This is a genomic window from Leptolyngbya sp. FACHB-671, from assembly GCF_014695745.1.
Lineage (GTDB): Bacteria > Cyanobacteriota > Cyanobacteriia > Elainellales > Elainellaceae > JAAUTN01.
This window is the reverse complement of the sequence record NZ_JACJOV010000089.1, coordinates 1-57,671: the sequence shown is the minus strand read 5'-3', so window position 1 is coordinate 57,671 and position 57,671 is coordinate 1. Positions and strand designations below refer to the sequence as shown.

The window sequence follows — 57,671 nt, the reverse complement described above, 5'->3', positions numbered from 1 at the left end:
CGCAGGCTATCTGGCACGAGAAGTGATTGCAACGCCTACCAGCACCGATTCCTTAGCCGAAAACATGGTTCTGGCGTGGAATCCTAGCCTGCCTGGAGCAAAAGTTGAAGATACCTTTGTGCTTTCTAATGGCGGTTTGGAAAATCTCACCCTTGACCCTAACTGGCAAAGCATTGATGTGAATGGACGTGCCAGACCCTTACCTCTGGAAAGGTGAGAAATCTACGAGGACAGGCGGTTTGCCTGCCTCACACTCAAAACAGGCAGGTTGTGACTTATGGACTTTCAACAGATCTTTAATGCAGCACCCACAGTCCAATCCAGCGCTCCGGGACGAGTAAATCTGCTAGGCGAACACACTGATTACAATGATGGCTTTGTTTTACCGACGGCAATTCCCCAGGAAACAACCGTTTATTTAGGGCTTAGCCCAAACAATCAACACCACCTTTATTCTGCGGAACTGGAAGAATGGGTTGACATTACCGATTCAAACATGGACTCCTCCCTAAAGCCGCAAGGATTTGCCAGTTACGTAGTTGGCTGCATTCGCATGTTGGAACAAGTAGGACACTCGATCCCACCTGTGAACATATTTATCACTTCGGCTGTGCCCATTGGTTCTGGGCTGTCGAGCAGCGCCGCACTAGAAGTTGCGACCTTACGAGGATTGCGATCGCTCCTCCACCTCGACTTAGACGATGTAAAAATCGCTCAACTAGGACAGCAGGCAGAAATTCAGTATGCCGGGGTTAACTGCGGCATTATGGATCAAATGGCATCCAGTTTGGCAGATCCTCAACACCTGCTGTTTTTGGATACTCGAACGCTCGAACGCCAAAAGATTCCGCTTCCTCAAGATACAGAAGTTGTTGTAATCGATAGCGGCATTCCTCGGCAACTGGCAACTAGCGGGTACAACCAACGTCGAGCAGAATGTGAAGAAGCAGCTCGGCTATTGCAGGTCAAAGCACTCAGAGATGTAACTGACCCGGAAACTGTAGAAACCTTGCCCGAACCTTTGCGGCGACGGGCACGTCATGTGGTAACCGAAGACAATCGAGTATTGGAAGCGCGTCAAGGCGTTTCAGCAGAACGGTTTGGTGAGTTGATGAATGATTCTCACGCTAGCCTCCGAGATGATTACGAAGTATCCGTAACCGGACTTGATCAGCTTGTAGAACTTCTGCAAAAAACACCTGATGTATTAGGGGCACGGTTAACCGGAGCCGGATTTGGTGGCGCATGTGTGGCTCTGGTAACTGCTGGAAGAGGAGAAGCGATCGCCCACGAAGTCCTCGAAAACTACAACAAATTAGGCTATTCAGGACATATCCTGGTTCCAGAGTAAAACCACCCTCTGTACAGCTTTGATAGACGATTACTGTGGCTTTCCTAAGTGAAAGAAAGCAGTTGTCACTCTATGCCCACTCGCGAAAGAAGCTAAAGTTCTGCCAGTCAGCGGCTGTGCGTTGCTCGATTGCAGTCATTTCTTCACTTGTTAAGGGTTGAAATGTTTGAGCTACAGTAACGTTGTGTTCTAGCTGCTGCACGGTTTCTGCGGCAATGATGCAGCAGTGTACTCCCGATTGAGACAGAGCATATCCCATTGCCTGACGCATTCCATCTACAGCTTCCGTTTCGATTAGGCGACCATAGGCAGGAACCTTCATTGCAATCAACCCCGTGTTGTGTTGCTGAGCAGTAGGCAAGACTTCTGTGATAAATGGGCTAGCAGTATGTTTATCAGCAGCATTAACCGGAATCAAGGCTGTATCAAACGGGTAACGACGTAACCCCTCAGCAATGATTGCTGGGTTGTAGTGTCCTGTGATGCCAATGAAACGAATGATTCCTTGCTGGCGTGCCTCCTCTGCGGCTTTGATTGCACCTTGCTGCTGATCTAGCAGAGTGTTCAAATCCCAATCGTATGTCAGAGCATGAAACTGCCAAAGATCAAGATAGTCCGTTTGTAAACGCTGGAGAGACTGCTCTAAGTCTTGCCATGCACCATCCCGATCTCGGTGGCCTGTTTTGCTGGCTAAAAATAAGTTTGCTCGATGAGAAGGTAAAACTTTTCCCAACCTTTCTTCACTGGGGCCGTAGCTAGAAGCAGTATCAAAGTAACGAATTCCCAAGTTTAAGGCTCGTTCGATGATGGTGATCGCCTCTTGCTCTTCTCCAGCACGAGATAGCGGAGTACGACCCGCTCCTCCCAAACCCAAAATTGGTATATTAACCTCGGTACGTCCGAGCACTTGTTGGGGAATTTCTACTGGAGCAGAAGGTGTAGATGACGAAGTAGCAGGCTCAGAAAGTATAGAGGATGAGTCGTTTTGTACTTGGGCTGTTGTAGTCGTCTGAGATTGTTGGCAAGCCCCATTACTCACTGCTCCACCTGCCGCAATCACGCTGGTAATCAGGAAATTCCGCCGCGTTGTTTTAGAGCTTGCCATAGTTCACCTTTAATGAATGGTAAATATTACTCAATCATCGTTCTTATACCTTTTCGATCGAAAACGGTTATAGATGAAAAGGCACCTCACTTAGCGGGGTGCCTTTTCATCTGTAGCCTTAGTTCTTGGAATTGGTATTACGGTTCTGCTCAGCCGTCAGCTTTGCAGCATCTGGCGTAGTGATATCTGGCTTGGATATACCTGCTTCATGAATATCTCCAGTATTAGGGTCTTGCTTTTCCCCTTTGCCGGGAACAGCATCTAGCTCAGTTTGAGGAAGTTGTTCTAAGCCAAGGGATTCATCCTGTTGTTCATCAGACATCTTAACTTCTCCTTTAATGTGGCTTCGCCACTTATTTTTACTCCTTACCCATTACACTGACTGTCGCTCGCGCAAATAACGGGCGATCGCCTGATCCAACTCAGGCAACAAGGTACCCCGTTCACTACCCAGAGCACTGTAAACCGGGCGAGGGGCAACCCAGCCAAGTGAGTGGGATGGACGGGCTTCGATGCGGCTAACATCCATGCCTGCTAACTTCGCGGTGAGCTGGGCCAGCTCTGCCCAGGCGATCGCTCCCGGATTCGCTAGATGCCACAGACCACACTCACCATCAATTAACAGATCAAGAGTGGTGTTAACCAAATCAGGAACATAAGTGGGAGAAACAATCGCATCATTCGCAGCAACAAATGGATTTCCATCCGCAAGCGTCTGCAACAGGATCGTGAGGAAGTTATGACGATCCCAGGGCCCAAAAAAGGCACTAGTGCGAATCACCAGTGAACAAGGATGGGTCTGCAACACCCACTTTTCGGCAACAGCTTTGCTGTGTCCATACACGTTGAGCGGTGAAACTTGATGGCTTTCTAGATAAGGCTTTGTGTGAGTACCATCAAACACCAGATCAGAGGAGAAAGTCACCAACCCAACACTTCGTTCAACACAAGCCTGTGCTAGAATTGCGGCTCCATCAGCGTTAATTTTCTGACATAGATGAGGTTCACGTTCGGCATCGTCAACTCGCACATATCCTGCTGTGTTGATCACAGCCCAGGGTCTTAATTCGTCTAGCGATCGCTCCACTGATTGAATATCTGTAATGTTCATTTCCTGTCGAGTTAACAGTCGATAGGGAATGCCTCGGATATCACAGATTCGAGCAAATGCTTGTCCTAGTGTTCCGGTTGCACCCGTGATTACGAGTGGAGAGAGAGAGTCATGACGTGCTGGGGAAGTAGTGGATGATGAGAAATTACAGTTAACAGCGGGGTAGAACAAGCGTTCTGGGCGTTGCCACCATCCTGGTGTTTCGAGGATAGGGTGCTCGTAAGTTTTGCCTTGGGAGAAATGGCTCACCATTGTAGCCAAGGCAGTGGCACGAGGGGTAGGCGATCGCAAATCAAACACACCCGGTTCGTAGAAGTTATTGGCCCGAGTGACTAAACTGTTCCAGTCATAGGCTCCTAATAACGACCAAGCCGTGATCGCCCGGATGTCTGCTCCTTCGCCGCGTAACTGTTGCGCTGCCTCCCAGGCTTGCTTGAGCCAGCGCAACTGCTCCTCACGGGTACAACATAGGTGAACTTCTGTCACCGCAACTGGGAGTTGATATCGTTCCCAAGTTTCTCGTAGCAGACGATAATGTCCAGCGACTCCCTCTCCACAAACCCGCACAGCTTCTACATCAGCGTATTCGTGCTGACCGTTACCACCGTGAAAGTGAGTTGGATATTTTTCCAACTGCTCATCGAGTAGGCGATCGCTCGTCAGGTAATAGTTGATGCCAACAATATCTGGCGGGCAGGGATGCTCTAGGAACCATTCCAATTCAGCCGCCTCAATGTCAACCTGACAAAAGTAATGCCAGAGTGGATGATCTGGATTAATCCGACCGCAGAGCAAATCCAGGCTCAACCAACGGCGTTGGTTTTCCAGTTCTGCCTGGTATGCCAGCAGGGGTGTGCTAAACGTTTTGCCCATGTCCTCAGTTTGCACCAGTTGCGCATCAGGATTGACCTGACGGACGGCTTGCATGGAAAGAGCAACGCTGCGGCACTGAACCAGCAAAGCACGCAGAAAGGTGCGATCGTCGCGACCGTGCGGATACCAATGCCCGTACAGTCCGCTAAATCGAGCAGTTGTGAGCGGTTCATTCACGGGTGTGTAGTGAGTCACCCAAGGATAGCGATCGCTCACCGCATGGGCAAACTCCGCCAGCCGCTCTGGAAATGCTGGATCAATCAAACTGGTATCCCGTGGGCCACTGCCATGATGCACCAATCCTACAATTGGACAAATCCCCAACTCCCGCAGCCGTTCCAACCGTTCATCGGTCCAAGTCCAATCTGCCTTTTCCAATCCGTTTGGAGCAACCCGTTCCCACAGCACTGGATAGCGAATGGCACGAATGCCTAATGCAGCAAAGCGATCGAGGTCATTTAGCCTCGTCGCGTGACCATTGCGCTCCAACTGATCAAAATACTCATCACCCACACGATTAACCGTACACTCCACTCCAGCCCACATCTCCAAAGGTGGAAGTGAGAGAGGTTCCAAGTTCATCAACGATTCTCCTAGTTAAATTTGATCTAGCAGATTCCTGGTTCCTAACTCTAGCTTAGGAACCAGGAATCTCACGCTTTACCTACGCTCTAGCTAGTTGCTTCTAAGCGTTGTTTGCTAGCAATTTGCTTGTATACGTTGAGTGCTTGAGCTACACATTGATCCATGTTGTAGTACTTGTAGGTTGCCAGCCGTCCAACAAAGTACACCCCAGGAGTAGTATCTGCTAGCGCTTTGTAGTTCTTATACACTTCAGCGTTTTCGGGGCGCGGCACAGGATAGTAGGGATCACCCTCAGCACGGGGAAACTCGTAAACGATACTGGTCTTAGAGTGTTCCTGTCCGGTCAAATACTTAAACTCCGTGACGCGAGTATAGAGATGCTCGTTAGGATAATTGATTACAGGAGCAGTTTGATGGACAGGTGTATTGTGAGTTTCGTGTTTAAATTCCAGCGATCGGTAGGGCAGCTTGCCATAACGATATTCAAAAAACTCATCAACTGGTCCCGTATACACCATTTCACGACAGGGAATCGCTTTCTCAATCTCGCGGTAATCGGTGTTTAACATTACCTTGATATTCGGATGGTTTAACATGTTTTCAAACATACGAGTGAAACCATGTAGCGGCATCGCCTGGTATGTATCCGTGAAATAGCGATCGTCCCGATTGGTGCGTGTGGGAATGCGAGCAATTACAGATTTATCCAGTTCTGACGGGTCAAGTCCCCACTGCTTCCGAGTGTAGCCCCGGAAAAACTTCTCATAGAGAACCCGTCCAACCTTGCTTACTACCACGTCTTCAGAAGAACGGATCTGCTCTTTGGGTTCCGCCAATGATTGTAGAAACTCTTCAACCTGGAATGAGTTGAGGTTTAACCCGTAGAGTTTGTTGATGGTATTCAAGTTGATTGGAATAGGAACTAGCTGACCATCAACACTGGCAAGTACGCGGTGTTCATAAGAACGCCATTCTGTGAAGTGAGAGAGGTACTCAAATACCTCACGAGAGTTGGTATGAAAGATGTGAGGACCGTACTTGTGAACTAGAACGCCCGCGTTATCGTAGTGGTCATAAGCGTTGCCAGCAATATGGTTGCGACGATCGACTATCAGCACTTTTTTGCCAGATTTTGCCAGTCGCTCTGCAATGACGCTACCCGAGAAACCTGCTCCCACGATCAGATAGTCAAATACAAAGTCTCTGGTTACAACCGCTGGGGTTTGTCCATATCCTGTTGCGTGAGTAGTTGTGAGATGGGTAGATGAATGAGTATCAGCGATCGCCTCTCCAATCAATTTTTGCATTGAAGACAGCGTCCGATCCCAGGAGATCTTTTCCAAGAAGGCATCTACTTGACTGAGCCAACCCGATGTTGGAGTATCTTCTCGCATCGCAGCTTCAGCCGCCGCAACAAAATCTGCAACGTTGTCAGCAATTCTCACCATACCCTGCTGTCCATAAGGACGCACTACGTCTCGAATGGAGGTAGATACAACGGGTTTCCCAGCAGCCAAATATTCGGGAGTCTTGGTAGGGCTAATGAATCGCGTCGATTCATTACGGGCAAAGGGCAGCATTGCCAGATCCCACCCTGCCAGATAGGAGGGCAACTCTTTATAATCTTTGCTGCCCAGGTAGTGAATGTTTTCACCCTGCGGCAAATTGGCGGGATCAACCTTAGCAACGGGTCCAATCAGAACTAAATGCCAATCGGGACGGGCTGCAGCAATGCCTGCGATTAGCTCGATATCCATCCGCTCATCAATTACCCCATAAAAGCCGAGTCGAGGATGGGGAATGTTTGCTTGATCTGCCGGATCTTCGGTGAGTTTTCTAGATTGAGCGAAGTGAGGCACATCCACACTGCTGGGGAAAGCATACACATTTGGATGATGATCCCGCTTTGATTCGTAGAGGCTTTGCCCACCCGTAAATACCAGATCGGCACGACCAAACAGCTCAGCCTCCCGCTGTTTCATGATAGGAGAGGCACCCTTAAAAGCTGATAGTTCATCCATGCAGTCATAAACTACTGCCAGTGGTTCAAGGTGGCGAGTGAAGGCGATCGCCATTGGCGTGTAATACCAACAAATGTACTGTTGAATATTTCGCTCTGCCAACAAATCATCGATCAAACTCCGTTGAACCGTGTTGATCGCCTCTTCACTCATCCCTTCGGGCAACTGTGGCACAACTACCCAAACACCAGCTTCAGGCTGGCTTACCTCTAGCTGTGCCTGAATAGAAGGGTGAAAAATAGGTTCTTCGATAAAAAAGATCCGCTGCGTTTGAGCACAACGGCTCAGCAATTGCTGCGGCCGCTGGTAAACAAAATTCCACCGTAAATGGGATAAGCAAACCAAATCAGGCGCTTGAACAGACGCAGTTACAGAAATACTTTTCTCAATTGTGGATTGAGAGTGAGATGAATATAGGCTAGACGAAGGTGTACTCATTGCTAAAGATTTTTTAGAACTTTGAGATTGACCGTTGCGTTCATCAAACGTCTGTTTCTTTTGTGGCATAGGGCTACCAATATTGCTGTTTTTAAGGTGAGGTTTGCTTTGGGACTAGCGACAGAAGAATCACGAGTCCCAAAATTGGCAACTGTTTATTTGAATCAGGGTGATACGAGCGGCAAACATCAGCCAGTAAGGTGAAAAGAACCTAATTACTACTCGGCGATCTCTACCAAAAACTATGAGTCAGATAAAACCAGTTTCAATCGTCGAGTAAAGAATTCAGGCAATAGGCTGAGCTGATTCTTTAGCCATTAACTAAGAACAATATCTGCTGTCATCTGCTTTATCCTCTATCTCAGGAACAGCGTGATTTGCGTCTGAGGAGTTATGCCATGTTACGGAAGATGATGCTAACGGCTACAGTTTCTTGTTACAAACTACGATTTAGGACTGATTTTCTTTAGAGCTTTGTATTTTGCAGCTTGTATAGAGTACGCTACAAAATATGAACTATTGTGTGGAATCGGTATAATTTAGTTTTCAATAATAAATAAAACTCCTCAAGAAATTGTGATCTCGAGGAGGTGGTTTGAGCACGAAAAATCCTCAACAGGCAACTGTTTCCCATCAGTCATCCTACGAGAAGTTTCATTTGCTAGCTGCTAAGTTATAAATTTACTTTTGCCTTCCTATCCAATCTTCCACCCGAAGGAGGGGGATTAAATGAAGCAAGTTTGTGATTCTGAAAACATTTGAGCTTGAGAATTATTTACAGGTTCACTCCAGGTAATATCCTTTCGGTTTGCTCTCGTGCAATTAATTTTGAGGAGGAACTTTACAATCTGTCCAAGCTTAGTGCAGGGCTAAGGGAAGAACCATCGGGCAGAATTGTTCGACTCAGAATTGCATCGTCTAAGTCTGCACCTTCTAGGTTTGCGCCTGCTAGGGATGCCCACTTCAGGTTAGCACCCACCATCCTTGCTTGGGACAAGTTTGTTCTAAGTAACAGTGCAGCAGACAAATCTGCACCTCTTAAATCTGCACCTTCTAAATTAGCGTCTGTTAAATCTGCATTTGCTAGACATGCATTGCTTAAGTTTGCCTGCTGTAGATTAGCTCCGATGAGTCTAGCTCCTCTTAAGTCTGCTTGAGACAAGTTGATGTTGCTTAATTCTGCTCGATTTAACTTTGCATTGGCTAGTTTTAATCCGACAAAATCTCTTTCTCCTGCCCAATAACGCTGCAAGACATTGGTGTCCATTATGTTTAAAGCCGTTTCAGTTATACGGGTATGGTTACGTGATCGATGAGTTGTAGTAGTCGCTGTCGGAGAGTGTCTAAGCCCAAACCTTTAGTGGCTGAAATAAACACTGATTGTGGATATTGTTGCTGGGCGATCGCCAACGTCTCACTATCCACCTGATCTAGTTTGTTAAACACTAGCAAGGTAGACATTGGCAAATTTGGGTCAGGAAGAGTTGATAAATCTGCCAATACTGCTTCTACCGAATGGATATGACTTTCCCAGGCGGGATGAGACAAGTCAATCACATGCAAAAGTGCATCTGCCTCAGTTACTTCTTCAAGTGTGGCGCGAAATGCATCAATCAGTGCAGGTGGCAGTTCGTGGATAAAACCAACCGTATCAGTGAGCAGCAATGGACGCTGTTCTTGAGATAACGGCTCAGAAATCGTGAGTCGGCGAGTTGTGGGATCAAGGGTTGCGAATAGCTGATCGGCAACATAAACCTCAGCCTGGGTCAAAACATTAAGCAGGGTCGATTTGCCTGCATTAGTGTAGCCAACCAATGCAACGGTAGGAATATCCTGTTGTTGGCGCTGTTGGCGTTGGCGAGAACGATGTGCCTGGAGTTGGTTGACCTCATGCTGGAGGTGACTAATTCGTTGTTGAATGGTGCGTCGTTCTACTTCTAAGCGGGTTTCTCCTGGTCCTCGCGTGCCGATGCCAGCACCCAAACGAGACATCTCTCGTCCACGCCCTCGCAGGCGAGGCAGCAGATATTCCATTTGCGCTAATTCGACTTGCAATTTGCCTGCTTGAGATTGGGCGCGTTGAGCAAAGATATCCAAAATAACCTGAGTTCGATCTACAACTCGAATGCCAATCTGTTCCTCCAAGTTGCGGCTTTGGGAAGCGGAAATGTCTCGGTCAAATGCAATCAAGTTAGCGTTTAAGGTTTGAGCCTGAAGCGTAATTTCTTCAACCTTGCCTTGACCTACCACAGTCTGGGGATGAGGGCGCGATCGCTTTTGCTGCACTGTCCCCACGACTTCGCCTCCAGCCGTTTCTACGAGTCGAGTCAGTTCTGCTAGACCATCGTGAAACCGTTGTTCTGTTAGATCATCGGTCATCAGTCCGACCAGAAGGACGCGATCGTCATCAGACTCAATTTGCTGAAACTGCAATGCTGCAAAGCCAGATTCCTGAAACTCCGTTTCCCACTCATCAACCCAATCAATTGAGTCCTGTTCCACCAAATCTTCTAGTTTAAAGGGGGGTGAAACAGCCCAAGGTGTTTTCAGGTCAGATACCAAATGGGCGAGATAGGCTTCTTTGATTGAGGCTGGATTATGGTTTCCCGGTCGCTTCCCATCTGTGTCATTCGGAATCAGGATGACTAGTGCATCTAAGCGTTGTCGTACCATTGCAAGTAGGCTTGCAGCATCAGGAGGGGTAGGCTGGACAGCCACACAGTGAATGCCACTCAAGCGTTCAGCACTTTGCCGAGGTAGCTCAGAAGCAGCAAGCTGAGTTTGGGCAGGAGTTCCTATCGCGATGCGGACAATTTGCCCACGACGATTGATGTAGCTGCATAAGGGATGGTGAGTTTCAAGGCTGAGAGCCGTTAACTGTTGGGCAAATTCAGAGGTTACAAAGCGATCGCCCGGCTGTCGCTGCTCATACAATTGCTGAAGCTGTTTGAGATGGCTCGATCTAATGCCTTGTGTATTCCCGTAAACTTTTTCCATCGTTTTAATCTGTTTACTCACACAGGTTCTTTAAAGTGATATTAGGTCAGTGAAGTAGATGTGACCAAGCATTGCCGTAAAAACTGGAACCCTTTGAGGAGCGCGCCTCCGGTTTTTACAGTTGTCCACTTCATTCTTTAATCACAGCAATTAGATTTGAGGGCACGGCAATTGCTGTTTTTATTTACCTGAACGGTTTAAAGTGGCTGTTAAGCCAACCAAATCCTCTGCTAATGCAGACAGGGCAGACATCGCCGTAGATGCTTCCTTTGTCATCACAAACCATAACCTGTGCGGCTTGCATTTCAAAGGAGCGATTGCAAATCTGGCAGACCTGCTGTTTTCCAACTGTGTTACTGCACTCGACTTGAAGCTGCATAAGTTTCTCTTAATATGTTTAATAATTAATGTGTTTGTTAGAAGCGAGTTAGTGATGATGAAGAAACGAGGTTAAACTTCACCCCTAAAGTGTAGAGGGCGATCGCTCTAGCTAACGTCTGCCTCAAGCGCTAGGACTACTCTGTCTTCAGAGTTGAACTAAAGGTGAAGCCGAGGTGTGTTCAGAAATACAGTTCGTAGACATATGAGTGGAGGCGATCGCTCAAAGAAAGAATCAATATTCTAGATTGAACTTTGGCGAAAGGATAGCTTATTGAGTGACAAAAGCTTAGCTTAAATCAACACTGTGCTTTGAAGAAAACTCCTGCCGTAGCGATAAGCATCGTCTTTAAACACAGAGCAGCAAATATATGCTCTATTATCAATCAGCGTGAGTGCTCCTTCCTTATACGTTGTTTGAGTAACTGCCACGTTGCTCCAGCTTCTATTAGTAACAAAAGGATATGCACGAGCTCGATCGCCCACTATAGCCATTGCCACATCTATTCTGCTCCAGCTTGCCCTAGATTCATTAAGAAAGCTTATTAGCGCTTAAGATTTTAGGTTAATCTGGTCTAATTTCTTCGGAATCCTCGCTGTATCAATATCAAGCTCTACTAGTGATATCAGTGAATGGTTGTTTGAGTATTAGAAAATTGAATCGACAGCGAAGGTCTATAACTATTGGCTGAAATAGCTTCTAGAAAGTCTCAGCCTTGAGAAGATGAATTACTAGATCCCAATTGATATGCTCTAAATAGAAATAAGAGAAATTTATCTTTCAAGAGGATTTACTTTATGACGAGTGCAAGCAATAACCAATATCCATCTGGAAATCCTGATAAAAACATTGTAAGTCAGGATACTAATTTTCCTTCTACCCAATCCGAGCAGACAGAGAAGGACAAAAAAAATCAAAGCGGTGGACATACTGTAGCTAAAGCGGTTGGCGCAACCGGAGGTAGTGTTGCAGGCGCGGTAGTTGGTAGAATGGTCGGCGGTAAAATGGGTGCAGCTGTTGGTGCTGTAGGTGGCGCGATCGCAGGTGCAGCTATTGGTGACCAAGCCGCTACAAATATGGACCAGCAAGTAGAAAATGCGGTGGGATCAATTAAGGACGCAGCTGAAAGCGTTACCCATCGGGTTGAAGATGCTCTCGATAGTGTCAAAGAAAAGATTGATGAAACAGATGTTAAAGGGCTAGCTGAGTCTGCAAAGCAGAAGATCGAGGAAGCGGATGTTCGCGGTGTCAGCCAATCTATTCAAGGCAAAATTGACGAAGCAGATGTTCGCGGCGTAACCCAGTCTGTCCAAAGCAAAATCAATGAAGCAGATGTTCGTGGTGTAACCCAGTCTGTACAAAGCAAAATTAATGAAGCAGACGTCCGCGGCGTAACCCAGTCTGTACAGGGCAAAATCAATGAAGCAGATGTTCGCGGTGTCAGCCAATCTATTCAAGGCAAAATTGACGAAGCAGATGTTCGCGGCGTAACCCAGTCTGTCCAAGGCAAAATCAATGAAGCAGACGTTCGCGGTGTCACCGATTCTGCTAAAAAAACAATCAATGATGATGTAAGGCCCGCGATTCAAAACACCATTAACCAAACCTCTCAAAAAGCTAAAGATGTTGCCGATAGTGCAACTTCGGCAGCAAAGAAGACCCTAGAGGAACCCTCCTCTGGAAATAGTGCGGAGCCAACGGGTTGGCAAGATCCTCTAATTGAGCAAAAGCTCCACGACAGGCGAGGAAAGGCTTAATTGTTCTGATTCTTAGTGCATGAAAAGTTGGGGAGCACCTCTTCAGGTGCTCCCCAACTTTTATGTTTGTGTACGCCTATCTTTCCTGACCACTTCCAATCACAATGATATCTGCTGTTTCCATGACTACCTCTATTGATAGCTAGTCATTTTACCGAGTGAATATATTGGTCTTCAACTAACGCAGTGACCTGAATGCTGCGCGGATTTCCTCGGAAAAGAGCTGCGGCTCCTCCCATGCTGCGAAGTGACCGCCCCTGCCAGCCTCATGGAAGTAGATCAGGTTGCGATAGGCACGCCGAGCCCACGTCTCTGGAGCTTGATAGATCTCCCCTGGAAACACCGTGATGGACACTGGCAGCGAGATTTCGTTGGTCTTCTGGGCGATCGCGTTCAAGAGGCTGGCTTTGTTCTCCCAGTACAGCCGAGCTGATGAAACCGCGCTATTTGTTAGCCAGTACAGCGTGATGTCGTCCAGCACTTCGTCTTTCGTCGGGGACTTTTCGGAATCGTCGCCACTGGAGGTCCACTGCGCGAAGCCTGGATGCCCAAGCAGCCACGCCGCAAGTCCGGCTGGCGAGTCCGACAGACCATACCCGACCGTCTGTGGACGCGTGCCCATCATCACAGCGTAGGCTCGGTCCTTCTTATTAAACGTGTCGAGTGAGTCAAACGCTGCACGTTCCTGCTCGGAGAGGTCGGCTGGTGCGGGGTTGCCGCTAGCAAGCACTGTGGCTATCTCGGGCGGTATCGTCGCTGGCAGATTGAGGTGGACTCCGAGTAATCCTGCTGGTGCCTGGCGCGCCATCGCGCTAGTGATAGGAGATCCCCAGTCGCCGCCTTGGGCAACGTAGCGGGTGTAACCGAGGCGTTGCATCAGTTCTGCCCAGGCTTGTGCAATGCGATCGGGGTCCCAACCAATGCCCGTCGGCTTGCCGGAGAAGCCGTAGCCAGGAATCGACGGAATCACCAGGTCGAAGGCATCCTCTGGTTGTCCTCCGTAGGCAGTGGGATCGGTTAGCGGACCGATGACCTTTAGCTGTTCAATGACCGAGCCGGGCCAGCCATGCGTGATGAGCAACGGCAACGCATTAGGATTTTGGGAGCGGACATGGATAAAGTGAATGTCTAGCCCGTCGATGTTTGTTATGAACTGCGGTAAGGCATTCAGCTTCGCCTCGGCTTTCCGCCAGTCGTACTCCGTGCCCCAGTAGCGCACTAGCTCCTGCATGGTTGCCAGTTGCACACCCTGTGACTGGTCAGCAACAGTTTCCTGGTCAGGCCAGCGAGTCGCCACAATGCGTTGGCGGAGGTCGTCGATCGCCTCTTGCGGAACGTGGACTTGAAAGGGGCGAATTGCAGTTGTGTCGGTGGACTGCGCGGTTTCGAGTTGAGTTGTGGCAGTTTCATTGCCCCAGGGGCGGAGTGTGTTGTCTTTGGTTGCGATCGCCTCGGTTACAACCTGAGCTTGTGCGCCACTCTGTGTAGGCTGCTGCGCCAGCACGCGGCTGAGTGGTGCTAGAAACACTGTTGCCACAAAAAGCGCAACAAGGAATCGTGAGAGGAAGACGAAGGCACCTATCGTGCGGGTTTTGGTTGGGTAACGTACTTTTTTTAGTTGGGTCATGGTGTTTTCTCCGTGCTGTAAATTGTCTGTTCACGACTCAGGTAAAACACCATCAATAACCGTCAACTTCGACGATCGCATTTGCAAACTCCTGTGGCGCTTCTTGAGGTGGGTTGTGTCCAATGCCGCCACTGATAACCCGGTGTGAGTATCTGCCCGAGAATTTCCTGGCATAGGAACTGGCATCTGGGTGTGGTGCACCGTTAGCATCCCCTTCAAGCGTGATGGTGGGCACGGTGATTACTGGAGCTTCGGCAAGTCGCTTCTCAAGCTCGTCGTACTGCGGCTCACCTTCAGCCAGACTGAGCCGCCAGCGGTAGTTGTGAATGACGATGCTGACATGATCGGGATTGTTGAAAGACTCGGCACTGCGATCGAATGTCGCGTCATCGAATTGCCATTGCGGCGAAGCAAGCTTCCAGATGAGCTTGTTAAAGTCATGCCGATATTGTTCGTAGCCCGCGCGGCCCCGCTCCGTCGCGAAATAAAATTGATACCACCATTGAAGTTCAGCTTGCGGCGGCAGTGGCATCTGGTTGGTTTCAGGGTTGCCGATCAAATAACCGCTTACAGAGACGAGCGCCTTGGTGCGTTCGGGCCAGAGTGCTGCGATGATGTTGGCGGTTCGGGCTCCCCAATCAAACCCGCCGATGATCGCCTTCTCGATGTTGAGTGCATCCATTAACGCGATGATATCGACTGCAAGTGCCGACTGCTGCCCATTCCGGAGTGTCTCGCTCGAAAGAAAGCGCGTCGTCCCATAGCCGCGTAGATAGGGGACAATCACTCGGTACCCCGCTGACGCTAACAACGGGGCGACATCGACATAGCTGTAAATGTCGTAGGGCCATCCGTGCAGGAGGATTACTGGATCACCATTCGCAGGACCAACCTCTGCGTATCCGACATTCAGGACACCGGCATCGATCTGTCTCAGGGAGCCGAACGACGTGTTTGTCCCCGACTTCATCCTGTCCAGAGCGGCTGGTTTTGTTTGGCTTGATTGGGCGATTGCAGAACCAAATCGGACTAGCTGTGTGGCAGCAACGGTCATGGCTGCGGTGCCCAAAAAGCGGCGGCGAGCATGGTTGATTTCTTCGGGCATATTCTCTGCCTCTTTTGAGGGGCAATGATGGCTTCCAGTGTGAGATTGACTGGTGCGCCTACCGTGATCACTTCGCGCCTAGTCCTGTTCACCGATCGTCTGAGCGTAGGTTTTACCATACGGGTAAAAGAGTTCTTTGTGGCCTTCCTGCCACGCTGCTTTCATTTCAGGTGTTGTGATTTCCCAATCTGGTCGGCATTTCTTGAGAACGGCGCGCAGATCCTGACGCAGCTCCTCCAGAGTCGGTCGCCCGAAAAACCAGTAGCCCATGTAGATCTTGTAAATGACTAGACCCGGTTCCAGGACGATCGTGTATGGGATCATGGGATTGTGGAGCGGGTCGGTGTATTCGGCGATATCGAGGTCTTTTTGAATTTTGCGTCCTGCGTCGGAGAGAAACGTCCAGTGAGCACCGACGCCGCTGCGATACTCATTCGTTTCGGTGAGGTTGTCAGTGCTGATCGTGACCAAACGGCAATAGCCGACCTCGATCTCACGATGGAGTTGGACTAGTCCCTCAGCTTGTCGGCGATCCTTGGGGCAGTACCCGCCACGACTGAGGACGAGGACCATCGGATGTTGTCCTTGCAGCTCGGAGAGCTTCCGGCGCTTGGTAGTGTGGTCGGGCAGTTCGTAGTCGGGAAAGACCGCTCCTGGAACAATGTCAGATCGCATATGAAATCCTCCTAAATTTTTTCATGCATGTTGCTAGGCATTCTAGAGATCGATGACCATGTCTTCCTGCGGGCGTGAGCAGCAAATCAATAGGTTCCCAACCGCCGGAGCGTCGAGCGGCTCAAGGTCATATTGCACCGACCCGGAAATTAGCCCAGACTCGCACATGTGGCAAACTCCGCTCCGGCAGGACCAACGCACCGGGACATCACAGGCTTCAGCAAGTTCTAACAGGTTCTGAAACTTGGAGTCCCAGGAAACCGTGAGCCCGGTGCGGGCAAATGAAATGCTTGGACCTTCGCCAGCAGGACCATCCGGCGCGTGTGGTGGACGGTGTGCTGCGTTCGTTACGCCCGGGGTGATGGACTTGCCTGAACCGAAAACTTCGGTGTGGATGCGATCGCGCACTACTCCTAGATTGGCAAGTCCGGCGGTGAAGTCTGCTAGAAACGCGGGTGGTCCGCACAGATAAAAATCGGATTCGAGGGGAAGCTCCAACGCTTTGAGGACAGTGGCAGTCAGGCGACCGGCTGCATCAAAATCAAACCCCAATCGGTCAGTAGAATCAGGCTGGCTGTACTGGACGTAGCTCCTGGCGTTGGGAAGCTTCGCTAATAGATCGCGTACTTCCTGGGCAAAGGGATGCTCCCCGCTGTTCCGTGCGCCAAAAATCCACCAAACCGGGCGCACCGATGCCTGGGACACCAGTGCATGGAGCATAGCCAGCACCGGAGTTACGCCTACGCCCGCGCTCAATAGCACCACAGGACGATCGCCTGGTTGCAGGGTGAAGGCACCCCGTGGCTCGCTGACCTCCAGCACATCGCCAATCCGGAGCTGTGTGTTTACGTAGGTGCTGGCGAGGCCGTGCGGCTCCTGCTTAACACTGATGCGATAACGATGGGCATCCGGCAGACCCGAAAGTGAGTAGCTGCGCAAAACTGGAGGTCCATCCGGTTGAGGACGAAGTCGCAATGCTACGAACTGCCCAGCCAGAGGGACGGTGAGCGGACGATCGTCTGCTGGCTCCAGTATCAGCGAGACGACGCTCCTGCTCTCGCGATCGATCCGAGCTACTTTGAGAGACCGAAATCCAGGAGTGGCTGTAGCCATCTGTTCTGGTGAAGCGAGACCCGCATTGCCGGTGCGTGACCCCGATTGTGCCATCTGCTGGAGCATCGTCTCAAAAGAAGACTGCCAGCCAGGGCTCAGAGCTGAGATCCGCAGAGCCCGCTCAACGTCTTCTTTGGCAGGTTTGGGGAGATAGAGCAGCGCATCGACTGCGGCAACCGTCAGTTGCTCCGGACCCTCAGCAACTTTAATGATTTCGTCACCAGCCCCAACCTCGCCTTCTTCAAGCACGCGAAAGTAGAACCCCGGGCGGCGATGCGCCACGAGCAAAGCCGGTATTCTGGGATCATCCATGCGGATGCCAACGCGATAGCAGGTCACACGCGGCTGGGTGACTTCAAACAGCGCCCCGCCGATCCGGTAGCGATCGCCGATGCAGACCTCACTATCAGCCAGTCCCTCCACCGTAAAGTTTTCGCCGAATTGCCCGAATGTGAAATCACTCCGATTCAGTTCACGTTCCCAATAGCGATAAGACTCGATCTGGTAGACAAACACCGCGCGCTGTTCGCCACCGTGACCGGCCAGGTCACCTTGTGCATCACCATCGATGTTGAGTCGCCGCACCATGCAACGTCCTTCGACCGGCTCTTTCCATACTGCTGTATATACGGTCTGCCCGCGCCATGAAATCTCGCGAGGAAGACCAACGTTGACTGATAACAACCTTGCCATGGGGGCTATCTCCTATCCAGCATTTGCGCTTTAAAGCTGAGTCCGCCCGCCATCAACGGCAAGTTCGACTCCTGTAATGTAGGAGGCGTCGTCCGATGCCAGAAAAGCCACCGCCTTCGCAACTTCCTCTACCGTGCCAAATCGCTGCATCGGCATCTGTTGTAGGAGACTTTTTCCGATTTCTTGGACCGTCTCTTCCGGCAAGCCAAGCTTCCCAAACAGCGGCGACTCAATCACGCCAGGACTAACCGCATTGACTCGGATGTTGCGTGGCAGTAGCTCTGTTGCTAGAGTGCGGGTGAGCGATCGCAGAGCCGCTTTGGTCGCAGACACCGCTGATGTTCCGGCAATGCCGACCTCCACAAACCAGGATGTGGTGAACACGATCGCCCCACCATCTTTCAATAGCGGCAGCGCTTTTTGAGCCGTGAAGTAATTGCCTCGAAAATTGGTATTGAACAGTTCGTCCACCACGTCTTCAGTGGTACTCTCCACCGGACCCAACTTTGCTATGCCAGCATTGGCAAAGACTACATCAAGGTGTCCATGCTTCTCGCGCACCTGCTTGAACAGTTCATCCAGTTCAGCAGACTTGCTCACATCCGCTGAGACTACGGTCGCATTTGGTCCTAGCACCTCCGCCGCTTGGGCAAGCCTGTCGGGAGTCCTGCCCGTTACCACGACCTTCGCCCCTTCGCGGATAAATTCTTGAGCGGTTGCTAGACCAATGCCGCTGGTACCGCCAGTGATTAAGGCTGTTTTACCTTCCAGTTTCATGACAATCTCCTTTAGAAATATGGTGTGAATGTTGCAGGTTAGGTGATAGTCAAAGCCGTTTGGGTCTTCGGTTTTAAGCGCTGACTGGTGAGCTGATATCCACGCCGACGCGCCGATGGGCTGCTTAATCGCGTAGGTAATGGCAGGTGTATCCGCCGGGATGCTTGCGCAGGTAGTCCTGGTGGTACTCCTCAGCGCTGTACCAGGTTGCAGCGGGTTCAATGCTTGTGGTAACCGGTCGCTTCCAGTGCCCTGACACGGCGACACGCGCGATGACACGTTCCGCGATCGCCTGCTGCTCGTCCGTCTGCGGAAAGATCGCCGAGCGGTACTGCGTCCCGATGTCGTTGCCCTGACGGTTGAGCGTCGTGGGGTCGTGCAGGCGGAAAAACCAGCGATCGAGCAGATCCTCGAAGCTAAGCACCGATGGATCGAAAGTGACGCGAACCGCTTCGGCGTGTCCAGACTGGCTGTCGTGCGTGTCCTCGTATGTTGGGTTCTCAAGCCAGCCGCCCGTGTAACCGACCTCGGTGTCGATCACGCCAGGCACCTCACGCAGGATGTCCTCGATGCCCCAAAAGCAACCGCCAGCAAGCACGGCTACCTCCACCTGCTGCACATTAGTCGTCACCGGGAGAGCCGCTCCATTCTCCTCGTTGATGTCGCTTGATCGGGGGTCGGCGATCGCGTAGCCTCTATCCCACCAATTTGTGACGAATGCCGCGTACTCGTCGGCAGCATCCTCCCATGTGAAGTGCCCCGCTTCGAGGACGGCAAGTTTGCTCGCGGGCAGTCGTTCGAGGAGAAACTCCGCGTTGACCAGGGGTACGACGTGATCCCGTCGTCCGGCAATGATCAACACTGGCGTTTGGATAGTCGGCAGCAGACCAGCGAGGTCGGGAAGCTGCGTTGGATACGCACGCACGTAGCGCATTGACTCGACGAACCTTTCACCCTCATAGGACGAGAGATAATCCTCGCGTGCAGCATCGGTCGGCGTGTATCGCTCGAACTTCGCGATCGCTGCACTGACAATCTGTCGCCCGTCGATGTTGCGATATGGCTCGATGTCGGGAGCCTCGACCCACTCCTTCAGCAGTCCACCCAACTGTAGCGGAACTGCCGCACCCCCGCTCCCGACGACAAGGCTGCGTAGCCGTCCTGGATGGAGTGCTGCGGCGAAGAGCGCAGCACTGGTGCCAACGTCAGGTCCGACAACGTGCGGCTGCTCCAGCCCAAATGCGTCCGCAAGGTGCACGATAAACTCGCCCATTGCGCGTGAGGACATGAGGTCGTCGCGTCGCTCAGAGTGTCCGAAGCCTGGAAGGTCGATCGCCACAAGGTGCGCGTACTGGGAGAGCTGCAACCACGTTGGCTCAAACGCATATAGGCTCTCCGGCCAAGGGCTGAGAAGGAGAGCATGCACACCTCGCCCTGGGTCCTCGCTCTCGGCATAACGGATGGATAGCCCGTCAATGGTGCGGAATTGTGGCTGGATGGGCAAATGCAACGAGACGGTTATGGGTTTATTCCTTCCGATCGCATTGGCATCAGATGCCTGCCCGCTGTTTCGTTGTGTAACTTCTGATTGAGTCATAATGTCCTCCTTTTGAGTAGTTTTGGATTTTTTTGGTTTGTAAGTGGTGAGCCAACTAGCGTCGCGATCGAAACGCAGCACGGATCTCCTTAGAGAAGAACTGCGGCTGTTCTCACGCGGCGAATTGTTTGCCGTCTACTCGGTGACATCTGGGCGACCTGCCCTTTAAGCCGCGACTTGACTTCGCGTGAATTCTGCGGCGTGCAATTTCACGAAGTCGTATAGGCTCGTCGGCGTCTTGCCCGTGAGCTTGAACAGGTCATCCGTCATGCGGTCATACCGCCCCTGAGCATGACGTTCAGCCATCACCGCGAGGTGGTTGATGAGGTGCGTTGGCACTGCAAACTCACGAAGCGTGTCAGTCCACCCGGAGAGCGGCACGTCGCGATAGCGAATCGTTCGACCGAGTGCTTCGGAAAACGCGCGCGCATAGTGGTCGAGATCGGCTGACTCAAATCCGGTTAGATTGTAAATATGACCAATGTGTGGGGCAGGATCATCAAGGATTTCGGAAACGGCGCGCGCTACATCAACCGCTGAAACTGGTGAAGTCTTGCTGTTGCCCAGCGGCAGTGCCAGTTCGTTGTTATCCCGGACGCCAGCAGCGGCGAGACGCAGGAAGAAGCCTTCGAGGAAGACCGTCGGCCGCACTGTGACGACCGGCAGCCCCGACCACGCCAATGCCTGTTCTGCAAGCCAGTGCAGCTTGTGCTGCGGGCTGTCAGTGGTCTCCGTGATGCTCATCTGCGTCACCGTCATCTGCGACATGTTCACGAAGGCTTCGACGCCGTGGTGTTTTGCCACCGCAGCAGTGTTGACCGTAGCTTCAAGATAAGCTGCCGAGACTGACATGCCAAAATAGACGCGCTTAACCCCTTCAATCGCCCGGTGCATTGAGGCGAGATCGGTCAGGTCGCCCTTCACAACCTCGGCACCAAGCTGACGCAGCGCTTCAGCGCGTTCATCCTCCCGGCGGACCAGGGCGCGCACCTGGTGCCCTTTGTCGAGCAGCATTGCAGTGAGGTTGCGACCAATCGCACCGATATCGCCAGCCGCTCCAGTCACGAGGATTGGGCTGTCATGTGTGGAGTTCATCGTCATATCATTTACCTCCTTGTCACTTGTTGTGAGGACATATCTGTTTGCGTGATCAACCAAACGTGAATGCAAACGCCTCTACCCCAGCATCTAGAAACTCGATCTCGAATTGGCGATCGCGGATAGGCTCCGATTGCCGAACCAGTTGGTACAACCGCTGTTCGGTCACGGTGCCTTCGCCTCGTTCATCAACGTCAAGTCCACGAGCCTCAACTGCTGGCTGCCCATCTATGAGCAGGCGAAACCGCACGGACGTTCCTGGTGCGGACGGACCCATGACAAGATGAAGGTCACGGGCGTGGAAGCGGTACACAATTCGCCCACCGGGCTGGCTTAGGACAATGGCTTGTCTGCCGATTGTCCAATCGCCCGAAAGTGCCCATTGATTTCGTTGCAATTGCGCAGGGGCGGTATACGAATGAGGCTTGTTTAACATCGCGCCGGAAGACGCAAAATTGTCTGTTCTTGCGTAGCCGAGGTAGTTTTCAGGCGATCGCAGACTGTCCCAATCAGCAGCAGCCTCAAGACCGCGAGCGTTGACTTCGACCATTTCCTGACTGACACCACCCGCTCCAGCTTCTGATAGGAGCTGTTGAATGACCCTTTCCGATCGCTCATACTCGCCCTCGCCGAAGTGGTGATGACGGATGCGTCCTTGCGTGTCTATAAAATAAAGGGCCGGCCAATAACGGTTCCCGAACGCACGCCACACTGCATAATCGTTATCCACGGCGATCGGGTAATCAATTCTCATGTCCGTCAAAGCTCGGCGGACATTATCGAGATTCTTCTCGAATCCGAACTCCGGTGTATGTACACCAATTACTACTAGTCCCTGATCCTGATACTTTTCGGCCCACGCGCGAACATAAGGAAGTTGGCGCAACCAATTAATGCAGGTATAAGTCCAGAAGTTGATGAGCACAACTTTTCCGCGCAGTTCGTCAACCGTTAATGGCTGCGAATTGAGCCATGTGGTTGCGCCGACCAGAGAAGGGAGTTCGCCTTCAATCGGTAACTCAGCCGTTGCCGGTGTAGCGTGCTGTTTGGTGAAACCAAGCCTGCCAAGCTGGGTAGCAGCAATGGTTTGAACCGTGGTTGTTAAAAAGGAGCGGCGATTAGGATTGATTGCTTCGGACATGTGCTGACCTCCCTGTCGTTGGTTCAGGTACGGTGGAATTAGAGAACTTCGACTGGCCTCTCCTCCGCGACAGCCATCAGCAAGCCATCAGCGTTGGGGTAGGCGGTGCGCTCATGGACGTACGATGCGGGTGTCCGGTCGATCAGCAAGCTGAGCAGTTCGGGGCGGCTGTAGTGACCACGCGCATCCATAACTCTTTTGCGGGCGTCAATTTGCGCAAAGTCAAGATCGGCAATTATTTCGCCTTCACCAGCCTGGATCGGCCCATCAGTAATCGATCCGTCCGGGCTCACGATCGCAGTAAAGTTACCACCCGAAATTGGTCCGATCGGACAACCCGTGTCTTGCATGATCTGGGCCTGCTGATCGGCATCGAGCCACGCGGTCGCACTGACGACAAAGCAGCCAGATTCAAGGGCGTGCTGGCGGACGTTAATTTCTGCCTGCTCCGCGAACAACGGCCCGGCAAACGATCCGGGATACATCGCCGAGTGAATCTGCTCACCATCGGCGATCAGCGCGTACCGTGCCAAAGGGTTGTTATGCTCAAAGCAGGCAAGTTGTCCGATGCGCCCAACAGCACTATCGACGGCGCGCAGTCCCGAGCCGTCACCCTGACCCCAAAGTATCCGCTCGTTATAAGTCGGCGTGATCTTGCGGCGGCGCTGGATCAGCGTACCGTCTGCGTCGAAGAGAAGCTGTGTATTGTAGATTGAACCGCCATCGCGCTCATTGACGCCGATCGAGACGACCATGTTTGCTTCCTTTGCGGCTTCGGCGATCGCCCGGGTTTCAGCAGACGGCACCGTGACTGACTCTTCAAGCAACCGCAGATGTTCCTTAGCCAGCGCGAACGGGGCTAGCACATAGGTGAAGTAGGGGTAATAGGGAATGATGGTCTCGGGGAAAGTGGCGAACTGGACGCCTTGTTGTCCCAGCTCACGAATCTTCTTCACGACCTTTTCCACGGTGCCCTGCCGACTGTACAGCACAGGGCTGATCTGCACGGCAGCGGCTTTAACGATTGGACTAGCAAAGGTATTTTTCATGATTAGCGCAGCGACCTGAACGCTGCCCTGAGTTCTTGAGTAAAAATTGTTGGCTCCTCCCACGCTGCAAAGTGTCCGCCTTTGTCGAGCTGGTTGTAATAAATGAGATTGGGATACGCCTGCTCAGTCCAGCTTCGTGGGGCCTCATATTGCTCACCAGGAAAGATGCTCACCGCCACCGGAATGGAGACACCCTTAGCGTTGAAAAAGCCACCCTTGTATTCCCAGTAGAGACGGGACGCAGAGACTCCCGTATTTGTCAGCCAATACAGCGTAATGTTGTCAAGGATCTCGTCGCGGGTCAGCTCGCCAGTGGTGCTGCTCGTTCGGTTTAGGGCTGAGGCGACTGCTGCCGCTGGCTGACCGCCAGCATCATTGTGGTCTAGAAGCCAGGCAGCCAGACCGACGGGTGAATCCGCAATTCCGTACAAGGTTTGCGGGCGCGACGCCATTAGTCTGGCGTAGTCCACTTGCTTGAACGTTCTGACCAGTTGCTCATAGGCGCGCTGTTCGTCAGATGAGAGACCCGATGGCGCTGGGCTGCCAGCTAGGAGCGCCCTATCGACATCCTCTGGAACGGTGGCAGGCATGTTGGTGTGGATGGCGAGCAATCCCGCTGGTGCCTGCAAACCCATCTGATCAACAACAAACGCACCCCAATCGCCGCCCTGGGCGACGTAGCGGGTGTAGCCCAAACGCTTCATCAACACATCCCAGGCTTGACCCATGCGCTCGGGACCCCAGCCTGTGGTGGTTGGTTTGCCGGAGAAGCCATAGCCCGGCATCGACGGAATCACCACATCGAAAGCATCGGATGCGCTCGCACCATACGCTGTGGGATTAGTCAGTGGATCGATAATCTTTAGCTGCTCGATGATTGAACCGGGCCAACCGTGCGTGACGATGAGCGGTAACGCGTTCTCATGCTGCGATCGCACGTGAATGAAATGAATGTCTAGCCCATCGATCTCGGTGATGAAGTGCGGCAAGGCTTTCAGTCTTGCCTCGACCTTGCGCCAGTCGTAATCTGTCGCCCAGTAGCGCGCGAGTTCTTGCATCGTCGCGAGCTGCAATCCCTGCGACTGGTCTGAGACAGTCTCCTTTTCGGGCCAGCGGGTCGCCACAATGCGTTGGCGGAGATCGTCGAGGTCTGCTTGCGGGATATTTATTTGGAAGGGGCGGATTGCGGTTGGGTCGGTGTGGACGGTTCCAGATTGAGCCGTGGTAATTTCCTTGGGGTGTGGTTGGCTTAATTGAGCGTTCGCAGAACCGAATCGACCTAGCTGTGTAGTTGCGATCGTCCCGGCTGCAATGCCCAAAAAGCGGCGGCGTTGATGGTTGATTTTCTCAGACATTGATCTTTCTCCAATTGATTTAACTCAGCCTGCTCTAATCAATTTCGTGATACCTGTCGTGCTTTTCGACCCAGAACAGAGACCAGTTTCGTCGGTGCTGATACCTCTGGTGGGCGATCGCGATCTACGCTGGCAGCAAAGGTCTTTCTCCCATTAGTGCTTGGGTCCAATTGCCTGCTGTGCGAAACTTGAAGCGGGTTTACGTACTCTTTTACTCCGGCGAAGCGGGCCGGGTATAGAGGCTCCATTAGTGCGCGTGCGCGCTCTGGTATTCAGGGATGGTGAACGTCTGCGTCACCACCTGTCCGGGGAAAACGTTGTGGTTAGGGTCAACCAACTCGATCTTTACCTTGTGCGGTCCGGGTGGCAGTCCGGCTATGTCGATTGTGTTGGTGTCACTCGCATCCGCCCACCACCAGGGCAGATCGTCGACGGTGATGTGCAGATGCCCGACCCGCGGAGAGGTCTGGATAGCACCTGCTCCAAAAACGGGTACGATACGCAAATTCTCTACTCGGTACTGGGCCCAGAAGATGCCCAAAGCCAGCCCTTGAGGAAGCGGGGGATCTACGATCAGCTTGGGTTCGGGCTCGTTTTCAAGTGGGAGATACGGTGAAGCGCCGCGAATGTCCCTCGCGCTTGGGGTGAAGGGGCGGATTGCGTTTGGGTCGGTGGACTGCGCGGTTCCGGGTTGAGGTGTGGCGGCTTCCTTTGGCTGTGTTTGGCTCGATTGTGCGTTCGCCAAACCGAATCGACCTAACTGTGTAGCAGCAATGCTCAGGGCTGCAATGCCCAAAAAACGGCGGCGTAGTGGGTTGATTTTTTCAGACATTGGTCTTGCTCCAATTGGGTTTAACTGAGGTTATGTATTGGTCATCCATATGACTCAGTTGTGATGGCGGGGCGAGCTGTGGGTTTGAGTTCCGTCGCTCGCCCCATCGCTCAATGCAACGAGGAAAAGGCGATCGGTTAGTTGGAAAGAACAGGCAAAATTGTCTCCATGTATCGGTCAGCAGCTGCGGCAGCTTCTTCTGGGTTGCTACCACTCTGACGTGCACTTAAGTAGGGCGCATACCAGTCCCACCAGTTATGCTCGCCGTGAGTCTTCTCGTAATGGTCGTGACGCTCTGCTGTCTCATGGAGAAGGGTTGCAAGGGTGGCAACGTCTGCTTGTAAAGAGTCCCACAAGCGACCAGGAAGCCGCGTTGTGATTTCCTGGAGCAGCCAGACGTTTCCATCCGGGTCTTCAAACGAGGCAAATGAGAAGTAGGAACGACCTTCTGGGTCGCGTCCGCTGACGCGCGGGTTTTCCACGGCGTTGTTGAAGGGACCGCCAGCGTAGTGGAAGATCTCACTCACGTTGACACCGCGATCGCTCAAGTCTTTGCGGGCGGCGTCGAGGTCGTCCACAGCGAGGACTAGGTTTTGCACCGAGCCAGAATTGCTTGGAGGGAGTCCCTTGCCAAAGAGGATTGAGGCATCCGAGTTAGGCGGTGTAAAATGCACGCCACGGAAGTCGCCCTCCACCACGTCGATGTCGAACCGCCAGCCGAGATTCTCGTAGAATGCTTTGGCGCGATCGATGTCGGAAACGTTCAACATCACGACTTCGAGTTTCATGTTTGGACGGTTTACGTGATTGCTACTCATCTTTTTTCTCCTTTGAATTGTGAGTTTGCTGCTCACCTCGATTAACTTCATTCTTCTGTGATCGCCCTATTTACACCACTCAAGTTATTTGAGTTAACACGCGACTTAAATGTGTGTTCACTAATGAGAAGTGCAATGAAAAGTGTGGTGGTTTTACGGTGCGACTGAGACTGTTTTGACAGGGGTTTGCAGCTGGTATTCGACCTGTAAAATTTCCGCTGCTCGCTCCCCAACAATCACGCAGGGAGCCATCGTGTTACCGGTCGTTACTCGCGGCAGAATTGAGCCATCCGCGATCCTGAGATTGTCGATTCCATACACTTTCAGGTTGCTATCCACCACCGACATGGAATCTCTACCCATCTTTGCGGTGCAGGTTTCATGCCAAAAACTTGTCGCAGCATCTCGAACAAAGCGTTCGAGTTCGGCTCCTTTCAAATTCCCTGGCATGACTTCGCGCTTGATAAACGGCCGAAGCGGAGCGGAGTTACCGACTTCGCGGCAGAGTTCTACGCAAGCGATCGCGGTTTTGAGATCATCTGGGTCAGACAGCGTGTTCGCATCAATCAGAATTGGGTCGAATGGATTGGCTCCCGTCAGGCGCAGACGACCTCGGCTTTTGGGGTGTACGATCGCCCCAAATAATGTCCAGCCTGCATCAGGCAGACTAAACCGGGCGGCATTCTCAGCAGTGGTTTTTGGCACCTCAGCCTGACAAACAAATACGTCTGGACTGTCAAGTCCGGACTGGTGGCCCGTGAAAAAGATTGCCTCGGACAAGTTGTTTCTGGGTTCAAGAGCGGTTTCATATTCCCAGACACAGTCAAAGGCAACGTGGTCTTGAAAATTTTGCCCCACACCGGGAAGGTGCTGCACGACAGGAATTCCAAATCGTCGCAACTCGGACTCATCACCGATACCGGATTGCATCAGCACTTTCGGCGTATGAATTGCACCCAGTGACAGCACGACTTCGACTGCTGCACCAATGCGATAGATCGCGTCACGATAAGCGATCTCCACGCCAGTGACCCGCTTGCCCTGGAACGTCAGCCGTGTGACTAGTGCATGACTGAGAACCGTCAGGTTTGGACGATCTAGATAAGGGAAGACGTAGGAACGGAATATCGATTCGCGCTTGCCATTGCGGACTCGCACATCGGTGATAGAAGCACCCTTCGCCGCTTCCATCATTTGTCCGTTCGGATTTTCAAACGTAGGAATACCGACTGATCGCGCTGCTTCGACCGTTGCGGGTGCGATCAGGTTTGGATCTGGTGCAGGCTGGACAAATACTGGTCCTCCCGTTCCGCGATACATCGGGTCCGGTACACCATGCCAATCTTCCAGGCGGCGATAAATCTTCAAGACAGATTCATAACTCCAGGCTGGATCGTTGGCTTCAGAGGCGAAGAAATCCCAATCCTGTTTGTGTCCGCGTGCCCAAACCATGACGTTGATGCTCGATCCACCGCCGAGTACCTTGCCCATCGAGAACGGAATCGAACGACCGTTCACATGTCGATTTGGCTGTCCCTGAAAGCTCCAGTCGCGATCGCTTCCAAGGTTCATCGGCCATTGATTGGCTTCCAGGACGGTTGGCAGATCATCGCTGCCTCCAGCTTCAATCAGCAGAACGCTGACATCGGGATTTTCAGCCAGTCTACGGGCGACCACTGAGCCAGACGATCCAGATCCGCAAACAATAAAATCATACTGGTGTCTTAGCTCAGAGGTAAGCTGGCGCTGGTTGTTGCGAACCCGTTCGGTGAAAACATCGTGGCTATCAGTTTCACGTTGATAGGTTTCACGCTCATCCTCAAAGGATTCGTTCCCAAAATTCGTCTTCATCGCGACTACCTCGCTTTCAAAATCGAATTAACTGAGTCCGGCGATCGCCCCACCGCTCACTTCACCGAGGAAAAGGAGGTTGGTGCCAGCAACTCGCTATTGATGTTTTGCACAAGTTGACCATCCTTCTCGCTTTCAGCCTTGATCGCAATCCATTCGGGGTCGGTGAGGAATGCACTCCAACGCTCCTGGCGCTCAGCCATGCTGTCCCAGGCAAGCAGGTAGGTGAGCCGGTTACTCTCACTCTCACCGATTAGCGTTGTCCAAAATCCTGCCTGGCGGATGCCATGCTTTTCCCAAATCTGTATCGTATGGTTCTGGAAGCGCGACAGCAGCGCGGGTAGTTGTCCGGGCATGGCGTAATAAATGCGCAATTCGTAGATCATGCTTTTTCGAGTTGGGTCATGGGGTGCGTTCCTTTGTCAGCAGGTTGGACGATCGAGCAATTTTATTTGGGAGCGTCAATGACGCTCCCTAGGTGTAAGGCAGTGTCAGTGCCCCGCACTCTGTCCACCATCGACGTGAAGGATTTCGCCCGTCACAAAGTTAGCTGATTCGAGGTAGAGGATGGCATCGACGACATCAGACATCTCACCCAACTGACCAACCGGGTGCAGGGCAGCGAGTTGAGCATGGGTCTCAGGGGGATGCATCGGCGTTTTGATAGTTCCCAGCGCGATCGCATTCACCCGGATACCGCGCTTGGCATACTCGATCGCCAGTGATTTGGTCGCGGCATTCAGTCCACCCTTTGTCAGTGATGCGAGCACAGAGGGTACACCAGCGATCGGATTGTCAACCAGGCTCGTCGAAATCTGCACAACATGACCGCTGCCCTGCTTCTCCATCTCGGCGATCGCCAGTTGCGTCATGTGAAAGAAGCCAGCAATGTTGGTGCCCAGGTACACGTCGTAGTCTGCCTGGGTGTACTCGGTGAACGGCTTGGCGATGAAGATGCCAGCGTTATTGATGAGTGTGTCGATGCGTCCGAAGTGTGCAACGCCTTTGGAAATCACAAGCTCAGCGGTTTTTCGATCGGCGATATCACCCGGCACTGTGAGAATTGCATCATCGTTGGATGGCTCGATCGAGCGCGAGGTTGCAACTACCCGATAGTTGCGATCGCGGTATGCCTTCACTAGAGCTGCGCCGATGCCTTGCGATGCGCCGGTGATAATAGCAACTTTCTGTTCAGTGCTCATCAGAAAAACTCCTTGATGCGTTTGAGAAATGGGTGGAATGAGAGTCAAAGGTCAGATATGTTGAATGGCACAGTGCAATTACACTTCATTCTTCAGCAATCGCTCTTATTTAGACCATTCAAGTTAGTTGAGTTAACTGCCAGTTAAGCTTGCTCAATTCAAAACTGGCAGGTTCGATGGCATCCGAGGGTTAGGGTTAGAGTTAGGGGCAAGATGGTCTAAGCCGCGATCCGCTTGTCATGGTCGGTACTGGTCGCGACTGGCAGCCATGCTTGAACGTCCTGTGCTATTTTCGCAGCGCTGCTTCGGTATAGGGCGATCGTGTCGTTGCCGACGGGTAAATGCAGCGGTGGACGGTCTGTATTAGCGAGTTGAAGCATTACTTGAGCAAACTTTTTCGGATCACCGGGCTGATTTCTGTGTAGCGCATCGGCTCCGCTCCGCATCGGTCCTACCGTTTCCTGGTAATCGTCGATGATGGTTCTAGCCGCGACATAGGAGTCAGTGCTCAAGAAGTCGGTGCTAAAAAGACCAGGAGCGACTACCGTGACATGAATGCCGAGCGGTGCCAGTTCGACTGCCAGCCCTTTCGAGAGTCCTTCAACTGCAAACTTAGTAGATCCGTACAAGCCCCAGCCTGGAATTGCGTCGTAGCCGAACAGTGATGAGATATTGATGATGTGCCCAGACTTTTGCTGGCGCAGGTACGGCAACACGGCACGAGTTACGTTGAGTAAACCAAACACGTTGGTTTCATATTGTTTGCGAACTTCAGCATCCGTGATTTCTTCGATCGCACCAACCATGCCAAACCCGGCATTGTTGACTAAAACATCAACCCGACCGAAACGAGTAATACCTTCCTTAACAGCTTCACGTACCTGGTCTTCCTGAGTGACATCCATCTGCACCACGTACAGATCCGGGTGGTTGTGCAGGGTATTGGTGAGTTGTGCGGGATTACTGCGAACCGTTGCTACAACTTGGTCGCCTGCTGCCAGAGCGGCTTGGGCAATTTCTAATCCAAATCCTCTGGAAGCTCCGGTAATGAACCATACTTTCTGAGTTTTCATCTTCTTTCCTCGCTTAAGTGTTGTTTTGTGTGTTGGCTTTAGCTTGGTAAGCTTGCTGCTCACCTCGATTAACTTCATTCTTCAGCGATCGACCAATACACACCACTCAAGTTCTTTGAGTTAAAACGCGACTTAATTATTCAGACTGAAGGAAAGCAGCAGAAAGTGAAGTCATTAGACCTGATACGCTTCAGGTGAGCTGCGTGATGAAGTGATTCTGGATTGTCGATACATCAAAATTCTTGTGTGCAATTTTGCGCCTCACTCTTCGTCATTTATCACCAGATTCTGTTCATCGGTATCGACGATAAGCACTGCTAGCAAGCGTGCGGGTTCAGTATCACTGGCATTTGCGCTGACACGATGATGATCGCCAGGTAGTTCAGTGAAATTCTCACCCGCGTGATACACCTGCTCTGGATTGTCATTGATTTTGCTACGAACCGCACCTTCCAAGACTGTTGCATAAATGAAAGCTGACGCTGCATGGGTGTGAGGGATCGATGAGACACCTGGTTCATATTCGACCGTCTGGACTTTAATGCTCTTACCAGGCACATTGGGAAGGGCACCATCGAAGACCAACGTAACCTTTTCACCCAACACACCATCGGCTGAAGCTGCGAAGACGGGGGAAGTGGCAAATATAGAGAGCGCCATGACTAGGGAGAGAGTCAGGAATGCAACTCTACAGAAAAATCTAGTGAACATTTAGGTTCTCCTTGCGTGAATACAAACAGTCCGTCCTCTAGGCGATCGCGCGGTTAAGCCATTCCTCAAAGTGTGTCGAACCGATGAGCGAGTTACCCTGCGGAACGAGCTGATCGTTCAACGCTGCACCAAAATAACGGGCGTGGCTGTCTACAACCACCTGACGTGAGTCGTGAGTTGCGCTCAGGAATTGGTGGATGATTTCCTCAAAACGGAACCGATCTGGACCTGCTAGATCGATAATGCTGTTGGCTGGTGCTCCCAGTGTGATATCCACCAGCGCGTCAGCAACGTCCTCTGATAGGATAGGTTGGATAAAGGCAGGAGGCAGGTGGACTGTTTGCCCATCCGTGGGAAATTGAGCAATGATCGTCTCGATGAACTCAAAGAACTGCGTAGCGCGGACGATTGTATAGGGGATTCCTGCGGACTGGATCAACTTTTCCTGAGCGACTTTCGCACGCATATAGCCGCTATCGGGAATGCGATCGGCACCCACGATCGACACCACAACGTGATGAGTTACACCTGCGGCTGCCTCTGCTGCCAGCAGGTTCCGGGTTGACTTCTCGAAGAACTCTAATACCGCCGCATCCTCAAAGGAGGGCGAATTCGTCACATCAACAACAACTTGAGCACCCGCCAACGCCTCAGCCAGTCCCTCACCTGTAACCGCGTTGATACCTAAAGAAGGGGATGCTGCGATCGCCTCATGCCCAAGTTTCTGTAGCTTGCTCACAAGCTTCTTGCCAATCAGCCCACTGCCACCAATAACAACAATTTTCATGACAATACCTCTGATAACTTAATGCGATGAAACCATGCTGCTTACGCAAGTTGAAATGCTCTACTTTGTTTAGACGGGAGAATTAAGTTTGGCAGTCACCGTTGCGAGTTTGCGACCAAGTTGCAGGATGCTTGTCTGTTGGGCTTCATCCTTCAAATTGCCATTCTCATCAAACGCTTGATACGCGCTGCTAATTGCCTGCTGATCTGGCAACACTAAAACCCCAATGTTGCCAAGAATGGAACGGACATGAACTAATCCTCGTAAGCCTCCCAAAGCTCCCGGGGAAGCACTCATTAACACCGCAACCTTGTCTGCGAAACACGCCAATGGCGGTTCGCCTGGTTCAGAACGTGAAGCCCAATCGATCGCATTTTTTAGCAGCGGAGTGATCGAACTGTTGTATTCTGGGCTGGCAATCAGGAATCCCTGATGCGCTTTCATTAGAGCCTTGAGTTTGAGGACATTCTCCGGCAGTCCCTCAGCCTCCTCCAAATCGCCATCATAGAGTGGTATGGGCAGATCGCGGAAATCCAGGTAGGTCACTTCTGCACCCGCAGCTTTAGCGCCTTCAACGGCAATTTTAACCAGTTTTTTATTAATAGAATCTTGGCGAGCACTTCCGGCAAAAGCGAGAATTTTGGCAGTGGTCATGAATTCCTCCTTCTAATTTTTTGTGATGAGTCTATGGTTGTTGAGTTTTGAGCCATCTGGTTTAAACCATTGAGAGGAAGTTATATTGCCTTCTCTGGTGGCTGAATTGTTCTCAACGCCAATACACCAATCCAACAACCCAATCCATCAACGATTAACATCAGGTAAGCAGTAGCCTGGAAAAGCAAGCCCCATCCTTCAAAGGAAACTTGAGAAACATGATCGGGGCTAATGACCAAGTGATGATTATAAATTGCAGAAAGGAGTGAGCCTGCCAATGAACCCAGCAAAAGCCCGCTACCAATACGATAGAACGACGTCCAGAGTAAACCGGCTGCAATAATGGGAGACAATATCACCACAACGCCCACAAACAAACCTTGAAACAGAGAAAGGGAAATTGGGATTTCATTATGCGCTAAGCCATGCAGGACATGAAGGAGCACGTGCATGACTACGATCGCTGTTCCATATTGGGCAATCTTCATCTTCTTCTCCTTTAACAGGTCAACTAGCATGAGTTACAGCAGTCTCAACCACCCATTCCAACGGCCGCGGTTGAAAATTCAATTCACGTTTTGCCTTGGCATTCGAGGCACCTCGCATTTGAGTCTGGTAGTAAACAATATCCGTACCACCCTCCAATTTGAGAGCATCTTCAACCGATACTCGTGGCGGGGGTGGAGCATTCAGCGATCGAGCAAATGCAGGCAGCCAGTCGCGCACTGCTAAAGGCTGATCATCCACAATCAGATAAACCCCAGGATTGCCTTGCTCTGCGGCTGCAACAGTGGCGATCGCTGCATCCTCAATGTGTAACCAAGACCAGACGCCATCCCCATTGCCCACAATTGGAAACTGTTGCTGCCGCACCTGTTGCGCTACATCACCATCCGGGTTGAACCAGGTGCCGGGTCCGTAGAAGAAACCATAACGTAAAGCGATTCCTTCTAGATCAGGCGTTTGGAGCAAACTACGTTCAGTGTCAAGGACTAGACGAGCATCGGCGGCAACGGCAGGGGAGGCATCAACCGATAACAGGGTTTCCTCATCTGCCAATCCAGCACCGGGAATTCCCCAGAAGGCCATGGACTGTTTCAGGAAACGGCGCACCCCTGCTGCCTTTGCTGCTGCCAGCACATTGGCACTGCCTTCCGAGCGAATGCGCGTATTTAGAGCCGCTGTCGCATTCATGGATTCGCGAGTGTAAGTTCTGGGTAGAGCGGTGAGTTGTTCAATCACTACGTCTGGTTTAGCTTGGGCGATCGCTGCTTTGACTGAATCTGGATCGAATACATCGGCGATCGCCGGTTCGATTCCCTGTGCCGCTAAGGACTGTGCTCTTTCTGGGGTGCGGGTCAGCGCGACAACATTGTGTCCTCTGGCAAGTAATTGGTCGAGCGTTGGGCGACCGATCGCTCCTGTTCCCCCGGCAACAAAAACCTTCATCTGTAAATTCTCCAAAACGGGTTGGCTAGTACAGCACTACATCGCGTTATAGCGGAAGGGGTAGAAGAGTAAGGGGGTAGAGGGGATAATAAGTAGCTCCTCTACTCCTCTACTTCTCCACCCATTTCCTTGTTATCGTCTCTGTCGTGAACTTCGCTTCTGTCTTTAAGCGATTGATATTCTAATTAGCGTCCGGGAAGCCGCACTCTGACCTCTTGGAGTATCCAACCATTGCCGTCTGGATCACTAAACGAGGCATAAGAGGCATAATCGCCACGCGTTGGATCGGGACCTGGTACTCGTCCCTCGGTTCCGGCGTGGTGGAAGATCCCGCCGATGTCGTGAAATACCTCACTCACCTCCACACCCCGCTCAACGAGTTCGGCACGGGCCGCTTCGATGTCGTAAACGATAAGATACAAGCCTTGAACTGAGCCTGGCTCGGCTAACGATACCCCTTTCCCGAAGATGATCGAGGCTTGTGATTCAGGTGGGGTAAATTGCACGACTCGGAAACCATTCTCGCCAGGGAAGTCGGCATCGAGTCGCCATCCCAACGTTTTGTAGAAGTCTTTGGAGCGATCGACATCGGCAACAGGTATCACCACAACTTCGAGTTTCATGGCTTGGCTGGTTACAGGATTGTTACTCATCTTGTTCTCCTTTAGATTGGTGGATTTGTTGTTCAGATTCGTTACTTTTCATTCTTCAGCGATCGCCCCATCCAAACCACTCAAGTTCTTTGAGTTAAGATGCAACTTAATTATTTGAATTGGAGGAAAGCAGCGGAAAATGAGCCAGCAGCATAGATCTGATAGGCTTCAGAGAAGATTGCATTATTCACTGATTGAGCAGCACACTGATAATCTGTCTGATGTCTAACTCATTGCGCTCTCATCGTTTCCCTCGACTTATTGCGTTGATAATCACTGTAATTAACTGCTCTACATTCCAGCGATCGCTATACCGAATTCCATTAACAAACAAAGCAGGTGCAGCCTTTACTCCACTTTGATGCCCACCTTCGCTATCTGCGTTGATACGAGCGATATGCACTTTTCTAGATAAATCCTGCAAAAATCGAGAACCATCAAGTCCCAGGTAATTCGCATATTCCACGAGGTATCCGTCCTCTAGCGCTTGTTGATGGATAAAGAGTACCTCATGCATCTGCCAAAACTGACCTTGCACTGCTGCTGCTTCCGCTGCTTCTGCTGCCCGTTGAGCATGAGGATGAATCAGTATCTGAGGAAAATGACGAAAGATAAAACACACATCATTCTCCTGGCAAGAACAACTTAATTGTTGTTGAGCCGCTTTAATCAACCGGTAGACGTTTGCACTTTGAAAACATTCATAATCTCCATACATGACGAGTACAGCACTGGCATTTGGCACACCTCGAATGTGATCCTGCATCAAAGGCGGGACAAACAAGGAATGTTGCTCACGGGCGTTAGCCATCTTTCAAACCTGCCAAGCAAACTTAAACCCTGCAACTAAATTGCTGTTACCGTTTGCATGGATTCAATATAAATAAATAGTTTTTGTGTGTCGTCCACTCAGAGTCCACAGTTTTGCACAACCCGGGGATGCACGAGGTACCTATTAAAAGTAGACCATCGACTCCGACTAAAGTCGGAATCTAATTTTCTTAAAGTACAACCTATAAACTGACAAGCCCGCGTTTGACACCAACAATGACGGCTTGAATGCGATCGCTCACTCCCAGCTTGTTTAAAATACGAGTCACATGAGATTTGACAGTGCTTTCACCAATATTTAAAGCAGCTCCAATGTCGTGATTACTCAATCCCTGCGCCATTAAACGAAACACTTCTAGCTCTCGATCGCTGAGTACTGGGTTGTTCATCCGCTCTACCAGCTTGCTTGCCACAGTCGAAGAAACGTACTGCCTACCACTATGAACCATCCGGATCGCATTCAAAAGTTCATTGGGTTTTACATCTTTAAGCAGATAGCCCTGAGCACCTGCCTGCAATCCTCGATAAATATCTTCATCACCATCATAGGTGGTTAACACAATAATTTGAGCTGACTTAAACTCAGCACGAATCGCAGTAATGGCTTCAACCCCTCCCATTCCTGGCATTCGTAAATCCATCAGTGTGATATCAGGCTGATGTTCACGATACAGGGCGATCGCCTGCTGCCCGTTCTCTGCTTGAGCAACCACTACCATTTCTGGATCATAGTTAATGATGTTTGCCAATCCTTCTGTAACGAGGGAGTGGTCGTCGACAATCAGAACCCGAATTGGGGGTGTGGGGTGTGGGGTGTGGGGTGTGGGGTGTGAAGAAGTCATCGGAGCATAGGGTGTGTGGCGTGGAGAAGTCAGTTGTCTATCCAAAGTTTCTAGTTCTTTGAGGCTTCCATTGGCAATACCGAAGAACTGAAGATACTCCTTACGATGATCCCGTCTATACTCCACACCAATTCTACGCTCAATCAATGGAAGTAATTCAACGAACACAAAAGCTCACTCTCACTGTTCGCTCACCCTTGCCGCATTAAGCCCGCTCTATTCTGCTCTGATTCATCAATTTTCAGATGCCTCAAGCCGTTGCCCCCACTTCTTCACAAGCTCTGCTGCCACTTCAACCATACGATCTTCAAAGGTGTTGAGATAAACTTCAAAGGATGCCAGTTGAGGATCAGCTTTTAACCGAGACAAAATCTCATTGGTTGGGTGGTCTATCGGGTAGTGAGCATTCAGTGCTTCCAGCAATGCAACTTGAAAAGCTAATAAATCTTGATGAGTTTCCATGAGCCCTCCATCAGCCGCAGCGCTTAACAATTTGTTTAATTCGATTGAAGTCCTGGCGAAACTGCTCAATCTCTGGTTCACTGTTGAGGGTATGCCCCAGTCTCTCAAGAATCACAGCTTTGACATTAGTGCATTGCTTCAGAACGATCGCTAGCAGATCAAACACAGCTTCGGGAACCGCCCCATCATGTGTATCTCGTCGTACCAGATTTGAATCAGGAGTTGTTCGACTCCAAGAACCACCAGAAAGATGCAATTCTCGCACGCGAGCGAGTGGGTAACTTGCCAGGAGTTCAGGAATTGATAGCTGAAAGTTGTGAATTTGGCAAAAAAGATTGTGCAAATCTAGAAGCAAGAACCCATCTACAGGTTCCAGTAATTCAGTAATGAATTTTCCCTGATCTGCAACATCTTTTTGTCCAAACGCAAACGCTAAATTTTCAAGTCCAACGGGGACTTTGGCAGCATCGGCTAATCGCTGGAGGCGATCGCGACCCAGGCTCACTGCATCCGGCGTATAGGGCATGGGCAGCGGTGCGCTTCGAGCAAAATTGCCTGCCGACATCCAGCCAAAATGCTCTGAAATGTGGACATAGCGATGCCGTGAGCATTCTGCCTGAAACTGCTTTAACCAGTGCATTTGGCGATCGCTCCACTCTGCCGACAGCAAGGAATAGGTCACACCATGACCCAACAGGCGATCGCGCTGGCTATAAAAATCAATCAGTTCACTTGCCCAGGAAGGAATTGTGTCTTCCCAGCTTGCATCAAAACTCCATTCCAACACTTCAACCTCTCCCTGCTCAAAGAGAGGGCGAGTGGCTGTAAGGAAATGGGAGTCTGCCATCAAAGACAGACCCACCCAGGGCAAGTTTTGCTTCCGCTTAAACATAAGTGATGTGCAGCGATCCTTCAATCCATTCGACTAACCCATTCCGCAGGCAAGACAAGGCGAAGGAGGATTGGGTGTAGTGGACTGTTCTGTTTGAAGATCAGGTTGGGGATCTAATGGCAACTCCGATAGAGTAACTGGCTGAAGTTGACTAGAATCAAACTGAACTTTAAAGTTTGGGCTTTGTTCTTTTGCCATCAGGGCAGCATTTAATCCAGCAATCAGGCTCAAAACAAAAGAAGCAGCGATCGTCAATAGCTTATTCATGGAATGATCCTTTTCATGAAATGACGCAATCAGACAAACAGAAACTCAAATCAACCCACCTTGAATAGAGTCTGTCCATTCAGCTAGTTCATTTGAACTTCTGTTGGCTTGTAGACTAATCTAGCCTCATCCTTGCCCAATGGCGATCGCGTTTCACTTTTTGAACTCTTTGCCCTCAATGTTCCCGAAAGCAGGACGACAAAACCTGGATTGAGAGACACTGTCCTCCTTGCCAACTCCCTACGCTGGTCTTTTCAAGATCATATTATCGCTCCAATCCCGCTGACAAATGTCTCTTGTGGTGCTCAAAGTCTTAACCCATCATCGGTGACACAACCCTACGTGTTGAGAAGAGTAACCAAATGGGCATCCTTGAGAACGAAGGTCGCTTTACCGCAACTTTAAATCCGCTTATCAAGATGGAAAAATCTATGAAAGTCATGAAGAACAAATACTCAAGACAATTTTCTGATTGATAGCTGCAAACTACACCTTTAACGAGGTTTTAGCAATTTTTTGCTTTAAGGAGCGGCAAGTACTGTTCATACTCAACCTGTAAGTAGTAAGTATTTCTGTTTGTCAACCATGATTAGGATATGGAGTATTTGATGCAGATTCCTCTGCCAACTAATGAACTGGATAGACTTAACGATCTCTACCAGCATCAAATTTTAGATACTGAACCCGAACAATTATTTGATGACCTCACTCGTCTAGCTGCACACATCTGCCAAACTCCTATTGCACTCATAACCCTACTTGACACAGAGCGCCAGTGGTTTAAATCAAAAGTGGGTGTAGACATATCAGAAACACCGCGCAACATATCATTTTGCAACCATACAATTCTACAAACTGATGTATTAGTAGTTCCAAATCTTCTATTAGATGAGCGGTTTGCTGCCAATCCATTAGTTACATCAGAACATCACATTCGGTTTTATGCTGGTTGTCCCTTAATTACATCCAAGGGTCATGCTCTAGGAAGCATCTGCGTTGTAGACCGACAACCCAGGGAACTCAGTGCAGAGCAAATAAACGCCTTGCGAGCATTAGGGCGTCAAGTCGTTTCTCAACTTAAGACACGACGGAACCTAGCTGCTGTAACCCGTTTAACAGTCAAACGCACGCAGACAGAAAATACGCTATGGCAGAGCAGAGAACAATTTCGTAGCCTAGTCGAACAGACGAACGACTGGGTGTGGGAAGTGGATGCCAAAGCTATTTTCACTTACGTCAGCCCAAAGGTAAAAGAAATTTTGGGACATAAGCCTGATTCTCTGCTGGGCAAGACGCTAGAGCATCTCATGCTACCTGATGAGGCGAAACGCTATGCGACAGTATTTGGTTACTCTGCTGCTCAACAGCAGCCCTTCACACAACTAGAAGAAACGTTAATTCATAAAGACGGACACCCTATCGTTTGTGAGAGCAGCGGTGCGCCCGTATTTGACCAACAAGGTCAGTTTCAAGGTTACCGTGGTATTACTCGGGATATCACTGAACGAAAACAGGTGGAACGTGAGATCCGTAAAGCATTAACTAAAGAGAAAGAGTTAAATGAACTCAAATCTCGTTTCGTTAATACCGTGTCACATGAGTTTCGTACTCCACTCACTACTATTCTTGCGTCAGCTGAATCATTAGAGTATTACAGCCATAAATGGTCTGAGGAAAAGAAACTCACCTATCTTAACAGCATTCAATCTGCAGTCCATCACCTGCGTGAACTCGTTGATGGCGTTTTGGTGCTGGGGTGTGCAGAAGCAGGAAAGCTTGAGTTTAAGCCAACTCCTTTAGATTTAGAAAAGTTTTGCCGTGAATTAACAGAAGATATGCAGCTGAGCATTGGCAAACATCATCAGCTAAGCTTTACTGTTCAGGGTCCGCGTACTCAAGCTTACATGGATGAGAGATTGCTAAAACAGATTTTCATCAATCTACTCTCAAATGCTATTAAGTACTCACCCAACAGAAGCCAAATTGATTTTAGGCTCATCTATGAACAAGACGCAGTAATATTCCAAGTTCAAGATAGTGGAATTGGAATCCCGCTAGCTGATCAAGAGCACTTGTTTGAGTCATTCCATCGGGCAACTAACGTAGGCAATATTTCTGGGACAGGACTAGGGCTATCTATCGTCAAACGGTCTGTAGAGCTGCATAAAGGTCGCATCTCGGCTACTAGCACGGTTGGAGTTGGCACAACATTTACCGTTATTCTTCCAACTCAAAATAATGTGTTCAACTAAGGAATGAAACAGATGAAGAAGATTTTGGTGATTGAAGACGAAAATGCACTTCGAAATGTCATTCTTGACATTCTTGAAGCTGAAGATTTCTACAGCATTGGTGCGGAAAATGGGCGAGTCGGAGTACAGCTAGCTCAAGAACATTATCCTGATTTAATTATCTGTGATGTAATGATGCCTGAATTAGACGGTTATGGTGTTTTAGCTGAGCTGCGGAAGAATGCAGCTATGGCAACAACTCCGTTTATTTTTCTGACTGCAAAAGCAGATTACTCCAGCCTACGAGAAGGAATGGAGTTAGGAGCAGATGATTATCTAGCTAAACCATTTCAGCGGTTTGAACTGTTGAGAGCTGTTTCCACTCGGTTGGATAAGCAAGAGGCAGTTGATAGAAAAGTTCAGGAGAAGCTCACCGACCTACGAGATAACATTGCTTTTGCGCTTCCTGCCGAGTTGAATACACCGCTCAGCGCGATCGTTAATTCTTCTAGAGTACTGGTTAATGAATGCAATCTAATGGAGTCTGATGACATTCTTGATATTGCAGAAACGATTCATTCTTCTTCCCAACAGCTGCACAGGTTAATTCAAAACTTTTTGCTTTATGCTCAGTTAGAATTAGCGTCAGCAGATCCAGAACGGGTTAAAGCTTTGCGAACAGGTTCTACTCAGTCAGTCAAGTCATTAGTTGTAGATTTGGCAACTCAAGCAGCTCAATATGTTGATAGACAAGCTGATTTGCAGCTAGAGCTTCAGGATGCAACCGTTCAAGTTTCTGAAATTAAACTCAAGAAGATTATTAGAGAGTTAATTGATAATGCTTTCAAGTTTTCTCAACCCGGAACACCTGTTCGTATTGTTAGCCTCTTGAGCAGAGATACTGTAGTTATATATATCACTGACAAAGGGCGGGGAATGACAGCAGAACAAGTTGCTAGCATTGGCGCTTATACACAATTTGAACGTAAGCTGCAAGAGCAAGAAGGAACTGGATTAGGGCTAATTATTGCCAAGCGTATGGTTGAGTTGCATGGGGGAGAACTTGAGATAGAAAGTATTCCTCGTAAAGAGACAACCATACGAATTGTTTTGCCAATAGTGTAACTGGTGGCGAAGATTTGTCGCAATCTGTTCACGGTCGAGACCAGCAGTCAGTTGATGTTGTTTCGACTGGAAGTGGTCTCGAATCGGTCCAAACGCCGCGAGAGATCGTTGTGCTTGTCCGGGTGACTTTAAACTTCCGCATCCGCTGCTCTCGTACTCGAATTGGTTGATGCGAGTTCTCTTGCACGGGTTGTTTAATCGCTTTTCTGTCCCTTCTCTACAGGTTAAGTTGACAATATCTCCACACCCTACACCCTAATGATCACCACAATTTCTGTCCCCTGCCCAGGTTGGCTTTGGATTGACAGGTGTGCGCCAATCCGTTCTGCTCGCTCACTCATTCCCAGTAAACCAAAGCCACTAGGTGATGAAATACTACCCAGCCCAAAGCCCAGCCCATTATCTTTGACACGCAAAAGACATTGAGCATCGTCGTACACCAGCTCAACCAAAATTTTATTAGCCTTGGCGTATTTGATAGCGTTTGTTAATGCTTCCTGTGCAATCCGTAATAAGTGATTTTCCACGTCGGTCAGTAGAGGGTAAATTACACCCTTGCTTTCGTAGATCAACGTGGTGTTAGTCGTTGACTGCATTTGAGTCACGAGGCGATGCAGAGCACTCTGTAAAGTACCCTCTTCTAACAGTTGGGGACGGAGTGCTACCACTGAACGACGAGCTTCAGCAAGTCCGGTTCGAGCTAATTCATCAATTTTTTCCAGTCTTTCCAGATATATCTGAGCAGAGCCCGAATCATCTTCCAACATTTGTGTTGTAGATCCGATATGGAGCAAGATGCCTGTAAAAGCCTGCGCTAACGAATCGTGAATTTCTCGCGCCATGCGGTTGCGTTCTTCCAGAATTGAGGCTTTTTCAGCACGTCTGCGATCGCTAATGTCTATGATGAGACTGTAGAATCCTCTCACCTGAGCGTTGGCATCAAAATCAGGAATCAAAGTCGCGCTAATGTACCGTTTACCAAACGGAAAAGGGACTTCTGCCTCAAAGTTGACTGTCTTTCCTTCAAACACCTGATTAACATACGGCTCAACCCGTTGATAAACCGCCTCACCGAGAAGTTGACGAATAGGATTGCCTAGTATTTCATCACGGCTACAGTTGAACCAGATTTCATAGGCATGATTGATAAATTGATAGCACCGATTAGCATTTACGTAGCTGATTAGAGCCGGTAGAGCGTCAGCGATCAGCCGTATTTCCTCTTCTCGACGGCGCAGTGCGGCTTCGCTTTGCTGTAAAGCCTCTGTTCGTTCTGTAACCTCGCGCTCCAAGATGCGGTTGTAATTAGCTAGTAGTTGCTCTGTTTGTTTCCGCTCTGTAATGTCTTGAAAGGTGGCGATTGCATAAACCACATTGCCCTGTTCGTCAAAAACTGGTGTTCCCCATATCTCAACTGGGATGATGGTGTTGCCCTGGTGAATTTCTAAATCATCTGTCCTCGTGCGTTCGCCTTTCAACGCCCGGGATAATGTTAGTTTCTCAGTTGGATATTTTTGGTTTGTTCCCGCCACATAAGCTTGATAAGTCTCTGCAAGTTGATTCAATGTCACGGAAGGAACAGCCCCTTTGCCCGTTAGCTGAGTTGCTTGTTGATTGAAGTAGTAAGGACGACCTGTCGCATCTACAACTGCAACTCCCAATGGAATTGCTTCTAGAAATTGAGTCATCTGACTTTCGCGCGCGCGTAGCTCCGAGTAAAGTTTGGCATTTTCGATCGCAATGGCTACTTGGGTCGATAGTAGATTTAGAAGTTGCGATCGCTCTGCTGTGAATACCCCGGTGGCTAATCGATTTTCCAGATACAGCACACCAACAAGATTGCTTTGATTCAGCAACGGCAAACACAGGACTGATTGAACTTGATGGTGTTGAATATAGGGATCATGGATGAAATTGCCCTCGCGAGTTGCATCATCTAAGATGATTGACTCATGAGTCCGGATTACATATTGAATCATTGATTCAGGTAATTGATCTGCTATTGGAAGTGATTGCAGCACTTGTGTAGCGCAGACCTGCTCACCTTCAGCCAATTCGCAGCTTGCTTCGATCGCCCATTTTCCTGATTCTTCCAGAATTAAGAATCCAATTTGTGCGCCAGCACTCTCAATTAAGATCTGCATCAACAAACGAAGCAACTGCTCCAGTTCAATTTCGCGAGAGATGGCTTGGGATGCTCTGATCAAAGTTGCTAAGTCGAAAGCAACTGCTAAATCGAAAGCAACTTGTGAGGTGTTAGAAGTCGTTCCAGCCGTGGTGCGAACGGGTGTGGGAGCCGCATTTAGTGATTGAGGGAAAAACTGTGGATAGCGAGTCTCTAAATCTTTGGCTTTTGCAGTTGCTCCCCACCGCTCATAGCAGTAATGGGCTTCCTTCATATAGAGCTGAGCAATTCTTTCTCGACCACGAGCCAGGTAATGTTTGGCAGCTAACTCATAGCCTAAGGCTTCTTCTTGAAGATACTCGTTTTCTTTAGCGCCTTGAATGGCTTGCTCATAAAGCTCCTCTGCCTCAAACAACTGACCTAACACTCGCGCTTTCTCTGCCTCAACTAACTGAAATTTATGCAAAAAATTCATGGGGGCGTGGTGTGCCCATTTCTGCATCTTCTCCTGGTTGGCATTAATGCGATTCAACCAAGCTTCTTTTTCAGGAGTTGAAGCATTTGCCAACAAGCTCAAGAATATTAAGGAGTCATAGAAATGAAATACAGATACAGAGAATAATCCTGTGGCTGCGCTTAAATACGGTTCTGATAAAGTAGCCGTTTTTGCAGCTTGTTCATACTCTCCGAACAGATAGCATAAAATCAGCTTATTTAAACAAAAGTAGTGAACGCCAGTTCCATCCTTGACCGCGATCGCCCATGACAGTGCTTGCTCTTCGTCATAAAGACAACCCACCAAGCGGCTTGGATTTTCAGATTGACCTTGCAAGTTCAGGATCGTTTGCTGCAACATTGCCAGCCAAGTGGCAGGATTCTCTCGTCTAATTTGATTGGTGGCTTTACGATAAATCGCTGTTTGTTGTTCCAGTTCTGTCAGTTCTTGTCCTGCAAGAAAGGGGCAATAACATAGGCTAAATGCACAATAACTCGCATATTCAAACTCTCCACTTTCTATCCCGCTTTGATAAGCCTCAGCCAAACTAGGGAATGTCTCTTTAAGGTGCTCTTTCCAATGAATGATATGGAAATTCACTATCAGCAATGCTTTGCAGTTAACTCTCTTGTTATTTAATCTTTTCGCTAAATTTAAGGATAATTTGCCAAATCTATAGCTCTGCTCAACGTCTTGTACAACTCCACATAGGATCATGCCATAGGCCGCATAACCGAGAATCGACCAGATAGTGTTTCCATGGGCAAGCGATAGATTGACCATCTTGCACACAACCAGCACCATCAGAGCAGGTGCCACATTAAAAGCCGGACCCATTGTACTGAACAACATGTAGATTGCTGTCAGTGGTACAGGTTCAGTCATCTCTGGCAAATCAATCAAATCTTCGATTTCCCGCCCAGCCAATTGTGAAGCGGTTTCCTCTAATCCTGCTTGAACATCTAACTGACTTGGAGCTTCTACTAAACGAATTCCCAAGAGTTGCAGCACTTCCAAGCCAGTTTTAACGGCTTCTTTAAGGTCTCCCCGCGACATCCATGTTTGAATCCTGCTATCGTAAACTTTCACTGTATCGAGTGCCGTCTTTGCATGATCGAGCACTGCTTCTACAAGCCGCTCCATTTCATCAAAGTGACCACTGAGGTATGCTGCTTCTGCTGCCTCTGAATGCAACGCCAAGGTCAAGTTGTACTCATGCTGCCAGCTCTCCACCTCAAGGAGTTGAAGCCCTGCATTGAAATACTTGAAAGCGGCTTCATAAGCCGTTGCTGATAGCGCTTTCTGACCGGCTTGCAAGTTCAGTTCGGCAATCTCATTCCGTTCAGATTGCTCAGTGATTAACTCGGCTCCATAATTTAGATGGTCAACAATTTCAAACAACCGCTCTGCTTGCTGCTCTGACAAAGTCCTTTCCAACAAATTGCAACCAATTTGCAGATGCACCCCTTGTTTTTGCGACTCATCAATGAGAGCATAGGCAGCTTGCTGGACGCGATCGTGCAAAAACTTATACTCTTGAACCAACAAGTTCTCGTCCAACTCAGAAAGCGGTTGGATGAGTCCGGTTTGGATGGCTGCTAACAAATCCTGAAAAACTGTTTGAGGCGATTGATCACATACAATCGTTAACGTCTCCAAATCAAACTCAGCCCCGATGCAGGCGGCTAATTGAAGCAACTGCTGAGTGTTTTCGGGCAGTTTTCTCAACTTGCTCAGCAGCAGCTCCACTACATTATCAGTAATATTCTGAGCTTCAATCTGAGCAACGTTCCACTGCCAAGTTCGTTGTTCAGGATTAAAGCCCAAGAGATTTTCACTGTACAGCGATCGCAAAAATTCGCTCACAAAGAAGGGATTGCCTTCGGTTTTGTGCAGCACTAACTCAGCCAAGGAAGCAACCGTGTCAGCACATTGATGTAGCGTCTCGGCAATGAGCTGATTCAGTGGTTTTAGTGTGAGGGGGGTTAGAACGATGTCTTGAGGCACTATTCCTTGCTTTCGCAAGTTTTCCAATGACAGCGCTAGTGGATGGGTTGCAGTGACTTCATTGTTTCGATAGGCTCCGATCAGAAATAGCGCTTGGGTTTGCTCATCGAGCAGCATCAGTTCGATTAACTTTAGGGTGGCGGAGTCAATCCACTGCAAATCATCCAGGAAGATAACCAATGGATGATCTTGAGCACAAAACACTCGAATGAACTGCTGAAAGACTCGGTTAAAGCGATTTTGCGCTTCCGCTGTCCCAACTTCCGGTACGGGTGGCTGTTTGCCAATAATTAACTCAACTTCAGGGATGACATCAATGATGAGTTGCCCGTTACTCTCTAACGCTTCTAAAAGGCGCGATCGCCACTGTTGCACTTGCTGATCCGGTTCACTCAGCAGTTGCTGCACCAGTTTTCGTAAGGCATCCACAATTGCACTGTAGGGGATGTTGCGCTGCAACTGGTCAAACTTACCAGAGATGAAATAGCCACGCTTTGCTGTAATAGGTTTATAAAGTTCCTGCACCAAAGCTGATTTGCCAACACCGGAATAGCCAGTGACTAGCACTATTTGAGGGAGACGGGAGGATGAGGGAGGGAGGGAGGATAAGAGAGAACTGTTGTCTTGCTCCTCTCTGTCTTTCCCACCTTCCCCCGCTACTCTCTCAAACGCCTCTAATAACTCTGAGATTTCCTTCTCCCGACCATACAGTTTTTGTGGAATCTGAAATTGATCGGAAACATCTTGCAGACCCAGTTGCAAGGAACTAATTTGACCCCTTGTTTCTAGTTGATCAGCACAATGCTCTAAATCTGCTTTGATGCCCCAGGCACTTTGATAGCGATCCTCTGCATTCTTCGCCATCAGTTTCAAGATAATGTCTGAAACTGGCTTAGGAATCTTAAGATTCAATTCACACGGGGGGATAGGAGGTTTAGCAAGATGGCAATGGACGAGTTCAAGAACATCTGTTGTTGGAAACGGTACTTGTCCGGTGAGTAATTCGTAGAATGTCGCTCCGAGGGAGTAAAAATCGGTACGGTAATCAATCGCTCGATTCATCCGCCCGGTCTGTTCTGGAGAAAGATAAGCGAGGGTGCCTTCCAATACATGCGGGCTTTTGAACGTGGGATTGGTGCGGCTGAATTGAGTTGCAATCCCGAAGTCAATGATTTTGACAACGCCCGTATTTGGATTAAGAACGATATTGCTAGGATTAATATCCTTGTGGATGATGTTAGCAGCATGAATTCTGCCTAAAATGTTGCTGAGATTGATGGCAAGAGGCAGAAAATCAGATACAGACATGGGGCAGAAAGCCTCTGGGCGCTGCTGTATCCAATACTCCAGGGACTCCCCCCCAAAATCTTCTAGAAGAATGACGAGCGTGCGCTGATAGTCTTGTTGGCTATAGGCTTTGATTACGCCCTCTACATCCAAAGACCGGGTAATCGCATATTCCTGCCTATAGCGGGTTAATGCCTGGGGAGAAGGATAATCTTGCTTGAGCAGTTTGATGACGATCCTTGCGGTATCTGCACAGTGAGCCTGAGCATCTTCTCTAACACCTCGATAGACCAGAGATGTTGAACTCTCATAGATTTTGCTTTGGGCTGTGATTCCAGCGAGCGCAATCATAGAACTCCCTTGCAATAGGTACCATGAGTTATGCCGCCAATTATATCCGTCTCAGCAGGGTTTCCAAAGCAACCTAAATAGTTTGTGAAAGTCTCTGCCCGTCAGGCGAAAATCTTCACAAACCATTACTCCCATGAAATAGTCATGAGAAAAGCAAACACTACTCTGGTTGACGTGCTTCGGTGGCGATCGCCGGAACTAGCGCCAACAAGAGCGGCAAGGAAAGATTGATGGTGAGCAGGCGAATCACATGAGCTGCCGTCACCACATCAGTATCTTGATGTAATGTGAGCGCAATCCAAATCATCTCCGGTGAGCCACCTGGAGCCGTGACGAGTACACAGGTCAGCCAATTCCATCCGGTTAAGCATTGAATCAGCAAGGCTGCGAGGAATGCGGTGATCACCATCAACACAACGGGCAGCAGAGATCGAATAATGGTTGCAAAGCTCAGTTTTGGATTGAGTCCCCAATACTCACCGATTGTTACGCCCAATAAGATTTGACCAATGAGGTTGAAAAGAGCGGGTAGCTGAAAATCAATGGATATCGGAGACACGAGCAGGAAGGCGTCAAACAAAAGCCCAACGGCGATCGCACACAAAAAAGCCGCCATCGGAATCTTGAGTTTGTTGCCCAAATAAACCACTACAAGTGTGATTGCAAGGAGCAAACAGGCAATGCACAAATCGAACCAGGAAACTGCAACAACTTTTTGAATGACAGCGGCAACCGCATTGTGAGTTGAACGAGGGACGGCAGCATTCGCAATGATTGGAATGACAAAAATAACTGTTGTGAATCGCGTTAATTGAACCAGCGAAACTAACGCAGTATTCTTGCTGTAGTCTGCTGCAATACTTGCCATTACGCCAATATTTCCAGGCGTTGTTGCTAACAATCCACTTAATAAATCGATTTTCTCAAGTCGAGAATAAACCCAACCGATCGCAGCACCCGACAGCATCAAAAATAAGGGTAATCCCAGAAAAATCAAAAATTGACTGGGTAAAATATTGAGATTGTTATGTTGCAGCGATAGTCCGATCGTCAAACCCACGAGTAGCTGTCCGGCTTTTCTTGCGTTGCGATTGGGTTGGAGCGAGTCAACACCGAATATCCGGTAACTCGAAAACGCGATCGCCCCCGCAGCAATTCCGCCTAAAATCCAGGCTGCACCATCCAGCCCGGTCGCTGTCAATCCGAGACCGATCAGAACCGCAAGAATCACCTCGATCGCCAGAATGCCATAAACCTCTCCAAGTTGAAGCGCTGCTGTAGTTTTAAGTCGGTCAACATTAAACACAAAGGTCTCCAGCGATTACAGCTTTTGGTCTCACCACAACATCATAATTGTCAGCCATAGCAGCCCGATTCAATTCACGAAAATGACTGATGAAAGTGGTCGTCTTTAGGGCAACTACTTTCATCAGTCATTTAGGATTGCTATTGGCGGAGGTCTAATGTACACCACTTCCAAAACTTACAGCCATTTCCACTTGGATAAACCACAAATTCCTGTAGGGGTCGTTCGCGAACGACCCCTACGTTATGGCTTACCCATAAGTTATTCTGCTGCTGTAGCTACAGTTGTACAATCCTAACTCCGTAGCACACACTGAATAGATTGCATGACCTGTTCTCGCAAACGAGCTTCCTGAAGTCGATTGACAACCTGACGCGCCCGATCGCCCTGACCCAGTTGAGCATATTGCAACGCGGTCGCTTCTAACAAGCTACCCCGATCGTTGGTTCTATCGATAACCGTTAAGCCATCTGTTCCAAAACGATCGACTTCTGATTCTTCACCGGGAATGGTTTGAGCCACCTGGAATGCTTGGTCAAGAATGGGAAGTGCTGCATCAACCTGCTGTAAATCACCGTATCGTTGCGCGATCGCCAGCAATAGCTGAGTTTTTTGACTTGCCTCGGTGAGCTGATCGACGACGGGCAGCGCTAAGTCAAAACGATCTTGCTGCAACAGAGCCGTGGCACTAGTTTGTAAGCGCGACTGGCGAACCTCTGAAGTGGCAGTGGCTTGCGCGAGTTGTAGAGCCCCTACATATTGTTTCGCATCCATGAATACGGAAAAGGGCTGATCAACTGGGCCACCGAATGTCGGATCGGTGAGAGAAGGATCTAATTGGCTGACCTGCTGCAAGAGTTGGCGCATCTGGTCAGTTTGCCCAGTTTGGGAATATACAACCGCAATAGCAGTGAGGGCGCTGGGCTTGATCAGAGGACTCTGCGTCAAGTCATCGGGAAATTGGCGTTGATAAGTGGCGGCGAGAGAATCTACACTTTCCAAGGTCTGCTCGAGCAAGTCGTTTGCCCAAGTGGTTTGACCTGCTTGATGGGCGGCGAGGGCGATCGCAGTGAGCAATCGAACCCGCAAAACTGGACGATTGGCAAGGGGAAGTTGTTGTGCCCATTCAGCCGCCTCGACGTGTTGACCACTGGCAGCATAAGCAGTTGCGATTTCGACCATTTGCTGATCTGGAGGGCCATAATCGATCGCAGCAATGCGGTTCCATTCCTTGCCAATCCATTCAAACTGCTGGGTGGCGATCGCCAGTCGAAACACGTCCCCTAAGTAAAGGCGCTGTTCCCAGGAGTCAGGAACCGTCTCGATATAGCTCAACTGTTCTGATAGCCACGATTCAACTACGTCGTTTTGCCCAGCTTGACTAAAGGCAAGCATCACAGTTTTAGTTACTTCTTGTCGCGATGACGTTAAAGAGGTTTGTGTCAATTCCAGAGCTTCTTCGCGTTGTCCTAACTGCAAGTAGGTCTCGACTAAGTTTCTCAAGGTAAATTCTGGGTTAGGTAAGCTCACTGCTGGCTCTGCCAGTTGTCTTGCCTGACGCATCAGTTGATCAACTTTGTCGGGCTGATTGGCGTTGTGATAAGCGATCGCCAGTTTCTCAAATGCCCGAATTCGGTGAGTGATCACAGAAATGGATTCCGCTAATGCTTCTGCCTGGGGCAAGTCGCCAGCGGCAATGTATCCTTCAACAATTCCCTGTAAGGCGAATGACTGAATCTCAGATTGAGCGGGCAAGCGGTCGGCAATTTGGCGGGTAGTTGTGAAGTCGCCAATCTGGGCGTAGGTGGTTGCCATTCGTTGAATGATGACTAACTTAAGCGGCTCAGAGGTATTCGGTGGAATCTGCTGAACTGCTTGCTCTACTTGCATGAGAACGGTCTGTGCTGATGTTGCGTCGTCCATCAAAGCATAGGCTTCTGCGACATCAATCAACGCATTTGCGGTAAACACTTCACCCCGAATGAATCTTGCTGCCTGACGAGCTTGCTCTAGCACTTGCGCGGGCTGCTGAGTTTGACTCGGATCTAAGGTGGTGTAGTAACGGGCGATCGCCGCTAACGAGCGAGTTTTGATAAAGCTGTGGGATGTCGTGAGGCGATTTGCGATTTGCAAAAACTGTCCCAGGAGGGTTTGAAGCTGAGCCGATTGGTCTTGCTGATCAATGTTTTGTGTTAATCGCTGCCATCTTGTAGTTGGATAGCCTTCACTATTATCTAACAACCACCGCTGTAACAAATCTGCTTGAAGGCGCGTGTCTCGTAGCTGAATGGTGATCGCCAACGCTTCTTGTAATGATTGCAGTGCTTCCGCTTGCTTAGATTGCTCAAGGGCAGAACGTGCCTGCTCCTCTACCATTCCTAATTGATTTTGTAGGGATACGTCTGGATTACAGACTGCCGCAGCCGTTGGGGTTTGAGCCATTGCAGAATAAGCGGAATTGATGGCGTTTTCTAATGGAGCGATCGCCAACACACTCAACAAAAGAGCCGATTGAACAGAACGAATCATATGACAGGTGTTGTTGTGGACGTTTCATTACCTAATGAGGACAACCTCACCAGACAATGAAATACAGGTTGAAGATGGCAATCCCGCTTGACCAGGATTGGGTTTTTCTACATTAATCAACTGAAGTGAATCAATTGAATGAGGAAGAGACACTTCATGAACTGGATTTTTAACTACTGAAGCACCTCAAAAAATTGATTGGGGGTGCCTTGAGTCGAAAGATGTTGAAGCTTGAAACTTAGTTTAGGATCAACATTATTCTGCATGTCGAACCGCAACTCAAATGATAGCAAGTACTGTTCCTGAATGGCTGAGAGGGCTGTGGAGGCGGCTGTCGATCGAAACTCCAGATGGGCAGCGTGACACTCAAACCCAAGTCTTTTACCTGCAAACCTCCTCTTGCTTTGCCGATCTCCGGCTTCCCTTCGATCGCCCTGACCTGAAGCAGGCAAGTTTCTCATCCCTTACACAAGCCGAGATTGTTGCTTTATCCAGGCAGCAGGGATTTGCAGGTATCACTCAGTTTGAGCAGGGGCAGTGTCAGTGGGTGAGATACATCGATTACCACCCCCCACAATCCGTTCGAGATATTGGCTTGCTCTACTGGCAAAACAATATCTTGATTGAGGAGGGCGTGGATCAGGTGTATCGAGAGGAATGGCACAAGATTGACAATGGAGATGGAGACTTTACGGCACTTGTATTAGCACCAGACGATACTTTTGGCTCGTTTTTGGACTGGCAAGCTGGGTTAGTCATCGCCGGAGATTATTTCATCTACAGCCACAACCGTTCGGTTGCCCTGCCCGATGCCGAGACTTTAAGTGATTGTCTAATGACTTCAACCACCCTCCAGGAACAGCAGGATTATCTGGGTTGCGAAATCTCGTTAGGCTTATGTCGATCGGGTCGAGTTCCCTGGGAAATTCAGCGATCGACGATTTCTTGGCGCGAAGGCACTGCCCTTTGGTCAACCTCGGAGTTGACGATCGATTGGGAGCATAAACGGATTTTGCAAACCAGTCCTCAAGGTGAGGGTTGCAGAGTTCGAGAATGGCAGATTCGAGAATGGGGCACGGGTAGAGCGTTTACCGTTTAAGCAGATTCTATTGGTACTTATAGGGGAATCAACTGATAGAGCGCACTCTTCATCAATGTCCAAGCCACCAACAGTTTTTGGAGGACTGCAGCGCTCGCAGCGTCATTGAATTGAAAATTTTGGCTGTAATAATGTCAATTTTGAAAACGATCCTTTCTCCGATCGCGATCATTAGCATCTGCTTGAAGTGGGTTATAGATACTACTACCCACCTCCCGCTAAGTAACAATGACTGAAATAATAATGGCAGCTGTTGCTATGATCAGTGCTGCCACAACTACCCCAGCAGCAATATTCCCCTGTCGAATTTCCGTTTGATAGTTAATTGGATCCACGGCATCAAACAATCGGATAGCTGCATACAATAGAAGTACTCCGATCAAAGCCCATCCAACTGTTGCAGCGACTCTTTCTACTGTTATTAACACGCAAACTGTCTCCAATTTTCAAGAAATCAAACTTAACACGTTTGTATCTAAATAAGATAGACGAAGCAAGTTCTGAACTGCTTTTAATTGCCTCTATTATATTTAATAGCCTGAACCCATTCCTCACACTCACTCCAATTTTCATGACATCTTGGCAACCCAACGGGTCTAGCCAATCCGGTCTCTGGATCTGCTTGAGCGGAGTTGCGACCGTAGTGATGCTGGCCGCACTCGTCTGTAGTCCCCTTATTGAAACCAATCTGGCAACCCAAACCCTCACCATTGCACCCGAAGACTCGGCAGCACTCCAGCCTATCCAAATCCAACCTGCTGCAATTGGCGCACTTCGAATCAACATCACTGCTGCCCCTGCCCAAAATCGTTGGGTTTCCTACGAAGTGCAAGTTCGAGACGCTCAAGGTAATCTTGTTGCTAGTGCAATAAAGGATGCTGGGTCAGAATCTGGCTACGAAGATGGAGAATATTGGTCAGAAACAGATCTAAACGCCGGGTTAGACATCAAATCAAATCAAGATGAAACTCTAACAATCAGCGTTCAAGTTCTTGACCATACCGACCCAATGGGACAAGACGTAGAAGAACCAGTATCATTTATAGTCTCCGTGACCAATAGAGCCGTTGACAGTCGTTTCTTCTGGGCTGGTCTGTTTGGAACAGGCAGCTTGACCGCGCTGTCTTTGCGGCTCCGTAGTAAAGAAGTTTAACCTCATCACCTTCAAATCATGATTTACCCCGTTTTTGCGATCGCTGCCTGTCTTATTGCAGGAGTAACACTCTTCGCAGGCTGCACTCAAATCTCTGCCTTAAATCTAAGGCAAGAAGAGCAGACCATGTACTGGTCCCGCTACAATACCAACCTATCAGGCTATTACTATAACCAGACTTGGGTACCTGCTCCCGATCGAGCCAGCTACGGGGAATTTGTTGGCGGTGGACCAGGAGACGGCAAATAAGGAATTTTCTGTTTCATGCAACAGTTCAACCCTCTCCCCTTTACGCTCAAACGCCACCAGCAATATACCCTTCTCGCGGCCACAGCCGTCTCTTCTAGCTGTGGATTGGCGATCGAGCTACTACTGGGCACTTTAACCAGTTATTTAGTCGGAAATCAAGCTCTCTCCTATGGAGTCGCCGTAGGCGGATTTTTAGCAGCAATGGGCATTGGCTCTTATCTCAGCCGATTTATTGTCCCTACTACGGCAAATCCACACACAGAGCAAATGTCGCTTCTATCCACGTTTATCAAGATCGAACTCTGGATAGCTCCTCTCAGCGCTCTACTTCCATTGGCTCTATTCGCTCTGTTTGTAGTTAATGGACCCGTCTGGATTGGGCTAACCCTCGTCACCTTAATCTTGGGAACGCTGGCAGGTCTCGAAGTTCCCGTCCTTACACGGCTACTCGAACAACAAACGGGAGTTCGAGATGCCCTTTCTGGGGTCTTGGCACTAGATTACCTTGGCGCACTCGCAGGCTCATTACTGCTGCCGGTCATTTTGCTGCCAACCATTGGGCTATTCCCCTCAGCTGCCGTTGTCGGTATATTTCCAGCGGCAATGGTTGTAATTCTCAGCTACAATTTTCCATCCTTACGTCAATGGAAGCGATGGGGGATTGCTCTGTGCCTTGGTCTTTGCACCTTCGCTCCATTCACGGTAGCCGTAAGCAATCGACTGGAGAACAACCTCTACAGGGCTCCAATCATCAGCCGCATTCAAACTCAATACCAGCGCATTGTATTAACTCGTCAAGCAAAAGACTTAAGACTTTATTTAGACGGTGACCTACAGTTTTCCAGTCTCGACGAATACAGATATCACGAAGCACTAGTTCATCCAGCTATAAGTGCCAACAACAACCGTGAACAGGTACTGCTGATGGGTGCAGGAGATGGGCTAGCCCTGCGCGAAGTCTTGAAGTGGAAAGAGGTGAAACGAGTCGTTCTGATCGACCTAGACCCTGCCATAGTCAAACTCGCACAGCAGCATCCTTTTCTAGCCAACGCTAACGTTAATGCTTTTCAAGACCCGCGCGTCGAGGTCAAACACGCTGATGCCTTTGTCACAGTTCCTAGTTTAACTGACACATTCGATGTTATCGTTGCCGACTTTCCAGATCCTGACCGCGACATTATTGCCAAACTATACGCGCAAGGCTTTTATCAGCGGTTACTGCCACGCTTGGCTCTAGATGGTATCTTCGTCACGCAAGCCTCTAGTCCCTTCTTTGCGCCCAAAGCCTTCGCTTGCATCGTCACAACTCTAGATTCTGTTGGGCTATCGGTTCATCCCTACACTGTTGACGTGCCCAGCTTTGGACCCTGGGGATTTGTATTAGCTGCGCGCACCCCCATTCAACCGGAAACTCTGAACCTACAGGTTCCTACAAAGTTTCTTACCCCTGCCCTGCTACAGCATCTGTTCGATCTACCAAAGGACATTGTGCTTGGGAACGTTAAGGTGAACCGCCTGGGAGATCCTGTATTAGTACGATACCAAACGGACGCTCACTGGAAAACTTATTACTAATCCCATGTTGACCTTTATCTGGATTAGCATCATTGCTATTGTTATCACTGCAACCCTAATTGTTGTGTACCGCTCCCAACTCAGTCTTCCTGTAAAACGTCGCCGATCGCTGTCTGCTAATTTCCCTAATGTTCTCACCCTCAGAATTGGGGATATCGTCCAGTATCTAGACCAAGACTGGGTTGTAGAAGACAAACTCATCTATACAAGCCACAACTATAGATGGATTGAGTATTTACTGCAAGACAACGAAGAAATCCGTTGGCTCTCGATTGAAGAGGATGATCAGGTTAAAGTTGCCTGGTTAGAAACAACTCAAGCACTCAATATTCTGGATTATCCCCCTGAGCAAATCTGTTTTGGAGAAATGACTTATTATCTCGACGAACGCGGAACCGCTCAAATGCACCGAGAAGGTGCAACGCTGAATCAGGCAGAGCAGTGTCAATATTTTGACTATTCCAGTAACGGCAATCATATCCTTTGTATTGAGAACTGGAGTGGAGACGTTGAAGTCTCTGTTGGACGGATGATTAACCCCAGGAGTTTGACTATCCTAGGAGGTGATGGACAACGGATTTATGGGGTCTGACTTCCATCATGATGCAATCTCTTCTCCTCACCTCTCACCACTTTGCTGCTATTCTTCCAGTCATCCAAACGGTCTACAGCTGGACAGAATCAGAGTTTATTAACCTGCTTAGAACAGCCGTTCAGGAAGCAGAACTCACCATTGTCGGTGAAACCTCCTTCACCTTCACCCCTCATGGGGTCTCTGCTGCCGTTCTGCTGGCAGAATCCCACGTTGCGCTACATTTCTGGCCTGAACACGGCAAAATTACGATCGATATCCACATCTGTGACTATAACCAGTCTAATCACTCAAAAGCAGAGCACTTGGCAGATCTACTTACCCAGGCACTTTCTGGAACATCAAATCTATCTGCTTGGAAACAGTTTACTGCTCAAGGTTAAGTCATTGAAATAACCCTCACTTTAGGCAGCAGGTTGAAGAATTTTAAGTTGAGCTGGAGAAAGGAGAACTGGGAAAGCTGGATCTTCTATTACGTGAGAGGAAGTGGGATGAGTGAATTGAGCTGTAAGTGGCTTGCCTACGATCGAACCCAGCAGGATCAGCCTGGGAAAGCCTGCAATACCATTGCCTTGAATTTGTTGTGTTGCTCGTGTGGTTTTTTGAAGCAATCTTCGGAATTATACCCTTGCTGCGACGCAATAGCGCGATCGATCGCTTTCCCATGCCATCCTAACCGAGATCCCCTACATCCCTGGTTGTCGCCCGTTTTCGTCGTCGCAGCGATGCAGAAGCCCAATTGAGAGCCTTGCAACGTTTGATACCAGCAGCTACCTTTTGTATTGTGTTCGATGCAGGACAACATTCTGACCAGCCTAAAACCGAGGGAGAAGATAGCTAAGGGCGATCGCATACTGATTTCATTACACCTAGATGCAACAGCATCGAGATACCAAGGCAGCGAGACAGTTTTTCCGCAAGTTTCTCAAGCAGCAAGGCTTTGTGCATCGGGTGATTGTAATGGACAAATTGAAGGGCTACAAAGCCGTCCAGAACCTGATACTCAAGAGCGTGGAGCATCAACAGCACAAGTGATTAAACAACTCGTGCAGAGAACTCGCATCAACCAACTCGAGTACGAGAGCAGCGGATGCGGAAGTCCAAATCACCCAAACAAGCACAACGATTTCTCGCGGCGTTTGGACCGATTCGAGACCACTTCTATCCGAAACAACATCAACTGACTGCTCAACGCTACCGTGAACAGATGCGCCAGCGAATTGAAGATGATTGTTGGGTTAAAGCTTCTGCATAATCCTGTTATACGGAATCCGGCTGTGGAGTAACACTATAAGATAGAAGGATGGGACGTACAATTACACTGGCAAAACACCTCAGTCGTGAGGAATTAAAAACTCGCTATCAAAACAGCAGT

At 49.6% G+C, this 57,671-nt stretch carries 52 protein-coding genes (1 of these 52 running past the window's edge); 15 read left to right on the top strand and 37 right to left on the bottom strand.

The genetic code is table 11. From position 1 onward, the window contains the following. Together H6F93_RS11915 and galK are read left to right on the top strand one after the other, a co-directional pair. On the top strand, positions 1-217 hold the end of the coding sequence (locus H6F93_RS11915) for a M24 family metallopeptidase (RefSeq protein WP_190680947.1). 935 nt of this gene lie to the left of the window's left edge; 217 of the gene's 1,152 nt are visible here — the last part of the coding sequence; the start codon falls outside the window, past its left edge; its stop codon occupies positions 215-217. 60 nt (positions 218-277) lie between these two features. Beyond that, complete coding sequence (gene galK, locus H6F93_RS11910) at positions 278-1,351, top strand: galactokinase (RefSeq protein ID WP_190680946.1); 1,074 nt, start codon at positions 278-280, stop codon at positions 1,349-1,351. Between the two features lie 70 nt (positions 1,352-1,421). Here galK and H6F93_RS11905 read toward each other — a convergent pair whose 3' ends face one another. From H6F93_RS11905 to hflX, 6 genes are all read right to left on the bottom strand, one after another. Continuing rightward, positions 1,422-2,456, bottom strand: coding sequence for an aldo/keto reductase (locus H6F93_RS11905; RefSeq protein WP_190680945.1), 1,035 nt, complete (start codon positions 2,454-2,456; stop codon positions 1,422-1,424). A gap of 118 nt (positions 2,457-2,574) precedes the next feature. Further along, positions 2,575-2,778, bottom strand: a complete 204-nt coding sequence (locus H6F93_RS11900; RefSeq protein ID WP_190645987.1) for a hypothetical protein — start codon at positions 2,776-2,778, stop codon at positions 2,575-2,577. Positions 2,779-2,829: 51 nt separating this feature from the next. Continuing rightward, entirely contained in the window at positions 2,830-5,022 is a 2,193-nt protein-coding gene (locus H6F93_RS11895; RefSeq protein ID WP_190680944.1) for an SDR family oxidoreductase, read from the bottom strand. Between the two features lie 89 nt (positions 5,023-5,111). Beyond that, positions 5,112-7,553 carry a UDP-galactopyranose mutase gene (glf, locus tag H6F93_RS34020; protein ID WP_190680942.1) on the bottom strand — a complete coding sequence of 814 codons (2,442 nt, stop codon included), beginning with the start codon at positions 7,551-7,553 and terminating at the stop codon, positions 5,112-5,114. A 772-nt stretch (positions 7,554-8,325) separates the two neighbouring features. After that, positions 8,326-8,751, bottom strand: coding sequence for a pentapeptide repeat-containing protein (locus H6F93_RS11885; RefSeq protein ID WP_190680940.1), 426 nt, complete (start codon positions 8,749-8,751; stop codon positions 8,326-8,328). Positions 8,752-8,771: 20 nt separating this feature from the next. Continuing rightward, the gene (hflX, locus tag H6F93_RS11880) at positions 8,772-10,502 is read right to left on the bottom strand and encodes a GTPase HflX (RefSeq protein WP_524537933.1); all 1,731 of its coding nucleotides are present in this window, start codon (positions 10,500-10,502) and stop codon (positions 8,772-8,774) included. 1,155 nt (positions 10,503-11,657) lie between these two features. Between hflX and H6F93_RS11875 the strand changes: the two genes are divergently transcribed. Next, entirely contained in the window at positions 11,658-12,617 is a 960-nt protein-coding gene (locus H6F93_RS11875; RefSeq protein WP_190680936.1) for a glycine zipper domain-containing protein, read from the top strand. A gap of 178 nt (positions 12,618-12,795) precedes the next feature. Here H6F93_RS11875 and H6F93_RS11870 read toward each other — a convergent pair whose 3' ends face one another. The 6 genes from H6F93_RS11870 to msrA all read right to left on the bottom strand — a co-directional run bounded on the left by H6F93_RS11870 (position 12,796) and on the right by msrA (position 20,204). Beyond that, positions 12,796-14,244 carry an epoxide hydrolase family protein gene (locus H6F93_RS11870; RefSeq protein WP_190680933.1) on the bottom strand — a complete coding sequence of 483 codons (1,449 nt, stop codon included), beginning with the start codon at positions 14,242-14,244 and terminating at the stop codon, positions 12,796-12,798. Positions 14,245-14,296: 52 nt separating this feature from the next. After that, a complete protein-coding gene (locus tag H6F93_RS11865) occupies positions 14,297-15,349 on the bottom strand; it encodes an alpha/beta fold hydrolase (protein ID WP_190680931.1) in 1,053 nt (350 codons plus the stop codon). Between the two features lie 78 nt (positions 15,350-15,427). Next, positions 15,428-16,024 (bottom strand): redoxin domain-containing protein, encoded by a 597-nt coding sequence (locus H6F93_RS11860; protein WP_190680929.1) that lies wholly within the window; start codon positions 16,022-16,024, stop codon positions 15,428-15,430. Between the two features lie 42 nt (positions 16,025-16,066). Continuing rightward, on the bottom strand, positions 16,067-17,725 hold the full coding sequence (locus H6F93_RS11855) for an MOSC and FAD-binding oxidoreductase domain-containing protein (RefSeq protein WP_242043416.1): 1,659 nt from the start codon (positions 17,723-17,725) through the stop codon (positions 16,067-16,069). Between the two features lie 135 nt (positions 17,726-17,860). Next, a complete protein-coding gene (locus H6F93_RS11850; protein WP_190680926.1) occupies positions 17,861-18,607 on the bottom strand; it encodes a glucose 1-dehydrogenase in 747 nt (248 codons plus the stop codon). A gap of 124 nt (positions 18,608-18,731) precedes the next feature. After that, positions 18,732-20,204, bottom strand: a complete 1,473-nt coding sequence (msrA, locus tag H6F93_RS34015) for a peptide-methionine (S)-S-oxide reductase MsrA (RefSeq protein WP_242043412.1) — start codon at positions 20,202-20,204, stop codon at positions 18,732-18,734. A gap of 46 nt (positions 20,205-20,250) precedes the next feature. On the opposite strand from msrA, the gene H6F93_RS34635 reads away from it, so the two are divergent. Further along, a complete protein-coding gene (locus H6F93_RS34635) occupies positions 20,251-20,373 on the top strand; it encodes a hypothetical protein (RefSeq protein ID WP_277882842.1) in 123 nt (40 codons plus the stop codon). Here the strand turns inward: H6F93_RS34635 and H6F93_RS11840 are convergent. The 6 genes from H6F93_RS11840 to H6F93_RS11815 all read right to left on the bottom strand — a co-directional run bounded on the left by H6F93_RS11840 (position 20,370) and on the right by H6F93_RS11815 (position 26,431). After that, a complete protein-coding gene (locus H6F93_RS11840) occupies positions 20,370-21,305 on the bottom strand; it encodes an NmrA family NAD(P)-binding protein (RefSeq protein WP_199313653.1) in 936 nt (311 codons plus the stop codon). The two genes, H6F93_RS34635 and H6F93_RS11840, sit on opposite strands and share 4 nt — an antisense overlap. A 49-nt stretch (positions 21,306-21,354) precedes the next feature. After that, a complete protein-coding gene (locus tag H6F93_RS11835) occupies positions 21,355-22,443 on the bottom strand; it encodes a thioredoxin family protein (RefSeq protein WP_190680923.1) in 1,089 nt (362 codons plus the stop codon). A gap of 38 nt (positions 22,444-22,481) precedes the next feature. After that, positions 22,482-23,492, bottom strand: a complete 1,011-nt coding sequence (locus tag H6F93_RS11830) for a carbon-nitrogen hydrolase family protein (protein WP_190680921.1) — start codon at positions 23,490-23,492, stop codon at positions 22,482-22,484. Positions 23,493-23,494: 2 nt separating this feature from the next. Further along, entirely contained in the window at positions 23,495-24,847 is a 1,353-nt protein-coding gene (locus H6F93_RS11825) for an epoxide hydrolase family protein (RefSeq protein WP_190680919.1), read from the bottom strand. A 247-nt stretch (positions 24,848-25,094) separates the two neighbouring features. Continuing rightward, positions 25,095-25,679 carry a DUF6130 family protein gene (locus H6F93_RS11820; RefSeq protein WP_199313652.1) on the bottom strand — a complete coding sequence of 195 codons (585 nt, stop codon included), beginning with the start codon at positions 25,677-25,679 and terminating at the stop codon, positions 25,095-25,097. Positions 25,680-25,816: 137 nt separating this feature from the next. After that, complete coding sequence (locus H6F93_RS11815; protein ID WP_347277282.1) at positions 25,817-26,431, bottom strand: VOC family protein; 615 nt, start codon at positions 26,429-26,431, stop codon at positions 25,817-25,819. Between H6F93_RS11815 and H6F93_RS35170 the strand changes: the two genes are divergently transcribed. Further along, positions 26,348-26,542 carry a hypothetical protein gene (locus H6F93_RS35170; RefSeq protein ID WP_347277283.1) on the top strand — a complete coding sequence of 65 codons (195 nt, stop codon included), beginning with the start codon at positions 26,348-26,350 and terminating at the stop codon, positions 26,540-26,542. The two genes, H6F93_RS11815 and H6F93_RS35170, sit on opposite strands and share 84 nt — an antisense overlap. 108 nt (positions 26,543-26,650) lie before the next feature. Here H6F93_RS35170 and H6F93_RS11810 read toward each other — a convergent pair whose 3' ends face one another. The 15 genes from H6F93_RS11810 to H6F93_RS11740 form a co-directional block, all read right to left on the bottom strand. Next, complete coding sequence (locus H6F93_RS11810) at positions 26,651-28,348, bottom strand: GMC family oxidoreductase (protein ID WP_190680915.1); 1,698 nt, start codon at positions 28,346-28,348, stop codon at positions 26,651-26,653. Between the two features lie 56 nt (positions 28,349-28,404). Continuing rightward, positions 28,405-28,734: an NIPSNAP family protein gene (locus H6F93_RS11805; protein ID WP_190680913.1), complete on the bottom strand. Its 330-nt coding sequence runs from the start codon at positions 28,732-28,734 to the stop codon at positions 28,405-28,407. Between the two features lie 105 nt (positions 28,735-28,839). Next, on the bottom strand, positions 28,840-29,550 hold the full coding sequence (locus H6F93_RS11800; protein ID WP_190680912.1) for an SDR family NAD(P)-dependent oxidoreductase: 711 nt from the start codon (positions 29,548-29,550) through the stop codon (positions 28,840-28,842). Positions 29,551-29,768: 218 nt separating this feature from the next. Beyond that, the gene (locus H6F93_RS11795) at positions 29,769-30,623 is read right to left on the bottom strand and encodes an oxidoreductase (RefSeq protein ID WP_190680909.1); all 855 of its coding nucleotides are present in this window, start codon (positions 30,621-30,623) and stop codon (positions 29,769-29,771) included. Positions 30,624-30,884: 261 nt separating this feature from the next. Then, entirely contained in the window at positions 30,885-31,334 is a 450-nt protein-coding gene (locus tag H6F93_RS11790; RefSeq protein WP_190680906.1) for a cupin domain-containing protein, read from the bottom strand. 37 nt (positions 31,335-31,371) lie between these two features. After that, positions 31,372-32,121 (bottom strand): SDR family oxidoreductase, encoded by a 750-nt coding sequence (locus H6F93_RS11785; protein WP_190680904.1) that lies wholly within the window; start codon positions 32,119-32,121, stop codon positions 31,372-31,374. A gap of 69 nt (positions 32,122-32,190) precedes the next feature. Beyond that, a complete protein-coding gene (locus H6F93_RS11780) occupies positions 32,191-32,775 on the bottom strand; it encodes an NADPH-dependent FMN reductase (RefSeq protein WP_190645966.1) in 585 nt (194 codons plus the stop codon). Positions 32,776-32,855: 80 nt separating this feature from the next. After that, positions 32,856-33,263 carry a hypothetical protein gene (locus H6F93_RS11775; RefSeq protein ID WP_190645965.1) on the bottom strand — a complete coding sequence of 136 codons (408 nt, stop codon included), beginning with the start codon at positions 33,261-33,263 and terminating at the stop codon, positions 32,856-32,858. Between the two features lie 19 nt (positions 33,264-33,282). Then, positions 33,283-34,224 carry an NAD-dependent epimerase/dehydratase family protein gene (locus H6F93_RS11770; protein ID WP_190680902.1) on the bottom strand — a complete coding sequence of 314 codons (942 nt, stop codon included), beginning with the start codon at positions 34,222-34,224 and terminating at the stop codon, positions 33,283-33,285. Between the two features lie 185 nt (positions 34,225-34,409). Then, positions 34,410-34,877: a VOC family protein gene (locus tag H6F93_RS11765; RefSeq protein WP_190680900.1), complete on the bottom strand. Its 468-nt coding sequence runs from the start codon at positions 34,875-34,877 to the stop codon at positions 34,410-34,412. Positions 34,878-35,118: 241 nt separating this feature from the next. After that, positions 35,119-35,688: a DsbA family protein gene (locus H6F93_RS11760; protein ID WP_190680898.1), complete on the bottom strand. Its 570-nt coding sequence runs from the start codon at positions 35,686-35,688 to the stop codon at positions 35,119-35,121. Between the two features lie 202 nt (positions 35,689-35,890). Further along, entirely contained in the window at positions 35,891-36,718 is an 828-nt protein-coding gene (locus H6F93_RS11755) for a response regulator transcription factor (protein ID WP_524537932.1), read from the bottom strand. Positions 36,719-36,784: 66 nt separating this feature from the next. Beyond that, entirely contained in the window at positions 36,785-37,012 is a 228-nt protein-coding gene (locus H6F93_RS11750) for a hypothetical protein (protein ID WP_190645961.1), read from the bottom strand. A 10-nt stretch (positions 37,013-37,022) separates the two neighbouring features. Beyond that, complete coding sequence (locus H6F93_RS11745; RefSeq protein ID WP_190680896.1) at positions 37,023-37,904, bottom strand: multinuclear nonheme iron-dependent oxidase; 882 nt, start codon at positions 37,902-37,904, stop codon at positions 37,023-37,025. Between the two features lie 33 nt (positions 37,905-37,937). Continuing rightward, positions 37,938-38,171: a hypothetical protein gene (locus H6F93_RS11740; protein WP_190645959.1), complete on the bottom strand. Its 234-nt coding sequence runs from the start codon at positions 38,169-38,171 to the stop codon at positions 37,938-37,940. 608 nt (positions 38,172-38,779) lie between these two features. Here H6F93_RS11740 and H6F93_RS11735 point away from each other — a divergent pair. Further along, complete coding sequence (locus H6F93_RS11735) at positions 38,780-40,423, top strand: sensor histidine kinase (protein ID WP_190680894.1); 1,644 nt, start codon at positions 38,780-38,782, stop codon at positions 40,421-40,423. 12 nt (positions 40,424-40,435) lie between these two features. Further along, a complete protein-coding gene (locus tag H6F93_RS11730; protein ID WP_190680892.1) occupies positions 40,436-41,527 on the top strand; it encodes a hybrid sensor histidine kinase/response regulator in 1,092 nt (363 codons plus the stop codon). A 248-nt stretch (positions 41,528-41,775) separates the two neighbouring features. Here the strand turns inward: H6F93_RS11730 and H6F93_RS11725 are convergent, their stop codons facing one another. From H6F93_RS11725 to H6F93_RS11715, 3 genes are all read right to left on the bottom strand, one after another. Next, positions 41,776-47,793: an AAA family ATPase gene (locus H6F93_RS11725; protein ID WP_190680889.1), complete on the bottom strand. Its 6,018-nt coding sequence runs from the start codon at positions 47,791-47,793 to the stop codon at positions 41,776-41,778. A gap of 160 nt (positions 47,794-47,953) precedes the next feature. Continuing rightward, positions 47,954-49,099 (bottom strand): AbrB family transcriptional regulator, encoded by a 1,146-nt coding sequence (locus tag H6F93_RS11720; protein WP_190646920.1) that lies wholly within the window; start codon positions 49,097-49,099, stop codon positions 47,954-47,956. A gap of 294 nt (positions 49,100-49,393) precedes the next feature. Further along, positions 49,394-51,628, bottom strand: a complete 2,235-nt coding sequence (locus tag H6F93_RS11715; RefSeq protein WP_190680887.1) for a hypothetical protein — start codon at positions 51,626-51,628, stop codon at positions 49,394-49,396. Positions 51,629-51,911: 283 nt separating this feature from the next. On the opposite strand from H6F93_RS11715, the gene H6F93_RS11710 reads away from it, so the two are divergent. Continuing rightward, positions 51,912-52,727, top strand: coding sequence for a hypothetical protein (locus H6F93_RS11710; RefSeq protein WP_190680885.1), 816 nt, complete (start codon positions 51,912-51,914; stop codon positions 52,725-52,727). 218 nt (positions 52,728-52,945) lie between these two features. On the opposite strand, the gene H6F93_RS11705 is transcribed toward H6F93_RS11710, so the two are convergent. After that, complete coding sequence (locus H6F93_RS11705; protein ID WP_190646923.1) at positions 52,946-53,155, bottom strand: DUF350 domain-containing protein; 210 nt, start codon at positions 53,153-53,155, stop codon at positions 52,946-52,948. Between the two features lie 143 nt (positions 53,156-53,298). On the opposite strand from H6F93_RS11705, the gene H6F93_RS11700 reads away from it, so the two are divergent. The 7 genes from H6F93_RS11700 to H6F93_RS33345 all read left to right on the top strand — a co-directional run bounded on the left by H6F93_RS11700 (position 53,299) and on the right by H6F93_RS33345 (position 57,551). Continuing rightward, positions 53,299-53,880, top strand: a complete 582-nt coding sequence (locus H6F93_RS11700) for a hypothetical protein (protein ID WP_190680883.1) — start codon at positions 53,299-53,301, stop codon at positions 53,878-53,880. Positions 53,881-53,898: 18 nt separating this feature from the next. Continuing rightward, on the top strand, positions 53,899-54,129 hold the full coding sequence (locus H6F93_RS11695; protein WP_190646925.1) for a hypothetical protein: 231 nt from the start codon (positions 53,899-53,901) through the stop codon (positions 54,127-54,129). Positions 54,130-54,144: 15 nt separating this feature from the next. Further along, positions 54,145-55,704: a polyamine aminopropyltransferase gene (locus H6F93_RS11690; protein ID WP_190680881.1), complete on the top strand. Its 1,560-nt coding sequence runs from the start codon at positions 54,145-54,147 to the stop codon at positions 55,702-55,704. Positions 55,705-55,708: 4 nt separating this feature from the next. Beyond that, on the top strand, positions 55,709-56,296 hold the full coding sequence (locus H6F93_RS11685) for a DUF4178 domain-containing protein (RefSeq protein ID WP_199313649.1): 588 nt from the start codon (positions 55,709-55,711) through the stop codon (positions 56,294-56,296). Between the two features lie 8 nt (positions 56,297-56,304). After that, positions 56,305-56,679: an S-adenosylmethionine decarboxylase family protein gene (locus H6F93_RS11680; protein WP_199313648.1), complete on the top strand. Its 375-nt coding sequence runs from the start codon at positions 56,305-56,307 to the stop codon at positions 56,677-56,679. 490 nt (positions 56,680-57,169) lie between these two features. Continuing rightward, positions 57,170-57,331, top strand: coding sequence for a DDE-type integrase/transposase/recombinase (locus tag H6F93_RS33350; protein WP_199313647.1), 162 nt, complete (start codon positions 57,170-57,172; stop codon positions 57,329-57,331). A 55-nt stretch (positions 57,332-57,386) separates the two neighbouring features. Beyond that, entirely contained in the window at positions 57,387-57,551 is a 165-nt protein-coding gene (locus tag H6F93_RS33345) for a hypothetical protein (RefSeq protein WP_199313646.1), read from the top strand. The last annotated feature ends 120 nt before the right edge of the window (positions 57,552-57,671 follow it).

Coding starts and splice junctions, on each gene's coding strand:
- galK (WP_190680946.1), top strand. CDS start 278: ATGGACTTTCAACAGATCTTTAATGCAGCACCCACAGTCCAATCCAGC.
- H6F93_RS11905 (WP_190680945.1), bottom strand. CDS start 2,456: ATGGCAAGCTCTAAAACAACGCGGCGGAATTTCCTGATTACCAGCGTG.
- H6F93_RS11900 (WP_190645987.1), bottom strand. CDS start 2,778: ATGTCTGATGAACAACAGGATGAATCCCTTGGCTTAGAACAACTTCCT.
- H6F93_RS11895 (WP_190680944.1), bottom strand. CDS start 5,022: ATGAACTTGGAACCTCTCTCACTTCCACCTTTGGAGATGTGGGCTGGA.
- glf (WP_190680942.1), bottom strand. CDS start 7,553: ATGCCACAAAAGAAACAGACGTTTGATGAACGCAACGGTCAATCTCAA.
- H6F93_RS11885 (WP_190680940.1), bottom strand. CDS start 8,751: ATGGACACCAATGTCTTGCAGCGTTATTGGGCAGGAGAAAGAGATTTT.
- H6F93_RS11875 (WP_190680936.1), top strand. CDS start 11,658: ATGACGAGTGCAAGCAATAACCAATATCCATCTGGAAATCCTGATAAA.
- H6F93_RS11870 (WP_190680933.1), bottom strand. CDS start 14,244: ATGACCCAACTAAAAAAAGTACGTTACCCAACCAAAACCCGCACGATA.
- H6F93_RS11865 (WP_190680931.1), bottom strand. CDS start 15,349: ATGCCCGAAGAAATCAACCATGCTCGCCGCCGCTTTTTGGGCACCGCA.
- H6F93_RS11860 (WP_190680929.1), bottom strand. CDS start 16,024: ATGCGATCTGACATTGTTCCAGGAGCGGTCTTTCCCGACTACGAACTG.
- H6F93_RS11855 (WP_242043416.1), bottom strand. CDS start 17,725: ATGGTGCGGCGACTCAACATCGATGGTGATGCACAAGGTGACCTGGCC.
- H6F93_RS11850 (WP_190680926.1), bottom strand. CDS start 18,607: ATGAAACTGGAAGGTAAAACAGCCTTAATCACTGGCGGTACCAGCGGC.
- msrA (WP_242043412.1), bottom strand. CDS start 20,204: ATGACTCAATCAGAAGTTACACAACGAAACAGCGGGCAGGCATCTGAT.
- H6F93_RS11840 (WP_199313653.1), bottom strand. CDS start 21,305: ATGACGATGAACTCCACACATGACAGCCCAATCCTCGTGACTGGAGCG.
- H6F93_RS11835 (WP_190680923.1), bottom strand. CDS start 22,443: ATGTCCGAAGCAATCAATCCTAATCGCCGCTCCTTTTTAACAACCACG.
- H6F93_RS11830 (WP_190680921.1), bottom strand. CDS start 23,492: ATGAAAAATACCTTTGCTAGTCCAATCGTTAAAGCCGCTGCCGTGCAG.
- H6F93_RS11825 (WP_190680919.1), bottom strand. CDS start 24,847: ATGTCTGAGAAAATCAACCATCAACGCCGCCGCTTTTTGGGCATTGCA.
- H6F93_RS11820 (WP_199313652.1), bottom strand. CDS start 25,679: ATGTCTGAAAAAATCAACCCACTACGCCGCCGTTTTTTGGGCATTGCA.
- H6F93_RS35170 (WP_347277283.1), top strand. CDS start 26,348: ATGCACGCCACGGAAGTCGCCCTCCACCACGTCGATGTCGAACCGCCA.
- H6F93_RS11810 (WP_190680915.1), bottom strand. CDS start 28,348: ATGAAGACGAATTTTGGGAACGAATCCTTTGAGGATGAGCGTGAAACC.
- H6F93_RS11805 (WP_190680913.1), bottom strand. CDS start 28,734: ATGATCTACGAATTGCGCATTTATTACGCCATGCCCGGACAACTACCC.
- H6F93_RS11800 (WP_190680912.1), bottom strand. CDS start 29,550: ATGAGCACTGAACAGAAAGTTGCTATTATCACCGGCGCATCGCAAGGC.
- H6F93_RS11795 (WP_190680909.1), bottom strand. CDS start 30,623: ATGAAAACTCAGAAAGTATGGTTCATTACCGGAGCTTCCAGAGGATTT.
- H6F93_RS11790 (WP_190680906.1), bottom strand. CDS start 31,334: ATGTTCACTAGATTTTTCTGTAGAGTTGCATTCCTGACTCTCTCCCTA.
- H6F93_RS11785 (WP_190680904.1), bottom strand. CDS start 32,121: ATGAAAATTGTTGTTATTGGTGGCAGTGGGCTGATTGGCAAGAAGCTT.
- H6F93_RS11780 (WP_190645966.1), bottom strand. CDS start 32,775: ATGACCACTGCCAAAATTCTCGCTTTTGCCGGAAGTGCTCGCCAAGAT.
- H6F93_RS11775 (WP_190645965.1), bottom strand. CDS start 33,263: ATGAAGATTGCCCAATATGGAACAGCGATCGTAGTCATGCACGTGCTC.
- H6F93_RS11770 (WP_190680902.1), bottom strand. CDS start 34,224: ATGAAGGTTTTTGTTGCCGGGGGAACAGGAGCGATCGGTCGCCCAACG.
- H6F93_RS11765 (WP_190680900.1), bottom strand. CDS start 34,877: ATGAGTAACAATCCTGTAACCAGCCAAGCCATGAAACTCGAAGTTGTG.
- H6F93_RS11760 (WP_190680898.1), bottom strand. CDS start 35,688: ATGGCTAACGCCCGTGAGCAACATTCCTTGTTTGTCCCGCCTTTGATG.
- H6F93_RS11750 (WP_190645961.1), bottom strand. CDS start 37,012: ATGGAAACTCATCAAGATTTATTAGCTTTTCAAGTTGCATTGCTGGAA.
- H6F93_RS11745 (WP_190680896.1), bottom strand. CDS start 37,904: ATGTTTAAGCGGAAGCAAAACTTGCCCTGGGTGGGTCTGTCTTTGATG.
- H6F93_RS11740 (WP_190645959.1), bottom strand. CDS start 38,171: ATGAATAAGCTATTGACGATCGCTGCTTCTTTTGTTTTGAGCCTGATT.
- H6F93_RS11735 (WP_190680894.1), top strand. CDS start 38,780: ATGCAGATTCCTCTGCCAACTAATGAACTGGATAGACTTAACGATCTC.
- H6F93_RS11730 (WP_190680892.1), top strand. CDS start 40,436: ATGAAGAAGATTTTGGTGATTGAAGACGAAAATGCACTTCGAAATGTC.
- H6F93_RS11725 (WP_190680889.1), bottom strand. CDS start 47,793: ATGATTGCGCTCGCTGGAATCACAGCCCAAAGCAAAATCTATGAGAGT.
- H6F93_RS11715 (WP_190680887.1), bottom strand. CDS start 51,628: ATGATTCGTTCTGTTCAATCGGCTCTTTTGTTGAGTGTGTTGGCGATC.
- H6F93_RS11710 (WP_190680885.1), top strand. CDS start 51,912: ATGATAGCAAGTACTGTTCCTGAATGGCTGAGAGGGCTGTGGAGGCGG.
- H6F93_RS11700 (WP_190680883.1), top strand. CDS start 53,299: ATGACATCTTGGCAACCCAACGGGTCTAGCCAATCCGGTCTCTGGATC.
- H6F93_RS11695 (WP_190646925.1), top strand. CDS start 53,899: ATGATTTACCCCGTTTTTGCGATCGCTGCCTGTCTTATTGCAGGAGTA.
- H6F93_RS11690 (WP_190680881.1), top strand. CDS start 54,145: ATGCAACAGTTCAACCCTCTCCCCTTTACGCTCAAACGCCACCAGCAA.
- H6F93_RS11685 (WP_199313649.1), top strand. CDS start 55,709: ATGTTGACCTTTATCTGGATTAGCATCATTGCTATTGTTATCACTGCA.
- H6F93_RS11680 (WP_199313648.1), top strand. CDS start 56,305: ATGATGCAATCTCTTCTCCTCACCTCTCACCACTTTGCTGCTATTCTT.
- H6F93_RS33350 (WP_199313647.1), top strand. CDS start 57,170: ATGCAACAGCATCGAGATACCAAGGCAGCGAGACAGTTTTTCCGCAAG.
- H6F93_RS33345 (WP_199313646.1), top strand. CDS start 57,387: ATGCGGAAGTCCAAATCACCCAAACAAGCACAACGATTTCTCGCGGCG.